The sequence below is a fragment of the Streptomyces sp. NPDC039609 genome, from assembly GCF_055596705.1.
In genome coordinates, this window is the sequence record NZ_JBVIUJ010000023.1 from 1 (window position 1) to 55394 (window position 55394).

At 69.8% G+C, this 55394-nt stretch carries 53 protein-coding genes and 11 pseudogenes (1 of these 64 running past the window's edge); 27 read left to right on the forward strand and 37 right to left on the reverse strand.

Annotation, left to right across the window (positions count from 1 at the left end; translation table 11 throughout):
* Positions 1 to 521, reverse strand: a pseudogene (locus ACZ561_RS38900) (IS5 family transposase); the annotation flags it as partial.
* A gap of 113 nt (positions 522 to 634) precedes the next feature.
* On the opposite strand from ACZ561_RS38900, the gene ACZ561_RS38905 reads away from it, so the two are divergent.
* The 5 genes and pseudogenes from ACZ561_RS38905 (at position 635) to ACZ561_RS38925 (ending at position 4389) form a co-directional block, all read left to right on the forward strand.
* A complete protein-coding gene (locus tag ACZ561_RS38905) occupies positions 635 to 1384 on the forward strand; it encodes a transposase (RefSeq protein ID WP_471004699.1) in 750 nt (249 codons plus the stop codon).
* A gap of 163 nt (positions 1385 to 1547) precedes the next feature.
* Complete coding sequence (locus ACZ561_RS38910; RefSeq protein WP_471004701.1) at positions 1548 to 2324, forward strand: hypothetical protein; 777 nt, start codon at positions 1548 to 1550, stop codon at positions 2322 to 2324.
* A gap of 89 nt (positions 2325 to 2413) precedes the next feature.
* Positions 2414 to 2689 (forward strand): annotated as a pseudogene (locus ACZ561_RS38915) (YxiG-like protein); the annotation flags it as partial.
* Positions 2690 to 3007: 318 nt separating this feature from the next.
* The gene (locus ACZ561_RS38920) at positions 3008 to 3529 is read left to right on the forward strand and encodes an RICIN domain-containing protein (RefSeq protein ID WP_471004703.1); all 522 of its coding nucleotides are present in this window, start codon (positions 3008 to 3010) and stop codon (positions 3527 to 3529) included.
* Between the two features lie 479 nt (positions 3530 to 4008).
* Complete coding sequence (locus ACZ561_RS38925) at positions 4009 to 4389, forward strand: hypothetical protein (RefSeq protein WP_471004793.1); 381 nt, start codon at positions 4009 to 4011, stop codon at positions 4387 to 4389.
* 310 nt (positions 4390 to 4699) lie between these two features.
* Here ACZ561_RS38925 and ACZ561_RS38930 read toward each other — a convergent pair whose 3' ends face one another.
* From ACZ561_RS38930 to ACZ561_RS38940, 3 genes are all read right to left on the reverse strand, one after another.
* A complete protein-coding gene (locus tag ACZ561_RS38930; protein WP_471004705.1) occupies positions 4700 to 5698 on the reverse strand; it encodes an endonuclease/exonuclease/phosphatase family protein in 999 nt (332 codons plus the stop codon).
* A gap of 495 nt (positions 5699 to 6193) precedes the next feature.
* Positions 6194 to 6454 (reverse strand): hypothetical protein, encoded by a 261-nt coding sequence (locus ACZ561_RS38935; protein ID WP_471004707.1) that lies wholly within the window; start codon positions 6452 to 6454, stop codon positions 6194 to 6196.
* Between the two features lie 143 nt (positions 6455 to 6597).
* Positions 6598 to 6969, reverse strand: a complete 372-nt coding sequence (locus ACZ561_RS38940; RefSeq protein WP_471004709.1) for a DUF3846 domain-containing protein — start codon at positions 6967 to 6969, stop codon at positions 6598 to 6600.
* 9 nt (positions 6970 to 6978) lie between these two features.
* Between ACZ561_RS38940 and ACZ561_RS38945 the strand changes: the two genes are divergently transcribed.
* Together ACZ561_RS38945 and ACZ561_RS38950 are read left to right on the forward strand one after the other, a co-directional pair.
* Positions 6979 to 7263, forward strand: coding sequence for a hypothetical protein (locus ACZ561_RS38945; protein WP_471004711.1), 285 nt, complete (start codon positions 6979 to 6981; stop codon positions 7261 to 7263).
* Positions 7260 to 7658, forward strand: coding sequence for a PIN domain-containing protein (locus ACZ561_RS38950; RefSeq protein WP_391801201.1), 399 nt, complete (start codon positions 7260 to 7262; stop codon positions 7656 to 7658). The genes ACZ561_RS38945 and ACZ561_RS38950 overlap by 4 nt, the downstream gene beginning before the upstream one ends.
* Positions 7659 to 7798: 140 nt before the next feature.
* Here ACZ561_RS38950 and ACZ561_RS38955 read toward each other — a convergent pair.
* The 6 genes from ACZ561_RS38955 to ACZ561_RS38980 form a co-directional block, all read right to left on the reverse strand.
* Positions 7799 to 8607 (reverse strand): IS5 family transposase gene (locus tag ACZ561_RS38955; protein ID WP_471004713.1). Its coding sequence is split into 2 segments (ribosomal slippage): positions 7799 to 8287 and positions 8290 to 8607, totalling 807 coding nucleotides; the frame shifts between segments, so codons are not numbered across the junction.
* 161 nt (positions 8608 to 8768) lie between these two features.
* Complete coding sequence (locus ACZ561_RS38960) at positions 8769 to 9122, reverse strand: DoxX family protein (protein ID WP_116157418.1); 354 nt, start codon at positions 9120 to 9122, stop codon at positions 8769 to 8771.
* Entirely contained in the window at positions 9119 to 11086 is a 1968-nt protein-coding gene (locus ACZ561_RS38965; RefSeq protein WP_471004715.1) for an acetoacetate--CoA ligase, read from the reverse strand. The genes ACZ561_RS38960 and ACZ561_RS38965 overlap by 4 nt, the downstream gene beginning before the upstream one ends.
* On the reverse strand, positions 11083 to 12660 hold the full coding sequence (mhpA, locus tag ACZ561_RS38970) for a bifunctional 3-(3-hydroxy-phenyl)propionate/3-hydroxycinnamic acid hydroxylase MhpA (protein WP_471004717.1): 1578 nt from the start codon (positions 12658 to 12660) through the stop codon (positions 11083 to 11085). Before mhpA ends, ACZ561_RS38965 begins: the two co-directional genes overlap by 4 nt.
* A gap of 9 nt (positions 12661 to 12669) precedes the next feature.
* On the reverse strand, positions 12670 to 13608 hold the full coding sequence (locus ACZ561_RS38975) for a fumarylacetoacetate hydrolase family protein (RefSeq protein ID WP_116157421.1): 939 nt from the start codon (positions 13606 to 13608) through the stop codon (positions 12670 to 12672).
* A gap of 28 nt (positions 13609 to 13636) precedes the next feature.
* A complete protein-coding gene (locus ACZ561_RS38980) occupies positions 13637 to 14782 on the reverse strand; it encodes a VOC family protein (RefSeq protein ID WP_471004719.1) in 1146 nt (381 codons plus the stop codon).
* 135 nt (positions 14783 to 14917) lie between these two features.
* Between ACZ561_RS38980 and ACZ561_RS38985 the strand changes: the two genes are divergently transcribed.
* On the forward strand, positions 14918 to 15553 hold the full coding sequence (locus ACZ561_RS38985; RefSeq protein WP_471004721.1) for a TetR/AcrR family transcriptional regulator: 636 nt from the start codon (positions 14918 to 14920) through the stop codon (positions 15551 to 15553).
* Positions 15554 to 15564: 11 nt separating this feature from the next.
* Here ACZ561_RS38985 and ACZ561_RS38990 read toward each other — a convergent pair whose 3' ends face one another.
* Entirely contained in the window at positions 15565 to 16347 is a 783-nt protein-coding gene (locus ACZ561_RS38990) for an LmeA family phospholipid-binding protein (protein ID WP_471004723.1), read from the reverse strand.
* Between the two features lie 234 nt (positions 16348 to 16581).
* Here ACZ561_RS38990 and ACZ561_RS38995 point away from each other — a divergent pair.
* Positions 16582 to 17303, forward strand: a pseudogene (locus tag ACZ561_RS38995) (PP2C family protein-serine/threonine phosphatase); the annotation flags it as partial.
* A 677-nt stretch (positions 17304 to 17980) separates the two neighbouring features.
* On the opposite strand, the gene ACZ561_RS39000 reads toward ACZ561_RS38995, so the two are convergent.
* Entirely contained in the window at positions 17981 to 18982 is a 1002-nt protein-coding gene (locus tag ACZ561_RS39000; protein ID WP_471004725.1) for a helix-turn-helix transcriptional regulator, read from the reverse strand.
* A gap of 107 nt (positions 18983 to 19089) precedes the next feature.
* Here ACZ561_RS39000 and ACZ561_RS39005 point away from each other — a divergent pair, with 107 nt between their 5' ends.
* The 3 genes and pseudogenes from ACZ561_RS39005 (at position 19090) to ACZ561_RS39015 (ending at position 21422) form a co-directional block, all read left to right on the forward strand.
* Positions 19090 to 19515 carry a VOC family protein gene (locus tag ACZ561_RS39005; protein WP_471004727.1) on the forward strand — a complete coding sequence of 142 codons (426 nt, stop codon included), beginning with the start codon at positions 19090 to 19092 and terminating at the stop codon, positions 19513 to 19515.
* Positions 19516 to 19609: 94 nt separating this feature from the next.
* A pseudogene (locus ACZ561_RS39010) lies at positions 19610 to 20708 on the forward strand (winged helix DNA-binding domain-containing protein).
* Positions 20709 to 21044: 336 nt separating this feature from the next.
* Entirely contained in the window at positions 21045 to 21422 is a 378-nt protein-coding gene (locus tag ACZ561_RS39015; RefSeq protein ID WP_471004729.1) for a hypothetical protein, read from the forward strand.
* 339 nt (positions 21423 to 21761) lie between these two features.
* Here the strand turns inward: ACZ561_RS39015 and ACZ561_RS39020 are convergent, their stop codons facing one another.
* Positions 21762 to 22169, reverse strand: coding sequence for a RidA family protein (locus ACZ561_RS39020; RefSeq protein WP_471004731.1), 408 nt, complete (start codon positions 22167 to 22169; stop codon positions 21762 to 21764).
* 123 nt (positions 22170 to 22292) lie between these two features.
* Here ACZ561_RS39020 and ACZ561_RS39025 point away from each other — a divergent pair, with 123 nt between their 5' ends.
* Positions 22293 to 22673, forward strand: coding sequence for a winged helix-turn-helix transcriptional regulator (locus ACZ561_RS39025; RefSeq protein WP_471004733.1), 381 nt, complete (start codon positions 22293 to 22295; stop codon positions 22671 to 22673).
* Positions 22674 to 23273: 600 nt separating this feature from the next.
* On the opposite strand, the gene ACZ561_RS39030 is transcribed toward ACZ561_RS39025, so the two are convergent.
* The 3 genes from ACZ561_RS39030 to ACZ561_RS39040 all read right to left on the reverse strand — a co-directional run bounded on the left by ACZ561_RS39030 (position 23274) and on the right by ACZ561_RS39040 (position 26531).
* Entirely contained in the window at positions 23274 to 24284 is a 1011-nt protein-coding gene (locus ACZ561_RS39030; protein WP_471004735.1) for an IS481 family transposase, read from the reverse strand.
* Positions 24281 to 25459, reverse strand: coding sequence for a Cmx/CmrA family chloramphenicol efflux MFS transporter (locus ACZ561_RS39035; protein WP_471004737.1), 1179 nt, complete (start codon positions 25457 to 25459; stop codon positions 24281 to 24283). Before ACZ561_RS39035 ends, ACZ561_RS39030 begins: the two co-directional genes overlap by 4 nt.
* Before the next feature lie 724 nt (positions 25460 to 26183).
* Entirely contained in the window at positions 26184 to 26531 is a 348-nt protein-coding gene (locus ACZ561_RS39040) for a hypothetical protein (RefSeq protein ID WP_471004739.1), read from the reverse strand.
* 56 nt (positions 26532 to 26587) lie between these two features.
* On the opposite strand from ACZ561_RS39040, the gene ACZ561_RS39045 reads away from it, so the two are divergent.
* The 6 genes and pseudogenes from ACZ561_RS39045 (at position 26588) to ACZ561_RS39070 (ending at position 31405) form a co-directional block, all read left to right on the forward strand.
* Positions 26588 to 26788 (forward strand): VOC family protein, encoded by a 201-nt coding sequence (locus tag ACZ561_RS39045; protein ID WP_471004741.1) that lies wholly within the window; start codon positions 26588 to 26590, stop codon positions 26786 to 26788.
* A gap of 278 nt (positions 26789 to 27066) precedes the next feature.
* Positions 27067 to 27957, forward strand: a complete 891-nt coding sequence (locus tag ACZ561_RS39050) for an SDR family NAD(P)-dependent oxidoreductase (RefSeq protein WP_471004743.1) — start codon at positions 27067 to 27069, stop codon at positions 27955 to 27957.
* A 62-nt stretch (positions 27958 to 28019) separates the two neighbouring features.
* Complete coding sequence (locus tag ACZ561_RS39055; RefSeq protein ID WP_471004745.1) at positions 28020 to 28598, forward strand: TetR/AcrR family transcriptional regulator; 579 nt, start codon at positions 28020 to 28022, stop codon at positions 28596 to 28598.
* Positions 28599 to 29134: 536 nt separating this feature from the next.
* Positions 29135 to 29810 (forward strand): annotated as a pseudogene (locus tag ACZ561_RS39060) (flavodoxin family protein).
* A gap of 25 nt (positions 29811 to 29835) precedes the next feature.
* On the forward strand, positions 29836 to 30750 hold the full coding sequence (locus tag ACZ561_RS39065; RefSeq protein ID WP_471004747.1) for a hypothetical protein: 915 nt from the start codon (positions 29836 to 29838) through the stop codon (positions 30748 to 30750).
* A 145-nt stretch (positions 30751 to 30895) separates the two neighbouring features.
* Positions 30896 to 31405: a DM13 domain-containing protein gene (locus ACZ561_RS39070; RefSeq protein ID WP_471004749.1), complete on the forward strand. Its 510-nt coding sequence runs from the start codon at positions 30896 to 30898 to the stop codon at positions 31403 to 31405.
* 89 nt (positions 31406 to 31494) lie between these two features.
* On the opposite strand, the gene ACZ561_RS39075 is transcribed toward ACZ561_RS39070, so the two are convergent.
* The 7 genes and pseudogenes from ACZ561_RS39075 to ACZ561_RS39105 form a co-directional block, all read right to left on the reverse strand.
* Complete coding sequence (locus ACZ561_RS39075) at positions 31495 to 31809, reverse strand: hypothetical protein (RefSeq protein ID WP_471004750.1); 315 nt, start codon at positions 31807 to 31809, stop codon at positions 31495 to 31497.
* The gene (locus ACZ561_RS39080; protein WP_471004752.1) at positions 31770 to 32837 is read right to left on the reverse strand and encodes a hypothetical protein; all 1068 of its coding nucleotides are present in this window, start codon (positions 32835 to 32837) and stop codon (positions 31770 to 31772) included. Before ACZ561_RS39080 ends, ACZ561_RS39075 begins: the two co-directional genes overlap by 40 nt.
* Complete coding sequence (locus tag ACZ561_RS39085; protein ID WP_471004754.1) at positions 32830 to 34509, reverse strand: NAD(P)/FAD-dependent oxidoreductase; 1680 nt, start codon at positions 34507 to 34509, stop codon at positions 32830 to 32832. The genes ACZ561_RS39080 and ACZ561_RS39085 overlap by 8 nt, the downstream gene beginning before the upstream one ends.
* A gap of 41 nt (positions 34510 to 34550) precedes the next feature.
* Complete coding sequence (locus ACZ561_RS39090; protein ID WP_469176400.1) at positions 34551 to 34784, reverse strand: anti-sigma factor family protein; 234 nt, start codon at positions 34782 to 34784, stop codon at positions 34551 to 34553.
* Positions 34781 to 35455: an RNA polymerase sigma factor gene (locus ACZ561_RS39095; RefSeq protein WP_471004756.1), complete on the reverse strand. Its 675-nt coding sequence runs from the start codon at positions 35453 to 35455 to the stop codon at positions 34781 to 34783. The genes ACZ561_RS39090 and ACZ561_RS39095 overlap by 4 nt, the downstream gene beginning before the upstream one ends.
* Positions 35456 to 35578: 123 nt before the next feature.
* Positions 35579 to 35809: an anti-sigma factor family protein gene (locus ACZ561_RS39100; protein WP_471004758.1), complete on the reverse strand. Its 231-nt coding sequence runs from the start codon at positions 35807 to 35809 to the stop codon at positions 35579 to 35581.
* A 74-nt stretch (positions 35810 to 35883) separates the two neighbouring features.
* Positions 35884 to 36018, reverse strand: a pseudogene (locus ACZ561_RS39105) (aromatic-ring hydroxylase C-terminal domain-containing protein); the annotation flags it as partial.
* 80 nt (positions 36019 to 36098) lie between these two features.
* Between ACZ561_RS39105 and ACZ561_RS39110 the strand changes: the two are divergent.
* Both ACZ561_RS39110 and ACZ561_RS39115 read left to right on the forward strand, forming a co-directional pair.
* Positions 36099 to 36986: pseudogene (locus ACZ561_RS39110) on the forward strand (GTP-binding protein); the annotation flags it as partial.
* A gap of 347 nt (positions 36987 to 37333) precedes the next feature.
* The gene (locus tag ACZ561_RS39115) at positions 37334 to 37948 is read left to right on the forward strand and encodes a class I SAM-dependent methyltransferase (protein ID WP_471004760.1); all 615 of its coding nucleotides are present in this window, start codon (positions 37334 to 37336) and stop codon (positions 37946 to 37948) included.
* An 882-nt stretch (positions 37949 to 38830) separates the two neighbouring features.
* Here ACZ561_RS39115 and ACZ561_RS39120 read toward each other — a convergent pair.
* A complete protein-coding gene (locus ACZ561_RS39120; protein ID WP_471004762.1) occupies positions 38831 to 39472 on the reverse strand; it encodes a TetR/AcrR family transcriptional regulator in 642 nt (213 codons plus the stop codon).
* 80 nt (positions 39473 to 39552) lie between these two features.
* Between ACZ561_RS39120 and ACZ561_RS39125 the strand changes: the two genes are divergently transcribed.
* Complete coding sequence (locus ACZ561_RS39125; protein ID WP_471004764.1) at positions 39553 to 41067, forward strand: serine hydrolase domain-containing protein; 1515 nt, start codon at positions 39553 to 39555, stop codon at positions 41065 to 41067.
* Between the two features lie 73 nt (positions 41068 to 41140).
* Here the strand turns inward: ACZ561_RS39125 and ACZ561_RS39130 are convergent, their stop codons facing one another.
* Positions 41141 to 41407 carry a twin-arginine translocase TatA/TatE family subunit gene (locus ACZ561_RS39130; protein WP_471004766.1) on the reverse strand — a complete coding sequence of 89 codons (267 nt, stop codon included), beginning with the start codon at positions 41405 to 41407 and terminating at the stop codon, positions 41141 to 41143.
* Positions 41408 to 41619: 212 nt separating this feature from the next.
* On the opposite strand from ACZ561_RS39130, the gene ACZ561_RS39135 reads away from it, so the two are divergent.
* Positions 41620 to 42024: a BlaI/MecI/CopY family transcriptional regulator gene (locus tag ACZ561_RS39135; protein WP_471004768.1), complete on the forward strand. Its 405-nt coding sequence runs from the start codon at positions 41620 to 41622 to the stop codon at positions 42022 to 42024.
* Between the two features lie 4 nt (positions 42025 to 42028).
* Positions 42029 to 42958 (forward strand): M56 family metallopeptidase, encoded by a 930-nt coding sequence (locus tag ACZ561_RS39140; RefSeq protein ID WP_471004770.1) that lies wholly within the window; start codon positions 42029 to 42031, stop codon positions 42956 to 42958.
* 28 nt (positions 42959 to 42986) lie between these two features.
* On the opposite strand, the gene ACZ561_RS39145 is transcribed toward ACZ561_RS39140, so the two are convergent.
* Both ACZ561_RS39145 and ACZ561_RS39150 read right to left on the reverse strand, forming a co-directional pair.
* Positions 42987 to 43982 (reverse strand): hypothetical protein, encoded by a 996-nt coding sequence (locus tag ACZ561_RS39145; protein ID WP_471004772.1) that lies wholly within the window; start codon positions 43980 to 43982, stop codon positions 42987 to 42989.
* A gap of 124 nt (positions 43983 to 44106) precedes the next feature.
* A pseudogene (locus tag ACZ561_RS39150) lies at positions 44107 to 44478 on the reverse strand (tellurite resistance TerB family protein); the annotation flags it as partial.
* Positions 44479 to 44481: 3 nt separating this feature from the next.
* Here ACZ561_RS39150 and ACZ561_RS39155 point away from each other — a divergent pair.
* Positions 44482 to 44907 (forward strand): annotated as a pseudogene (locus tag ACZ561_RS39155) (CBS domain-containing protein); the annotation flags it as partial.
* Positions 44908 to 44989: 82 nt separating this feature from the next.
* Here the strand turns inward: ACZ561_RS39155 and ACZ561_RS39160 are convergent.
* Positions 44990 to 45217, reverse strand: coding sequence for a hypothetical protein (locus tag ACZ561_RS39160; RefSeq protein WP_471004774.1), 228 nt, complete (start codon positions 45215 to 45217; stop codon positions 44990 to 44992).
* Here ACZ561_RS39160 and ACZ561_RS39165 point away from each other — a divergent pair.
* Positions 45201 to 45396, forward strand: a pseudogene (locus ACZ561_RS39165) (cytochrome P450); the annotation flags it as partial. The gene ACZ561_RS39160 and the pseudogene ACZ561_RS39165 overlap by 17 nt on opposite strands.
* On the opposite strand, the gene ACZ561_RS39170 reads toward ACZ561_RS39165, so the two are convergent.
* The 6 genes and pseudogenes from ACZ561_RS39170 to ACZ561_RS39195 all read right to left on the reverse strand — a co-directional run bounded on the left by ACZ561_RS39170 (position 45377) and on the right by ACZ561_RS39195 (position 50899).
* Positions 45377 to 45748, reverse strand: a complete 372-nt coding sequence (locus ACZ561_RS39170; protein ID WP_471004776.1) for a hypothetical protein — start codon at positions 45746 to 45748, stop codon at positions 45377 to 45379. The pseudogene ACZ561_RS39165 and the gene ACZ561_RS39170 overlap by 20 nt on opposite strands.
* Positions 45749 to 45780: 32 nt before the next feature.
* A pseudogene (locus ACZ561_RS39175) lies at positions 45781 to 46068 on the reverse strand (HNH endonuclease); the annotation flags it as partial.
* Between the two features lie 72 nt (positions 46069 to 46140).
* Positions 46141 to 47400: a hypothetical protein gene (locus ACZ561_RS39180; RefSeq protein WP_471004778.1), complete on the reverse strand. Its 1260-nt coding sequence runs from the start codon at positions 47398 to 47400 to the stop codon at positions 46141 to 46143.
* Between the two features lie 36 nt (positions 47401 to 47436).
* Positions 47437 to 49497, reverse strand: coding sequence for a hypothetical protein (locus ACZ561_RS39185; RefSeq protein ID WP_471004780.1), 2061 nt, complete (start codon positions 49495 to 49497; stop codon positions 47437 to 47439).
* Positions 49494 to 49829, reverse strand: a complete 336-nt coding sequence (locus tag ACZ561_RS39190) for a helix-turn-helix domain-containing protein (RefSeq protein WP_471004782.1) — start codon at positions 49827 to 49829, stop codon at positions 49494 to 49496. Before ACZ561_RS39190 ends, ACZ561_RS39185 begins: the two co-directional genes overlap by 4 nt.
* Positions 49823 to 50899: a tyrosine-type recombinase/integrase gene (locus ACZ561_RS39195; RefSeq protein ID WP_471004784.1), complete on the reverse strand. Its 1077-nt coding sequence runs from the start codon at positions 50897 to 50899 to the stop codon at positions 49823 to 49825. Before ACZ561_RS39195 ends, ACZ561_RS39190 begins: the two co-directional genes overlap by 7 nt.
* A 250-nt stretch (positions 50900 to 51149) precedes the next feature.
* Here ACZ561_RS39195 and ACZ561_RS39200 point away from each other — a divergent pair, with 250 nt between their 5' ends.
* Positions 51150 to 51431: a hypothetical protein gene (locus ACZ561_RS39200; RefSeq protein WP_471004786.1), complete on the forward strand. Its 282-nt coding sequence runs from the start codon at positions 51150 to 51152 to the stop codon at positions 51429 to 51431.
* A gap of 160 nt (positions 51432 to 51591) precedes the next feature.
* Here ACZ561_RS39200 and ACZ561_RS39205 read toward each other — a convergent pair whose 3' ends face one another.
* The 3 genes from ACZ561_RS39205 to ACZ561_RS39215 all read right to left on the reverse strand — a co-directional run.
* A complete protein-coding gene (locus tag ACZ561_RS39205) occupies positions 51592 to 52077 on the reverse strand; it encodes an FG-GAP repeat domain-containing protein (protein ID WP_471004788.1) in 486 nt (161 codons plus the stop codon).
* A 181-nt stretch (positions 52078 to 52258) separates the two neighbouring features.
* Entirely contained in the window at positions 52259 to 52657 is a 399-nt protein-coding gene (locus ACZ561_RS39210) for a hypothetical protein (RefSeq protein ID WP_471004790.1), read from the reverse strand.
* 56 nt (positions 52658 to 52713) lie between these two features.
* The coding region annotated (locus tag ACZ561_RS39215; RefSeq protein WP_471004791.1) for a LamG-like jellyroll fold domain-containing protein crosses the window boundary (this coding region is incomplete at its 5' end): on the reverse strand, positions 52714 to 55394 show 2681 of its 4904 nt. The annotated region continues 2223 nt past the right edge of the window.

Sequence of the window (55394 nt, forward strand, 5' to 3'; positions counted from 1 at the left end):
ACGCCTTGGATCATCGCAGCCCCGGCACCGTCCTCCCCAGGCCGCCAGCCTGCGGTAACAGATCAGGGTCGCGGCGATGCCGGCGAAGGCCAGGAAGTGTGCGGCCTTGCGCTCGTAGCGGCGATGCAGGCGGCGGCACCCGGCCAGCCACGCCACCGTGCGCTCCACGGTCCAGCGGTGACGTCCCAGTCGCTGGGAGGATTCGATGCTTTTGCGGGCGATGCGCGGTGTGATGTTCCGCGAGCGCAGCCACCGGCGCAGATGGTCGTAGCCGTACCCCTTGTCGGCATGCAGCTTGGCGGGGCGGCGCCGACGCGGTCCGCGGCGCGAGCGGATAGGCGGGATGCCGCGCACGAGGGGTTCCAGGCCCTGGCTGTCGTGCATGTTCGCGGCAGAGATACCGATCGAGATGGGCAGACCGGCCCGCTCGGTGAGCAAGTGGATCTTTGATCCTTTCTTGCCGCGATCTACGGGATTCGGACCCGTAAGATCCCCCCTTTCAGGGCCCGCATGTTCACTGAGCTTCTTTGAGTTGACTACCGATCGGGTGATGAGCCGTGAAGCGCAACGAGCGAGGCCCCCGAGCTGTTGATCGAGATGTCTGACGTCTCAACCACGTTGCTCGAGGGCCTCGTTGGTTATCCATCCTGCCGCACTCGACCTGCCGCATGCGCTCGTGGAGTGGGTCACCATGCTGATCGTCACTCGTGAGGGCGACCGGCGCTGCAAGCTCCGTCCGTCTCAGCGCGCGATGGTGGCACTGGTGTACCTACGCGAACACACCACTCTGGCGAAGATCGCCGCCGGGTTCGGGATCAGCGAGTCCACCGCCCACGCCTACACCAGCGCGGTCGTCGACCTGCTCGCCGAACGTGCACCGGGTCTGCTCAAGACGCTGCGCGAGCACGATCCCGACTTCGTCCTGCTCAACGGCACCCTCGCCGAGTGCGACCGGGTCGGCGACGGCCGGACCGACTACTCCCACAAACACCGACGCCACGGCGTGAACGTGCAGGTCGTCACCGACCCCGGCGGCCGGCTGCTGTGGCTCTCGCCCGCTCTACCGGGCCGCACCCACGACCTGACCGCCGCCCGTGCCCACCGGATCATCCGGATCTGCGAGCGCCAGGGCGTTCCCATCCTGGCCGATCTCGCCTACCAAGGCGCCGGCCCGTGGCTGACCACCGGCATCAAACGCAAACCACTCCAGGAACTCACTCCCACCGTAAAGACCCTCAACCGGGCACTGGCCGCCGCGCGAGCGCCCGTCGAGCGCGGTGTCGCGATCCTGAAGTCCTGGCGGATCTTCCGCAGGTCCCGATGCAGCCCCAACCGCATGACGTCAATCGCCAAGGCCATCCTCACGCTGGAGCGGCAGCGCTGAAGAAGCTCAATGAGTGGATTCGGTCGGCGAAGGGGATCGCGATTGCGGTCTGCGGGCTGTCGGCCGTTCTGCCGCCCCTGGGGCGGCTCCCGCACCAGTCTGAGCCCCCGAAACAGGGCTGCCAGCCTCCCGGAGAGGGTGTTCATCAGGGGATGATTCGTGCGTGATTGACTTCCTCAAGGAGCACAAGACGCTCATACTCCTGCTCCTCCCCATAGTGGCCACCTTCGCCGGGGTCTGGCTCGGCGCCTGGGTCCAAGCCCGCGGAGGCTATGCCCAGGCAGAGGCTGCGGAGAAGGCAGCGAAAACAGCGGCCACGGCAACCCTCCAAGCAATCCGGGAACAGGCTGACCACGCCGCAGCCGCTGCCCACTTGGCCGCTCTGCGCGAGCAGCGAATCAGCGCAGCGACGAACCTGATCCGAGCCGACAGGGCGCTCGGCCGAGTCCTGCACACGATGTTCCGGGAGCCCGACACAGATTCCACGTCCGCCTACGACGAACTCCTTCACGCGTGGGGAGTTGTTCAGCTTGTTGCTCCCACCTCCCTCAAAGCCGCATCCGACGATGTGCTGAAAACGTCGCAGGCCTCCCAGAGCCTTGCCCGCGGACGAGGTGAGGCGTATCGGCTCCGCCTGCAGTTGAGCCGCGTCCGTGGCTGGATGCCTGGGTACGACGATGCCAGGCAAGCCGTGGCGGCCATGGATGCCTGGCGAGCCGCGTATGCGACCACGGACACGAACATGATGGAAGCCCACAATGCGGCATCGGCAGCTCTCGACCGGATCCCTTTCCTGAGCACAGAGGAGCGGTCGGCTTTGCTCGACGACTGCATGGAGCCTGAGGCAGGCTCGCTGATCGAGGAGTGCGGGCGTGCGCACAACGAGGCCATGCACGCCTTCGTCAACTGCGCGCGCGCCGTCTTGGGCGTCGAAGACTAGGACTTGTCCGGGCGATCTCTGAGGCAGCGGCGCCCAACACCCGTGAATCTCGTTATCGAAGGCCTCGTCGAGTGAGGTAGAAGGGCGGCATGGACACCGCCGTACTTGAGCAGATGCTGGACGAGACCTTCGATCACGCTGTCGTGCACCACGGATACACCAACTACATGCGCGACTACGAGGTCATCGTCTACGCGACGGCTGATCCCAGTACCGGCATGGCGCCGTCCCACCTGCGGTATCTCTTCCGGTACTGCGTTGAGGCCCGGTGTGAGACGTCAGTGCCGGCGGAGACCTGGCGGGTCTCCTTGGACTACCGGCTCATCGACCACGAATCCGGTGCCGGCCTCGACGGATACGTCTGGGAAAGACCCCGGGAAGAAGGATTAGCAGCCCTCCCACACCGACCACCGCCCGACATCTGACCGCCAAAGGCAGACCATCAACCCAAAGCCAGACACCACCACCACCCTAACCACTGGCGCCGGGCCACGGCATGCGCAGCCCGGACGAGCGCCACACGGGACACGCCTCCCGGACGGGCAGACCACGACACCACAACAGCGGCAGACACCAAAGCCACCAACCATCACCGCCGACGGTTCCCACCCCCGGTGGGACCGATAGGCAGAACACGAGACTGTTGTCGACGACGAGCGGCTACGTACCGATGGGAGAATGCCGTGATCAGCAACTCCACGTCCACCCAGGAGATTTCACCCGTGCGTAGAACCCTTGCTGTGTTCGGTGTCGTCATCGGCATGATGCTCGCTACCGCGCCCAGCGCCGCGGCCGCCGCCGATTTGCCGCTGAAGAACCCGCAGTCAGGCATGTGCCTGGATGACAGCAGCGCCCATGGGCTCCGGGCGCATCCGTGTAGCTCCGCGAGCTACAACAACGGCTACCAGAAGTGGGAGATATCCAGTAACCGCTATGGGTGGGCCCGGATCATGAACCGGATGACGGGGCGGTGCCTGGACGGCAGCAGCGCTCACGGCCTCCGCACCCACGCCTGCAGCAGCGCGAGTTTCGATAACGGCTACCAAGCGTGGGGCGGGCCCTCGTACATCGACAACGACACGAAGAGGAACTGGGCCAACCGGGCCACTGGCCAGTGCCTCGACTACAGCGCCAACCACGGCCTGCGTCTCCACACGTGCAGCATCGCGGCCATCGAGAACGGCTACCAAGCGTGGTACAAGTGAACGGCCGCTGCGAAACTGCCCGCCTACGTTAGAGGTAGCCGAGCCGCATAGCAGCCCGCGGGCGCCTGCCGACCCCTGGGGTTGAACTCTGCCGGCACTGAACCCCTTCCATCCTGTGCTGAAGGGTGAAACGGGCTGGTCAGCAAGTGCGGTGCCGAGGCAGGGCCCTTTGCCGTTGGCGTGGTGACTCCACTCATCACACCGGCGACCGAAGGGGCCCTGCTGGTTCCCTAGCAAGCCATGCTCGATGTCTCATACGAGCTCGCCGAGCATGTCGCCTGGCTGCTTACGACCATCGCGGGGCCAGCAACACACGCCGGCGCAAGCTCGGCTGCTTCCAGCAGGTGCTCGCTGCCGGTGAACGGGACAATCCAGCACGGCTCTGACGCCGTGATCACACGAGCCACACCAAGATCTTTCCAGTTGCAGGCGCTGCCCTGCGTCCTGGATCCTGTGTGCGCGGCAAGCAAGGGGGGCACATGGGGCTGATTCTCTTCCCGGCTGACGGTGACAACGACAGTCCTGATGTCTCCTGGTCCTACAGCGACTTCGCTGCGTTCCGGCGGCGTCTGGCCGAGGCCGAGGGGTTCGTCCTCTCCGAGATGTCAGGCTTCGGCGGCGAACGCCCGTGGAGTCAGGTGTCCACCGCTCTGGAGCCACTTCTCGATCATCCGGATGCCGGCGGCGACGACCTTTCGCCTGCCGAGTGCGCGTCGATTCTGGTCCGGCTGGAAGCGATCACCGACCAGTGGGCACAGGAGGGCGGCGACCAGCTCTTCCAGCACATCGAGGATGCCCGCCAGCTGGCAGGCGTCCTGCGGCTCTGCATCGAGAAGGACGTCCCGTTGGGCTTCCTCTGATGCCCAGAGACGGACAGCGGGTAGGCGGCGCGGGCCCGGGCAGCAGCCCGGCGGCGGACAGACCGCGGCACGGCAGCGGGCGGCAGCACGGGCGAGCGCGGACGGGCGGGCGCGGCAGCAGCCGGGACGGAGTAACCAGCAGGGGCAGTACTCGTGGTCGGGTTGGTGGTCATGTCGGGGTGTGAGCGTTCAGGGATTTCCCCACGATCGAGGCCTTGAGCGTCACGTAATTCCCCAGGCAAAGGCGCGGCGTTTGGAGGGCATGTTGAGGCAACCGTTCATGAAGGGCCCTCCTCCTGTGCGGTGTCACTCAACGCAGCAGAAGCACGCTCGTGACGCCGGCGTGGTCGGAGGGCCACAGGCCTGACGGAGTGCGGTCGGACTGGTTGTCGCCCACCCGGTTGCTCGCCAGTGCGGTGATGCTGCCGCGGAAGAGCACGTAGTCGATGCGCTGGGTGAGGCTGGACGTGGTGTTGATCAGGTTGGCGGCCTGGCAGCAGGTGAAGCCAGGGTCGCGGGGGCGGGTGGCGGTCCAGGCGTCGGTGAAGCCGGCGGCCAGCAGGTGGTTGTAGCTCTGGGTGGCGGTCCCCGGTGTTGCGCCGACTCCGCCGGCGGCCGAGTTGAGGTCGCCGAGAAGCACGGTAGGGAGTCCGGTGTTCAGCGGGCCGGCGAGCAGTTCGTCGGCCTGTGCTTCCTGAACGGCGGGAGAGACGGGCTCCAGATGGGTGGTGACCACCCGGGTGGTGTGGCCGCGCACGGTGGCGTCGGCAGCGACCCAGCCTCGCCTGACCTGGATCGGCGGATTGGGCGGGCAGCCGAACGTCGGACGACAGATGGGCACGAAGTTCTGGAACGTGGCGGCCTGCGGGTTGGCCACGGAGAAGACACGCGCAGGCAGGTCGGTGCGGGCCAGGAGTACGTCGCGGTCGGTGAGGCGAATGTCCTGCAGACCGCTGGGTGTGGACCGCGGGGCCTCGAAGTCGCTGCCGACGGTGACCGTGGCCACGGCCGCGTAGTGCCTGCCCCGGGCGGCGAGCTTGTCGAGCAGGATCTGCAGGAAGTCGTACTCGACGTGGGTGGCGCTGCCGGGTCCGGCCGGGGTCTGGCTGCGCCACAGCACGGCTTCCTGGAGGCCCACGAGGTGAGGATCGCTGTCGGCGATCTCGTCGGCCAGCGCCTCGGCCCGCTCAGGGAAGTTCGTCGCCTGGACGTTCGCGTATACCGCGGTCACCGCAGCGACGAGCGCTTGTGGGTTACCGGCAGCGAGGACGGGCGCCAGGTCGGCACCCAGATAGAGGTTGCGGCTCATGACCCGCAGAGGGGCTGGGGCCTCTGCGGCCGATGCAACCGTGAGTGTCCCGGGTGTGAGAAGCAGGAGCGCGCCCAGGGCGGCTGTGAACCAACGGCGAATCATGCAGACAAACCTTTCGGCGAAGGAGGGCGAAACCCCACATCTTCGGCGAAATCTAAACCGACTCGGGGCATGCGGCGATCCAGGTGTAGGCCGGGCGGCCGATGCGCTTCGCAAGGAAGGGGCGCTCCGCTGGGCGGCTTGTGCCGACGGAGTACCTCCGGAATCCCCATGGGGAAGCACGTGAACTTCTGGCTGGGGAATTACGTGACCTTCCACACGGGGCTCCTTCGTGAGCGGGGCCGGCGCCGCCGGGCGGGCGGGGCGGAGTGGGGGTGCGGGAATGCCGCCTGCGCGCGGCTGTGAGCGTCACGCCCAGACGGTCAGGCGTCAGGCACCTGCGGGCGGGGCATGCGGCAGAGAGCGGCACACAGTCGTTTCGGGGTGGCTTGTTCAGCCCCAGGTGACGCGCAGGCCCCGTGCGTGCGCGTCCTCGGCGAGCCGGCGCAGCTCGTGCAGGCGCGTGCCGGTGTACCCCTGGGAGCGGCCACAATCGATGAAACAACCGTCCGTGACGGCGGGACGCCCAGCGTCCTCGGGGTCCAGCGCAAGCGCGAGCAGTACCCGGCCGAGGAAGAGCTGAGCGTCCTCGTCCCCGTACGGCTCGGCGTACCCGAAGATGCCCAGCACACGGGCCGCATGGGAGTTGGCCATGCTGACCGGCCCCCGGTGAACTCGGCAGTGAAGGTGACCGACAAGGCGGGCTCCTCTCCCAACTGCGGGTGATTCCGATGGCGGCACATGGGCCACTCCCCCGCCGCCGGGGCCCGCCCCCGGGGTGAGGGCGGGCCGGGGGCTCAGAGCTCGCCGAGGCTCGCGAGCAGCGCCAGAAGCTTGTCCTTGCCGAGCGGCACCGTCTCGCCCTCGCAGTCGGCACCGCCGGTCAGCAACACGGGCCCGCGGTAGCCCTGCCAGACGAAACCGAACCGAACCGCCAGCACCGTCGCAATCTTGTTGACCGGGTGGGTGTAGAGCCCCTCATCGTCCAACCACATATCCAGCCGGCTGGTGAGCCCCACGACATCCACCCGCTCGCAGCGGATCACCGAACGCATCACGGTCAGCCGGGACTCCGAGTCGGCGGGCAGATCGACCGGGACGATATCCGCCTCCGGCGGCCCTGGCCCCCATGGGACCGGGGTCTCGCCATATAGCATTTGAAATGCCATACCCGTGTCATGGCTGACGACGACACCGACTTTCCTCCCGGCGACGGCCCCACCAGCGGCATCTCTGTCTCCCTCGCGGCCGGCACCCTGCAAGCGATCCGTGAGCGGGTCGGCAAGCGTGGCGTGTCCGCCTTCCTGGAGAAGGCCGCGCAGCGGCAGATCGAGCGCGACAACCTGGACGATCTGATCGCCGACTTCGACAAGACCCACGGCCCCGCCGATCCCGAGGCTGTGGCCGCCAAGCGAGCCAAGCTCACCGGCACCCCCTCCTCCGGGACAGGAGCGGCCGCGTGAGCGGTGCCCTGATCCTGGACAGCGAGGGCCTGGCCAAAGCCGTGCAACGCGACCGCGAGGTCCACGAGTGGCTCACCGCCGCCCGCGACGCCGACCTTCCCGTGATCACCTCAGCTGCGGTCCTTGTCGAGGTGATCCACCCCCGCATCAACGACGCCGCCCTCAAATGGACGCTGTCCCGGTTGCGGGTCGAGCCGGTCACCCAGGCCCTCGCCCAGTCCGCCGCCACCCTGTTGCGCACGGCCGGACTGCACGGCCACAAGTACGCCATCGACGCCATGCTCTGCGCCACCGCCCTCTCGCAGCCCGGCCGCGTCACGATCCTGACGTCCGACGTCGAGGACATCGCCATGCTCACCACCGACCACCCACGCGTGACCGCCGAGAAAGTCTGAGTCGCGCCGGTTCGCCGAGCGCGGCGTGACGCGTGCCCTCCGGATCTGCCACCAAGACGTTCCCGGCAGGCGTGAACCGATGGTGTCCTGCCCTGCTCGGCCGAGGCGACGACATTCGGAGCAAAGAGCTCGTAACACGATCATGGTCGACGCTTCTTGAGGCGTCTCCAGCAGATGAGGCTGCAGGCCAGGGAGACGAAGGCGTCGTGGAGTTCGGTGCGGCGTTCCCAGCGGACAGCGAGGCCTTTGAACTGGTGGAGCAGGGCGAAGGTCTGCTCCACGACGTAGCGGAGCTTGCCCAGGCCCTCGATGTTCGGGGCACCTCTGCGGGAGATGACCGGCAGGATCCGGCGCTTGCGCAGTTCGCGGCGGTTGGGGTTGGAGTCGTAGCCCTTGTCGCCGAGCAGCGCCTCGGGGCGTCGGCGGGGCCGGCCGGGACGGCCCGCAACGGGCGGGATGCCGTCGACCAGGGCGAGCGTCTGGGTGACGTCGTTGACGTTGGCCGCGGTGGTGATGACCTTGAACGGGGTGCCGCGTCCGTCGCAGATCAGATGGTGCTTGCTGCCCGTCTTGCGCCGGTCGACCGGCGACGGACCGGTGTCGGCTCCCCCTTTTTCGCGCGGACATGGGAAGCGTCGACGCACGCTCTGGACCAGTCCAGCTCGCCGGCCGCGTTCAGCTCGGCGAGCAGAATGCGGTGGAGCTGGTCGAAGACCCCGGCCTTCTGCCACCGGTCAAGACGCCGCCAGCAGGTCTGCCCGGAGCCGAACCCCAGCTCCGAGGGCAGGAGTTGCCAGGCTATGTCGTTGTAGAGGACGAACAGGATGCCCTGGAGGCAAAGACGGTCCGGCACCGGCCGCGGCTCAGGCGACCTCTCGGGCCAGGGCGGCAGCAGCGGCTCGATCAGCGCCCACAGGTCATCGTCCACGATCCACGGCCGTGTAGTCACACCATCCCGAACGGCCGAATCGTCACACCGGTCACGGCTGACCAGGACTCTTCAGCAAGATCGTGTTACGAGCTCAAAGCCGGCCGAGCAGACGGAGGACGGTCCGTGATCCGTCGGGGGCGACAAGGTCTCATGCGTCGCGACGGCGCACATTTAGGACATCAGCCGGCTGCGACCGTCGCCCCGGCGTACGCCACCGCCGTCAGGGCCAGGACGGCGGCCGGTAGGGCCCGCATGGGCGGATCGCCGTGGCGCAGGTGGACCACTGCGGCCGCGGTCATGAGCAGCGCGAGTCCGATCGCGGCGGTCATCCCGAGTAGGGCGGAAGCCAGTCCGAGTACCAGTCCGACGGCTCCGGCCACTTCCAGGGTGCCGACGACGCGGTAGAGGCCCGGTGGCATGCCGAGGTGTGCTGCCGCCTGCCGCATGAACGGCACCGCGGCGATCTTCCCCAGTCCCAGTGGGAGGAAGACGAGGGACAGTACGGCGGCGAGGGTGACCTGTGCGGTGGTCACGCCGGCCGCCTCCGGCGTTCGGCGCCCAGGCGGGCGAAGTGGTCGATGAGGTCGGGGGCGTCCACGGCTGCCGGGTTGACGACCTGCTCGACCGGGGCGCCCTGGAGGAGGCGCTTGACGGGGACTTCGAGTTTCTTGCCGGTGCGAGTGTGCGGGATGCCGGGGACTTCGAGGATCTCGTCGGGGACGTGGCGGGGTGAGGCGCCGGTCCGGATCGCCTCCTTGATCTTCTCGCGGAGCGGGTCGTCCAGGGTCGCGTCGTCTGCGAGGACGACGAACAGGGGCATCCAGTAGCCGCCGTCGGGTTCTTCCGCGCCGATGACGAGGGCCTCGGTGATCTCGGGGAGGCGTTCGACGGCGTCGTGGATGTCGGCGCTGCCCAGGCGTACGCCGTTGCGGTTCAGGGTGCTGTCGGAGCGGCCGTGGACGATCACGGAGCCGTGTCCGGTGACGGTGATCCAGTCGCCGTGCCGCCAGACGCCGGGGTGGGAGGAGAAGTAGGCGTCGCGGTAGCGGGTGCCGTCGGGGTCGTTCCAGAAGTACAGCGGCATGGACGGCATCGGGCGGGTGACGACCAGTTCGCCCACCTGGTCCACGATCGGGAGGCCCTCGGCGTCGTACGCGGCCAGGGCCACCCCGAGATGAGGTGCGGACAGCTCCCCGGCCCAGACCGGTGTGTTGGGGGCGCTGCCCGCGAAGCCGGAGACGACGTCCGTGCCGCCGCTGGTGGACGCGAGCAGGACGTGGTCGCCGACGTGGTCGCGGACCCAGGGGTAGGCGGAGGCCGGCAGGGCGGAGCCGGTGCAGCCGACCACGCGGATCGACGACAGGTCGTGTGCCGAGGGGTCGATGCCGTACTTGGCCATGCCCAGCAGGTACTGGGGGCTGGTGCCGAAGACGGTCACCCGGTGGCGCGCGGCCAGCTCCCACAGGACGTCGAGCCGGGCGAAGGGTGCGGGGCTGCCGTCGTACGTACAGGTCGTGGCGCCGGTCAGCAGGGTGGAGGCGACCAGGTTCCACATCATCCAGTGGGTCGTGGTGTACCAGAGCAGACGGTCGCCGGGCCCGAGGTCGGAGTGCAGGCCGAGGGTCTTCAGGTGCTCCAGCAGGACGCCGCCGTGACCGTGGACGATGCCCTTGGGCAGACCGGTGGTGCCGGAGGAGAACACGACCCACAGCGGGTTATCGAACGGCACCGGCGTACACGTGAGTTCCTCGGCGCGGGTGGACGCGTCCTCCCACGGCACCACCAGCGACGGGAACGCTCGCGAAGGCCACGGCAGGCCCACGTGGTCCACCAGCAGCGTCGCCTTCAACGTCGGGAGATGCGCGGCCAGTTCACCGGCGGCCTCGCGGCGGTCGTGGGTCGTGCCGTTGAAGAGGTAGCCGTCGGCGGCGATCAGGACGGTGGGTTCGAGCTGGGCGAAGCGGTCGGCGGCGGCCTTGGGGGCGTAGTCCTGCCCGCAGACCGACCACACCGCGCCCAGGCTCGCGGCGGCGAGGAAGGCGACGACGGCGTGCGGGGTGTTGGGCAGGTAGCCCACGACCCGGTCCCCCTTGCCGACGCCCAGATCGCGCAGTGTGGCGGCGACGGAGGCGACCTGGGCGCGCAGCCGGCCGCCGGTCACCTCGTGACTGGAGCCGGTCTCGTCGAGGGCGATGATCGCCACGGCGTCGTCGGTGAGGTTGCGCAGGGCGTGATGGGTGTAGTTGAGGGTGGCGCCGGGGAACCACCGGGCGCCCGGCATCCGCTCCTCGGCCAGCACCTGCTCGTACGGGGTGTCGGACTCGATGTCGAAGTACTCCCACACCGCGCGCCAGAAGCCTTCCAGGTCGGTGACCGACCAGTGGTGCAGGGTGGCGTAGTCGGTGCCGTCGAGCCCGGCGTGGCGGGCGAAGTCCATGATGCGGCTGTTCACGACGGCCTTGGGGTCAGGGGTCGTGAAGGGGTCCGGCCTGGTCATCGTGTGGCGCTCCTCAGCAGGCTCTTCTCGGCGGTCTGTTGGAGGGGGAGGGTGCTGCGCGTGGTGTGCAGGAGGGCCGCCCAGGCGGCGGTGTCGGTGAAGTCGTGCCTCCCGGCCGGAACGACGTCCATGACGACGCGGTCGGGGCGCAGCAGGACGGCATCCACCCTGCCGGCGCGCAGCCAGGCCGCGAGAGTGCCGTCGTCACCGAGGCCGGTGACAGGGATCGTCCGGGCGCCGAGCGCGTGGGCGAGGGCGTTCAGTGCGGGCCAGGGTTCGGCGGCGGTCAGGACGGTGAAGGAGTCGCCGAGCAGTTCGTCGAGGCGGATGCGCCGTCCGTCGAGTGCCACCCATGGTTGCGGGCAGTGGGTGCCCGCGAGGCCCCTGCGCATACGGCGCCGGACGAGGGGCCCGGCGGTCAGGGACGGGCTGAGGTCCCGGCCCGCCGCCGCGGTGAGGCCGGGTATGCGGCAGGCAGCGGCCAGGATCCTGCGGCGTAGTGCGGCGGCGCCGTCCTGGCCGCCGGTCATGGCCCAGCCCATGGCGACCGCGAGCCGGATCACATGCCGTGCGTGCGGCTTGCGCTCGCTCTCGTACGTGTCAAGCAGCCGCTCGTCGCCGCCCTGGCCCAGGACGCGGGCCAGCTTCCAGGTGAGGTTGTAGGCATCACGCAGGCCCGCGCACAGCCCCTGCCCGATGAACGGCGGGGTGAGGTGGGCGGCGTCGCCGAGGAGGAAGACTCGTCCGCTGCGCCACCGGTCAGCGATGCGCGCCCGGAAGGTGTACTGGGTCTCGCGGACGATCTCGAAGTCACCGTCGTGGGAGGGTGGCATCCATGGGGCGATCAGCTCCCGCACCGGTTGCCGCTCGTCCTGCAGCCGGAACTCCCAGCGGTAGCGGTCTTCGCCGACGCGCATGAAGGTCGCCGGGCGGTGTGGGTCGCAGACCTGGTCGACGCCTTCCCAGCAGCGGACGTCGGCGTTCGTGCGGACGTCGACGACGGTCCATCGTTCCTCGAAGCGCAGGTCCTCCCATGTGGCGCCGATGGCGTCGCGGGTGAGGCTGTTCGCCCCGTCGCAGCCGAGGACCGCCTCGGCCCACAGTTCGTACTCTCCGTCGTCGTCGCGGTAAGTCACGCGCACGGGGCCGGCGGTGTCCGGGCCGACGCCGGTAACCTCCACGCCGCTGCGCAGTTCGCATTGCGGGTTCCGGGCGAGGGCCTCGCGCAGCAGTCGCTCCAGCTCGGGCTGGTCGAACATGCTGGTCTGCGGGTAGCCGTGATGACCGTGCTCGGAGCGCCGGAACTCGGCCATGACCCGGTGCCGGGCGTCCAGCAGCCGCAGTCCGTTCGCGGGGCGGGCTATCTCTGCGAACTCCTCCCCCACGCCCGCGGCCTGGAGGATCCTGCGGACCTCGTCGTCGGTGGCGACGGCGCGCGGGAGCGGGTAGACGTCCCGGTGGCGTTCCAGGACGACGGTGCGCACCCCGTGCCGGGCGAGGAGGAGGGCGGCGGTCACGCTCACCGGTCCCGCGCCGATGATCACCACGGGTACCTGCTGTTCGGTGCGGCTCACCTCAGGTCCCTACTTCGCGTCCGTGACGGAGGTTCGCTGCTCGCCGAGGTCGATCCGGCCGTCCGGGGTCGCGATCGTCGCCGTGATCACGTCTCCCGCGTGCAGGTAGTGCGGGTTCTTCGCCTGGGACTTGAAGAAAGCCTTCCACTTCAAGGCGGGCGGCAGCAGTGCGCCGACCTTCTCGACCGGCTTCGGCGGGGCCTTGAGGGCCGTGCCGCCGGGCGTGCCGGTCAGGAGCAGGTCGCCGGGGTCGAGGGTCTGGAAACGGGCCAGCAGGGTGAGGGCCTGCGCCGGGCGGACGATCATGTCGGCGAGGGTGCGGTCCTGGCGCAGCTCGCCGTTGACGGACAGCTTCAGCCTGAGGTCGAGGAGATGGACGAAGTCCTCCGGCTCCAGCAGGGCGAGGTACGGGCCGGTCGGTGTGAAGGTCGGGTAGGACTTGCTCTCGTAGAACTGCGTCTTGGTCAGCTGGACGTCGCGCGCGCTGATGTCGTTGGTGACGACGAGCCCGGCGACGTACGACGGCAGGTCCCGCTCGTCGACCGTGGTGCCGATGGGCAGGGTGGCGCCCATGACGAGCCCGAGTTCGACCTCGTAGTCGAGGAACTTCACGTGCGAGGGCCGTACGACGGGGTCGCCGGGTCCGCTGACCGACCCGGACGCCTTGCGGAAGAAGGCGGGCGGGATGTCGCCCGTGAAGCCCGAATCACGGGCGTGACTCCGGTAGTTGACCATCTGGGCGACCACCCGGCAGGGGGTGGTGACCGGCGAGAGGACGGCCAGGTCGGCGACGGGCGTGCCCGCCTCGGTCGAGCGAGCCGCCTCTCGTACGGCGTCACGATCGGCGATCAGCTCGGCGGTGGTGGTGGCCTTGGTGTCGACAGGGATGGCCCGGTGGCCGCGGACGACCCACCATCCGTCGGCGGTGCGCAGGACGTTGGTGCTCATGTCAGTACCTTCGTGAGGGGGTCGGTGTTCAGGACTTGGCGGCTTTGAGCAGGCCCAGCAGGCGCGCCGGGTCCATCTCGTTGTCGCCGCGCAGGGCCTGGATGACGTCGCGGACCCGCTGCGGGGAGGGACTCGCGCCGAGGAAGTCACGCGTGGCCGGTGGACCCCACTGGGCAAGACCGCTGGTCGACATGGGTGCCCACCCGGGCTCGACGTCGCTGGAGAACAGGTCGCCGTCGGCGAAGTGCTCCAGCATGAAGCGGTCGGGGTCGCGCCAGTAGTCGAAGAGCTGGCTGCCCTGGATGTGCCGACCGACGCCCCAGCTGCGCTGGTATCCGCGTTCCTTGAGGTATTCGCCGCCGACGGCGATCGAGTCCAGGTCGGTGACCTGGTAGGCGGAGTGGACATAGCCGGTCCCCGGTCCCAGGTGCATGGCCAGCGTGTGATGGTCGGCCGGCACGCTGCCGAGGTCGCAGCGGATGAACGCCATGGTCGGGCCGCGGTCGCGCTGCCCGTCCAGGAAGAGAAAGTCGGACACGATCATCCCCAGCGTGTCCAGGTACCAGTCCAGGGCCCGGCCGAACACGCGGGTCTCCAGGACGACGTGGCCCAGCCGCTGGATCCGGGACGGCTCGCGCGGCGGGCGCTGCGTGGTGTTCGTACGACGATGGTCCGTACCGAAGTTGAGCAGCAGCGGCAGCTGCTCGGGCAGCGCCGGCAGCTGCTCGCCGCAGTGCACCACCCGCACCGGGAAGCCGGACGGATCGAGCAGGTCGACCGTCTTTCCGCCACCGGGTACGTCCGCGTCACGCACGTGGGAACCGGTGGCCCGCGCCAGCCGGTCCAGATCGGGACGCTCCGCCGCACGGAACGCCGGGCCGATGAAGCGGGACGTACGCCCGCGCCGGATCACCATGCACGGCGAGCCGGCGAACGTGCCGCGCAGCCACAGCTCGCTGTCTGTGCGCGCGGCGATCTGGAAGCCGAAGTCCCGGGCGAAGACCTCGGCTCGCTCCAGGTCAGGCTTCTCGAACTCCAGCCAGGCCAGGTCCGCGACCTTGATCACGGGATTCCGGGAGCGGCCGGGATGCTCGCCCCTCAGGGCTCCCTGTTCGCTATGCAGGTCCTGGTGGGCCGTTTTGGCATCGGCCCCGTGGACGCGGGTCTCAGACATGGTGTCCTCCGAGCAACATTGCCGAAATGAGGAAATCATCAACTTTGACAGTTCCGTCGTCAAGATGTTCCCGGCTGGAAATGATTGATTCATCAGAACTGCAGTCGTCATCGCCTGCGCGGTTAGACTTGGCGCATGCCTACGTCAGCCCCGCCCAGCAACCGATTCGAGCGACGTCGCGCCGAGACCCGTAGCGCGCTCATTCGCGCCGCCCGGCAGATACTCGCCGACAGCGGGGACACCGGCAGCAGCATCCAGGCGATCGCCGAGCGCGCCGACGTGGGCTTCGGCTCCTTCTACAACCACTTCGAGTCGAAGGCCGAGCTGTTCGAGGCGGCGGTGGTGGACGCCCTGGAGGAGTACGGTCGGAACTTCGACCAGCGCCTGGCGGAGATCGACGACCCTGCGGAGCTCGTCGCGGCGGGCTTCCGGCTCAGCGCACGCATGGCCGACTCCCACCCTGAACTGATGCAGGTCCTGCGCCGTCGCGGCCTCGGTCACATCCACTCGGACAACGGCCTGGCCCGGCGGGCGCTGCGTGACATCGAGGTCGGCACGGCCTCCGGCCGCTTCAGCGTGGCCGACCCGACTGTGGCCCTGTCCGCACTGGGCGGCACCCTGCTGTCCCTGGTGGAGCTGAGGTTCGCGCGCCCCGACGTGGACGGTGACGAGGCCGCGGTGAACCTGGCCGAGATGGCCCTGCGCATGCTGGGCGTACCACCGGACGACGCCCACGAGGTCGCCCGGCGCCCCCTCCCCGGCCCCGTCTGAGACGACCGCTCCTACCCGGCGGCGGACGAACCCTGCCGGAAGGCGACCGAGCGGCCGGTGAAGGCGGCGTCGATTCCGTCCCGCGTGGTGGTGACGGATCGCAGGTGCAGCCCCTCGGGGACACTCTCCAGCGGGATGGGATCTTCCAGGGCTCTGTCCAGCAGCGTTTTCAGCGGAGGAAGCAGCTCGCCCCGGACGGTGCGGACATCCGTGAAGGCGATGCGGTTGCCCGTTGCCGCCGAGACGGCCGCGCTCACGGTGACGTCGCCGACGACCGGCAGAACGGCCGTCGCACTGATCCGGTCCGTTTCGCCACCTGGTGACATCCGCACACCGAGCGCGCCCGACACGTCACCGTACGAGAGGAACGCGGTCGCCTCGACATGGTCGGCGTGAGCCTCCTCAGCACTCCCGGAGGTCTTCAGCCCGTCAAGGCGTACGGTCAGCTTCGTCACCGTCAGGGGCCGAGTCGAGCCGTTCGCGGGTATGTCATGGGCGGCCAGGTCGATGTGCCGGAGGCTGCCCTTCGCCAGCTGGGTGAGCACGGGGAAGCCGCTGACGCGTACCGACGGCCGATCCGCGGTTCCCATGCCGTGCTGGAACGCCTCGGCCGTATGGCTCTCCGCACGGGCCGCCGCGATCCGGTCCACCGCGACGCCACCAGTCAGCAACGCCGCCATAGAAGCGGCGACGACGATCAGGAGCCGCCCCCTCGGGGCAGAGAAGCCCGTGGACAAGGAATCGCCGCGGTAGGGCTCGCCGACGCGTCCGTCATCGGGCTGGGGCTGGTACATGGGAGTGCTCTCCAGAAGGCGGTCAGGAACTTCTCGGGGTGAGTCTCTGAGACGAGGGCGCCGATGCACTCGGGCTGGCCGAGCCCTCGGACGCAGGCCGCGGCTCGGTCACCGTCCGCACCCATCGCGATCAGCGCGGCGGTCGCGGTGCGGGTGCCGTCGTCGGGCCAGGTCCCGGCGTTCACGCACTCCAGCAGGCCCAGCGGATGCCCCTCCAGCGCCCGGCTCAGCGGGTACTGGAGCCCGGTCGCTCCTGACGGCACCGTGGCTCTGCTGCTGCACCGGGTCGAAGCGGTCGCCGAACTCATCCGCGCCCGCGGCGGCCGACCGGGCGGACCGCGCGCCGAGCGAGCTCTACACCCGCGCCCGGAAGTTGCAAGAGGTCAACGAGCGCCTGCGTCAAGCCCACGCCCGGGAGGGAGAGGTCGCCCTCCACCTGCAGGAGGCGATGCTGCCCGCGCCCCGCCGCTCGGCCACCACCGGGCCGCGGTGTGCCACCGGCCAGCGGTGGGAGCCTGAACGTGTGCAGCGACTGGTACGCCCTCGTCGACCTGCCTGAGGGCTGCCGCACGGCCGTCGCGGCCGGCGTCATGGGCCAGCTCGGCAGCGCACCGTGTCCGCCGCCTCCCGAGTCTCCGACGGCCCCGCCCAGGCCCTGGAGGTTCTCAGCCTGTACGCCCGCTCCGTCGACGGCGCCGTATCCACCACCGCCGCCTGCGTCCTCGTCGGCTGGAACGCCCGCACCCTCATCTACAGCAGCGCCGGCCACCCCACCCGTGCTCCGGCTCCCCGATGACACCGTCACCTACCTCGACCAGGCCAGCGACCCACCGCTCGGCGCCCGCCCCGAACACAGCGCCGCGGACCCGGACCAGCTCGCCGACACACTTCTGACCCGCCTCATCCCTGCGGCCGACCTCACCGACGACACCGCCCTCATCGTGATCCGCCTGTAGACGAAAAGCCCGAGGACCTCGCCACCACCGGATCGGGAGCGGTTGACCCAGCGGACGCCCCCTCACGAGCACGCGAACCTCGTGTCACGGAACGTCACTATCGAGAGGCGGATAGGCAGCGGCAGTCAACAGCTCGGCAGCCAGCGCCCCGGCCACTGCAAGCTGCCCACCGCCACCCAATCGAGGGCTCCGCCCGGCGGTCACCAATCGCGCATGACGACCCATCAGAAACCGTGCCGTCCGTGCGTCAAACGTGCGTCACGTGCGTCGAATATGCGTCAAGATATCGCACGTAACACCCATAACGCACACTCGGAGAAACGGCAGGTCAGCGGCCCTTTTCAGCGGGCTCAAGGATCGCCACGCACTCCACATGATGCGTCATCGAAATAAGATCTATCAAAAACACGTCAAGCAAAGCCGCAGGTCAGAGGCCTGCAAGGCCCAAATTGGACAGGCTGTCCGTGTGCGATACGTGCAGAGTGTGCGCTATGTGCGGCGCGTTGACGCTCTTTGCCGCCTCTTGTCGCGGCGACTACTTGATCCAGACCCGACTCCTCGGCTGACCGAGATTCACCGCCACCGCGCGGGCCCGGACCGCTGGCGCACTCCCTCCGCACTGCCTCGCATCGTCGCCCTGACCATCCGCCCCGAATCACGGTCGACGCAGAGGTGGTTCAGAGGATCGTGGGTGGCGGTGTGACGGGCGTTGCAGTTGCGGCGTTCGCGTAGCGGAGGGCCAGGTGCGCGAAGGCGTCCTTGAGTTCGGGCGGGCCGACGACCTCGATGTCGGCGTCGAATCTGCCGATAGCGGCGGCCAGGCCGGGCCATGACCAGGAGGCCAGGACGAGTCGGCAGCGGTTTGGGCCCAGCTCTTCGACGACGCCGTCGAGGACGTACGGTGACACCTCGCGGGCGGGCAGGTCGAGGATCACCTCGCCGCGGCACGGCCAGTCGCCGGAGCCGTCGGAGCCGTCGGAGCCGCGGAATCTCGCGGCCACGAAGGCGGCCACGTCGCCGCCGGGCACCTCGCGCGGGGTGAAGCGGGGACCGGTGGGGGTGCGTGGGGCGATCCGGTCGGCGCGGAACGTGCGCCAGTCCTCGCGGTCGAGGTCCCAGGCGACGAGATACCAGCGCCCGCCCCAGGTGACCAGGTGGTGCGGCTCCACCCGGCGGGGCGGGGCATCAACGGCGGGCTCGTAGTCGAAGCGCAGCACCTCACAGGCGTGCACTGCGGCGCTGAGCGCCATCAGCACGCCGCTGTCGGCCTGTGGGTCCGTCCGGGCCCCGGGCCGTTCGACTGCGGTGAAGTGGAGGGTGTCGATCCGGCGGCGCAGCCGGGCGGGCATGACCTGCCGGACGGTGGTCAGTGCGCGTACCGCGGCCTCCTCGATGCCGGCGCCGCTGGTGGTGGCGATCTGGAGGGCTACGGCCAGCGCGACGGCCTGTTCGTCGTCGAACAGCAGCGGCGGCAGCTCCGTGCCGGCGTCGAGCCGGTAGCCCCCGTCCGGGCCCTTGGCGGTCAGGATCGGGTAGCCGAGCTCGCGCAGCCGGTCGACGTCGCGGCGCACAGTGCGCGGGCTGACCTCCAGCCGTTCGGCCAGCAACTGCCCCGGCCAGTCCCGGCGCGCCTGGAGGAGCGAGAGCAGCGACAGCAGTCGCGCTGAGGTCTTCTGCATGATCCCCATCCTGCCAGGAGAACCGGCCACAACCTGTCCGCTTCTCCTGTGAAGGTGGTCATCGAGCGATCGGCACCAGCCGATGAACCGAGCGACAAGGAGCCTTCATGTCCGTCAATACGGTGACCCACCTGAATTTCCGGGGCGACGCCCGCGCGGCCCTGGCCTTCTACCAGTGGGTGTTCGGCGGGGAGATGGCCGTGGTCACGTACAAGGACGCCGGGAACATCCAGGGGCCGTCCGAGGCAGACCAGGTGATGTGGGGCCAGGTCGCCGCCGGCAACGGTTTCCGCGTCATGGCCTACGACGTGCCTTCGCGCCTGCCGTGGGACCAGGGCGAGAACGCGTTCTTCGTCTCGCTCCGCGGCGAGACGGCCGAGGAGGTCACCGCGTACTGGGAGAAGCTCTCCGAGGGCGCGACCGTCGTGCAGCCGCTGGAGCCCGCGCAGTGGGCGCCCCTGTACGGAATGCTCAAGGACCGGTTCGGCGTCACCTGGGTCGTGGACGTCGTCAGCGAGTACGACGCGGCGTGAGCACCGGTGTGAGGATGCCCGTACTTGGCCGGACCGATCGCGGCATCGAGCATGCGGTGCCGCGCAGGCGATCGACCGACGGGCGCGCCGCGGCATGACAGCGAGGACCGTCCTGGACACCCGGGCACTCAATCGCGCGGCGCTCGCCCGTCAACTGCTGCTCGACCGCGCCGACATGCCGGTGCTCGGCGCCGTCGCGCACCTCGGCGGTCTGCAAGCGCGCAGGAACCGCAGGAGCCGTTCACCGGGCTCTGGTCGCGGCTGCGCGCGTTCGACCCGGTGACGCTGGACGAGCAGCTGACCGGACGGAGCGTGGTAAGGACCCACCTGATGCGCCGCACCATTCACCTCGTCACCGCTGACGACGCTCTGGCCTGGCGGGCCCTTCACGACAGCATGCTGCGCGGGCGGGCGCTCGGAACCTACCGCCGCGAGCTCGACGGGGTGGACCTCGACGAGCTCGCCGCGGCGGGCCGGGCGGTCATGGCCGACGGCGAGCCCCGCTCGACGGCCGACCTCGCGCGGGCACTCGCCGACCGCTGGCCGGCGCCGGGCCCGAGGGCACTGGGCGAGATGGTGATCGCCGCCCTCGTCCCGATGGTGCAGCTGCCGCCGCGCGGGCTGTGGCGTACGAAGGCGGGAGTGCGCAACGTCCTGCTCTCGTCCTGGCTGGGGCGCGAGATCGCCCCGTCGGCCCCGGCCCCGTCCCCCTCCCCGTCGCCTGGCGGCTCCGATCCGGTGGGCCAAGCCCTGGTACGACGCTATCTGGCCGCGTTCGGCCCCGCGGCCTCGGCCGACCTGCGCGCCTGGTGCGGCCTCACCGGACTACCGGCCGCGGTGGCCTCGATCCGAGAGGAGCTGGTCACCTTCCGCGGCGAGCCGACGCGCCGCGCCCCGATCCCGATACACCCGCTCCGGTGCTGTTCCTGCCGGCGTTCGACAACGCGATCCTCGGCTACCACGACCGCAGCCGGATCATCGACGACGCCCACCGCGGCCTGTCCGTCGCCGGCGCACGCGTCGTACTGGTGGACGGCCGGGTCGCCGCGACCTGGACCGTCGACGGGGGCACCGTGACCGTCACCCCGCTGCGCGGCCTCACCCGGACCGAGTACACCGCCCTCACCGAGGAGGGCCAGAGCCTGGCGGCGTTCCTGTCCGACCACGACAGCGACCACGTACGGATCGCCTGAACACCGACCCGGGCAGCGGACCCGCCCGCCACCGACGAGATGAGTCGACAGCCGCGTGTGGTGACGCGTGACGTAGTCGCGCACGGCCCTCGCCGACGGGGTATCCCGGGCTCCGTCCCGCCGAGCGCCAGCGCTGCGCGGCCCGGCGCACCGCGGCCTCGGTGAGCGTGCTCGCGGTGCGCACGGCGCTGGCCACGGCCTCGTCGGCGCCGAGCCTGCACAGGTCCATCAGGCAGAAGAGGGCTTCCGCGCTCACGGTGACGGCGAGGTCCCGCTTGAGCTGGGCGAACGCCTCCGGATCCGCCGCCCCAGCGTGTCCCACAGCGGGATCAGCTCATGGTCGATCAGGCCGAAGCGGATACCGGGGCGCGCTGCCGCCGTCTCGGGCCGGGTGATGGTGGCCGCGATCTTGGCGCGCACCGCCCCCTGGCGGACGAGGATGCCGCGCAGCAGGAACTCGCAGGCGAAGGCGACGCGTTCGACGGGGTCGGAGGAGTCGGCGACGGGCTGCAGCGCATCGACGGGCGCGGGCCAGGCTCCGGCCAGGGACTCGCCGATGAGCGAGGGGAGGTCGGGGAAGCACCGGTAGGCGGTGGCCTATCTTCGACTGGCTCGACGACACGATCCGACCCTGAGCACGCCATGCCGACCGTCGGACACCATGAAGGGGTCGCGGGGCTCGAACAGGCTGAAGACCAAGAGGAGGACCCGTGACCCAGCGCCCCGAGCGCGCGGACGCCCTGCGCAACCGAGAGGCCGTCCTGGCTGCCGCCGACGCCCTTTTCGCCGCCAGCAGCAGCTGATGGCGTGTCGCCGTGGACAGGTACCTGACCGTGCAGGCCTTTCGACCGAGCCGAATCCACCAGCGGGCGCCTGCTGGAGGGGCTCGGCAAGGAGAGCGAGGCGCTGGGCATGGTGTACCCGGCCCCGGACGCGGTGGTTGAGCGGATGCGCGCGCCGCAGTGAGGGCGGGCGCGCAGACCCGTGAAGGCGAGCTCGACCTGGAGGCTTCGCTCGACCGCGTCCTCCAGGTCGGCGGCTGAGAAGGCCTGCTCAGTCGAGGACGGCGGTGGCTTCGACCTCGACCAGGTGCTCGGGGACGTCCAGTGCCGCGACGCCGATCAGCGTGGCCGGCGGCGCGCTGGTGATCCCCAGCTTCGCGACCGCCCGGCCGAGCCCCTCCATCAGCGAGGGCATCTTGTCGGGGGTCCAGTCGACGACGTAGACGGTCACCTTCGCCACGTCGTCGAAGGAGCCACCCACCCCGGCCAGGGCGGTGCCCACATTGTGGTAGCACTGCTCGACCTGTGCGGCGAGGTCGCCTTCGCCGACCGTCACTCCGTCGGCGGCCCAGGCGACCTGCCCGGCGATGAAGACCAGCTTCGATCCGGTCGCAACCGACACCTGCCGGTAGGCGTCGCTCACCGGCAGTCCGTCGGGGTTCACCAGGGTGATGGCCATGCTGTCTGCCTCCGTTTGCTGTGAGAGCCGCTGCGCCGAGCCGCTCTCTTGTGGTTACTGGGAAACCGTAGGAGAGTGGGCGCTGACATGGAAGAACGCACTTTTCGGTGACTGGGGAACCAGATGGGAACCAAGCAGTACAGCGGCTCGCCGGAGGACGCGGACCTGCGGCGCGCGGACTCCCTGGCGCGGGAGATCTTCACGGACGTCGCCAACAAGTGGGCACTCCTGATCATCGAGGCCCTGGGGGAACGCACCCTGCGCTTCAGTGAGCTGCGCGACGAGGTCGATGGCATCAGCCACAAGATGCTCACCCAGAACCTGCGCATGCTGGAGCGCTACGGCCTGATCGAGCGGACGGTGCACCCCGTCATACCGCCGCGGGTCGAATACACCCTCACCGAGCCGGGCCAGGCCCTGCGGGTGACGATCGACGGCCTGTGCGACTGGACCCACCGCTACCTCGGTGACATCGAGGCCTCCCGCGACCGCTTCGACGGGTGACGGAAGGAGCCCCCGCCTGCCGCCGACCGGTTCCGCCGGCGCCGCGTCCTTGAGGAGGATGCTCGCTCGCTCCGGCCCGGAACGCCTCGCAGACGGGGGGAGCCTGCGGCTTACGCTCTGGCCCTGCTCACCCACGCAGGGCCACGACCGTCGGCCGAGAACGTTCCATTCTCACTAGTACCGACTGCGACCGGCGTCGGCACCCTCCCTGCGAGGCGATCAACGGCTCTCGCCAATCCGAGAAACAGAGGCGGCGGGAGTGAACCATTGGGCGGGTTCAGCGATTGGCTGCTCCAGAATGTGCGGGACGAGGGGGCAGTCGGTGCTCTGGCCAGGGCTTTCGGCGGATCCTGGATGGCCGGAGCGTCCCGATCGGCTTGGCGACCTACATCGCGCACCTTGAGGAAAGCGGAGCCTCCCGGGGGACGCTTCAGAACCTGACGGACACGCCTGGATCCTGTACGCCTCCTCGCGGCATTGACGTCCCTCCGTGACGCCGCGCCCCCGCTCGCACCCGCCCGGAAGTCGGGCAACGCACCTCCGGAGCGCAAGGGCGAGTCGGTGGTGGTCCACTCCTCTCCAGCACCTTCCCGAGGCCGTCTAGCTGTTGCTGGCCATGACGTTGGTGACGCTCGCGTGGAGGCGTGAGGCTGGAGGACGGTTTCCGGCGGCGGTGTGAGGCCGGTGGTAGTTGTAGTGGACGTTCCAGACCGCGATCGCCCGAGCTCGTTCTGCTTCAGAAGTCCACTGCCTGGCGTAGAGGAGTTCTTCGGCGAGGATGCGCTGGTAGCGCTCGACCTTGCCGTTGTGCCGGGGCGTGTAGGGCTTGGTCCGCTGGTGGCGGGAGGCCCACGAGATCAGGGAGGTTACGAAGACCGTGGCGCGGTAGTTGGCGCCGTTGTCGGTGACCACGCGCACGACCCGGTGGATACCGTGGGCGGCGAAGAACGCGCGGGCGCGGCTGAGGAACCCCACGGTGGTGGCGGCCTTCTCGTCGGGAAGGGGCTCGGTGTAGGCCAAGCGGGAGAATCCGTCGACGGCAGAGTGCAGGTAGATGTACCCGCCCTTGGCGCCAGCGGTCTTCGCGCGCTGTGCGGCCCTGGCCTGCTCGGAGCCGCGTCCGTGGGCCCGCCACCCGCCGCCGTCGGGGATCCGTCCGACCTTCTTGACGTCCAGGTGGACCATGTGGCCCGGATACCGGGCCACGATCCGTTTCGACGGGCGCCTGTTGGCCGAGCCGTCGGGGTCGAGGAACCGGCGGTGGTTGATGCCCAGGCGCGCCAGCCACCGGCCTACGGTGCGCTCGCTGATCCGCACGCCTTGGTTCGCGAGTTCGAGGGTGATCCGGCGGGCGGACCACTTGTTGTCCCGCCGCAACCGCTCGATCCGTTCGACGACATCGGGTGGGGTCTGGGTCGGTGAGGATCGCGGGACGCTTGGGCGGTCCTGCAGCCCGAGTTCCCCGTACTGGTCGTACCGGTTCTTCCATTTGGACAGGCAGGCGCGGGAGACGCCGGCCTCGGCGGCGACGTGCGCGATCGGACGGGTGCGGCAGCGCTCCACGAGCCTTCGGCGTCCCTCGATGTTCAAGGGGGCGTTCGCATGTGTCACTGGAGCACCTCGGTGCTCCGGCCGGCGGTGATGGCGGTGAGGAGGGGGAACGCGATGAGCAGCGCGACCGCGACGAGGAGTCCACTCGCCCAGAGCGGACCGAGGTCCCCGGCTTCGGTGCTGAGGGTGGCCGCAGCGATGACGGGGCCGACGGCGGCGCCCACGTTGAGCGCCGCGGTCGCATACGAGCCGGCCATGGTGGGGGCTCCCGCGGCCTCGTAGAGGACTCGCGTAATCAGTGTGCTGCCCAGCGCGAACGACAGTGCGCCCTGCACGAAGACGAGGATGAACAGGGCGACCGGCTCGTTGGCCAGCACTGCCAGGGCCGGCCAGCCGATGAGCAGCAGTGGGCCGCCGACTGCGATGACTGGACCGGGACGCCGGTCGGACAGTCGGCCGGCGACGGTGACGCCCACGAAGGAACCGGCGCCGAAGAGCACCAGAGCGACAGAGATCCACAACTCGCCCAGCCCGGCGCTGTCGGTCACCACGGGGGCGAGGAAGGTGAGGCTTCCGAAGGTTGCCGAGTTCACCAGCGCACCGAGCAGCATCACCAGGATCAACCGCGGCCGTGTGAGCTGGCCGAGCTCCGCTCGCAACGCCGGCCTGCCAGTCGCCTTATCCTCATCACGTCCTGCTGGAATTCCCTTCAGGATGCTGAGAGCTGCAGGCAGGCAGAGAGCGGCGACAGCCCAGAATGTGGCCCGCCAGCCGAGCACCGCGCCGAGCACCGAGCCGCCAGGGACACCGACGATCGTGGCCACCGTCGTGCCTGACAGCAGCACGGCCAGCGCACGTCCCTTCTTGTCGGGTGAGACAAGCGTGGCGGCAGCTGTCAGAGCGACGGCAAGGAACCCTGCGTTCGCGAGCGCGGCGACGACCCGGGTGGCGAACAGGACCGGGAAGCTGGGGGTGATGGCGCCCACGGCATGAGCTGCCGCGAAAGTGAGGATGAACCCGAGAAGGCTGGAGCGCCTGGGCCAGTTGCGGGCAAGCGCAGCCACGAAGGGGGCACCGACGATCATGCCGACCGCGAAGGCCGAGGTGAGCGTTCCGGCTGTCCCGACTGTGACATCGAGGTCTGAGGCGATGTCCGGCAAGAGGCCAGCGAGCATGAATTCCGAGGTGCCCATGGCGAAGACCGCCATGGCAAGCAGGTACAGCGGGAGAGGCATCGAGTGGCTCCGAGGTGAGGAGAAGCACGAGAAGGTCATCTCGTCACCGCGGCCAGCCCCAAGGGCACCCTCGCCCGGCCGCAGAATGCGGCGCGACGACGGGGCTACGAGCTCAGTGGTTCAGGGGGCTGACGGCGTGACCGAAAGCCCCCACCTTGTCTGACTCAGGACTCGACATGGCCGGCACGCTACCCGACCGATGCCCGTCGAAGCATCTTGGTTTCCTGACATCGGCCTGTGTCACCAACGTCATGTCCCGCAACATCTAGCCAGCCGGCGAGCCCCTTCAAGCTGACGACCCGCCAAGAACCTGCCAGACGGGCGTCAAACGGCGGCGGCGTAGGAGCCGCCGACGAGCATGACGGCGTTGGATGCGTCTGGCCTCGCCTTCGGGTGAGGAGGCGGCCGCGGTCGGCAAGGGGTGGGCAAGGGCGGAGTTGTGATGTCCGTGGTGTGCTTCGGAGCGGGCGGTGCGGGAGTCGAAGGGGGATCCGGAGGGCTCCTTTCCGACCCTGCTCCAGAGGCCGTCGCCGATGCCCGGACAGCATGAAGCGAGGGCGGGGTGTCTCACTGGCCGACGCCGGAGTCAGACATGACGCCACGTCGCACGACCGCTCCAGACACTGTCAGGCGCGCAGAGCGCGGGAGGTGACGCCGAGGCGGGCGCGCAGGAGGGATCGCAGCGGGCCCGGGCTCTCGTAACCCACGCGGCGGGCCACGGCTGTCAACGGGAGGCTCGTGGTGCGCAGCACATGGGAGGCCTGCTCGACGCGCAGGTCCTGGACCAGCTGGATCGGGAATCGGGGATCGGGGATCGGGGATCGGGGATCGGGGATCGGCCGAGGGTGCGGGAGACCGTACGCTGCAGGGTCCGTTCGCTCACGCCGAGTTCCTCGGCCGCCTCCAGGATGGACACCGGCTCGCCGAGCCGGGCCCGGACCCACTGCTCGAAGGCGGAAACCAGCGGATTGTAGCGGGCCAGCGCACTCGGAATGGCGTACGCGGCCCGGCTCGCCCGGTCGTCGACGACCAGGTAGCGGCGAACCAGATCCGCCAGCGCTGAGCTGCGCATCGCCACGATGGCCAGCGCGAGATCGAGATGGCTGAAGGCCGCGCCTGCGTACGAGGTTGCGGCCGCGCCGGCTGATCCATTTCAAGGTCCGCGACCTGAAGGCCGCCACGGAGGCAGCAGTCCAACACGGCGGCAGTCTCGTCCCGGACGACGGCTCCTGGCCGACGGCCGACGGGCAGGTCACCGTAGGCGATCCGGCAGGCGCCCTGTTCACGCTCGACCAGTCGCTCACCGCCCCATGGCCCGTCACGCTCTGACCGCGGGGGGCAGGACCCGGCAGGGACGAGGTGGAGTGCCCGGCCTGCGAAGGGTGCCGACCGCCCTGTCGGACTCCAGTTCTGGCTGGTGAGGGCCTCGTGTCGAGGGTCACGTAATTCCCCCGGGGCAATTCCCGGCGCGCTCGGGCTCTTAGCGGCGACATGCCCCCGGCACTGCCTGGTCGGCCGACCGGACTGCAGCTAAGGGGATAGTTCATCCGATTGTGTTACGGTCCAGGAAGTGGATGAAGTATCCGCATGGCTGGATGGAGGATCGTATGACGAAGACAGCTGTGGTCACGGCCGGGACGGGCGGCATCGGACTGGAGACGGCTCTGGGGCTGGCCGGGGCCGGTTTCTCAGTCACCGTGGTCGGGCGCAACACCGACCGCGGCGCCCAGGCGGTCGAGCGAATCAATACGACGAACCCGGCACACGCCGCCCGATTCCTGCCGGCCGATCTCGGCTCGCTCGACCAGGTGCGTTCGCTCGCCGAGCGGATTGCCGCCGAGCATGCCGCCTCTGGCGAACCGCTGACCGTGCTGGTCAACAACGTCGGGGCGATGTTCCCGGAGCGCCGGACCCTGGGCGGGATCGAAGCGTCGTTCGTCGTTAACCACCTCTCGCCGTACCTACTGACGGAACTGCTGCTGCCCACGCTGACGGCCGGGGCCCCCAGCAGGATCGTGAACGTGACCTCTGGTGCGGCCGGGCTGGGAAAGCGGGCCTTCGCCGCCGTCGAGCCGCCCGGCGGCTACTACGGCTTCCACTGGTACGGCCGCGCCAAGCTCGCCAACCTCGCCTACACGCTCGACCTGGCCACCCGGCTGGAAGGCACTGGTGTTTCCGTCTTCGCCGCCGACCCCGGAGGCGCCGCGACCGACATGACCAACGGCACCCTGTCCGACCCGAAGATCGTCTCCCCGGCCCTGCGGCTGCTGTGGCCGCTGGTACGCCGCACCTTCGAACGCTCCACCTCGGGACCGGCCTCCCTTGCCGCCCGGCCCTCGATCGTCGCCGCCACCGACGACGCCCTTGAGGGCCGGACCGGCATCGTCATCGGCGCCCAGGCGCACCCGGTGACGCCGCTGCACGCAGCCACAGACCCCCGCGTCGCCGAGGCCGTGCGCCGACTCAGCGAACGGCACGCACCCCTCACAACCGCCTGACCCGCCGGGCGACGGGTACCGGCAGCGGCATCCGGATGAGCCATCCGATTAACATGTCCCCTATGACGACGCCCCTGCGCAAGGACGCAGCCCGCAACTGGGACCGGATCGTCGCTGTCGCCCGTGCCCTGGTCGACCAGGGCACACCCCTGCAGCTGAACGACGTCGCCGGCCGCGCCGGACTCGGAGTCGCCACCGTCTACCGGCACTTCGCCACCCCCGAGGCACTGCTGGAGACCGTCGCCGCTCCCTGCCTGGAAGCCCTGGCCGCCCACGGCCGGCAGGCGCTGGCCGACACCGACCCCTGGCACGCGCTCGAAGGCTTCCTGCTCCGCACCGTCGAAGCTCAGGTCACCGACGCCTCCCTGGGCCCGGTCGCCGCCACAGCCACCGACACCCTGCCACACACCACAGAACTCAAAAGTGCCCTTCAGTCAGCCGGCACCGCACTCCTCGACCGGGCCCGCGACGCCGGAGCCGTCCGACGTGACCTGGCCGCAGCCGACCTCGTCCCGCTCATGTGCGGCATCGCCTACGCCGTCAACGTCCACGGCGGCACACCCGCCGACCGGATCGACACCGCACACCGCTACCTGGCCACACTTCTCGAAGGACTGCGCGCCACACCACAGCACGCGTGAGACCATCGCCCGCGCACCACCTGGGGTGATCCGTGCGGCCTCAGCCGGTGCCGCTAAGTCCGACCGCCCGGCGCGAGTTGGCTGACCTGCATGTCACACAGGTCCACGACCGCCGCCCCCTGGGGAAATCGTGATCACGAGGGCGGGGGGCGCCGGTGGAGGTGCCTACGGCGATGACGGCGGTCGCGGCGATGGCCAGGTCCATCCGTCCGGTGGCCGCCAGCCAGCCGAGTGCGACCCAAATCGCGCCGAACATCAGCCCGCTGACGGCCGCGCCGAGCAGCGTTCCGTGGCGACGACTCGCCCGCCCCGGACGGCTACGGCCAAGCGGCCTGATCAGGCGAAGCAGACAGCTCGTCCGGGAGCTCACGGGGGACCAGCAAGCGAGGTCATCCCGTGGAGCCGCTTGCACGGACCTACTTGGATTCGACCCGCTCAGGGTTCTCGTCCGTGGTTTCGGCGACGTCATATCCGGAGACCCCGCCGACTCGTCCACCCTGCTTGTAACGTTCGGCCGTTCGGCGGCACTGACAGGTATGAGCCATGATGACTTGCGTGCGCTGATCCTCAACTGCACGCTGAAGAAGAGCCCGGAGCGGAGCCGTACGCAGGGCCTGACCGGCCTCGGCTCGCGGATCATGCAGAAGCAGGGCGTGCAGCTCGAGCACCTGCGGCCGATCGACAATGAGATCGCCACCGGGGTGTGGGTCGGACATGACCAAGCACGGCTGGGAGCGCGACGCGTGGCCGTCGATCTACCAGCGGGTGACGGCCGCCGACATCCTCGTCATCGCCGGGGTCGATCTGACTGGGTGACAACAGCTCCGTCGCCAAGCAGGTCATCGAGCGACTCTACGCCTGTTCCGGCCTGCTCAACGAGGGCGGACAGCATGCCTGCTGCGGGAGCGTGGGCTGCTGTCTGATCACCGGCAACGAGGACGGCGCCACGCACTGCGCCATGAACGTCCCCTACAGCCTCCGGCACCTCGGCTATGTCGTCCCGCCGCAGGCGGACGCCGGCTGGATCGGAGGGGCCGGTCCGGCCCCTCGTATCTCGATCCGGGCTCCGGCGGTCCCGCCAACGACGGCACCAAATGGAACACCAGGCCTCGCTGCTCAAGGAACGCCGGTGGCATCCCCGCGCACGGAAACCAGCGGCCGGAGTGGGATGCCGGCTGCCGCTTTGACTTCGAGAACCCGCGATACCGCTGACATCAGCAACGAAAGGCTGAAAGACATGACTGTTCAGACCGTGGAGACCGTTCCCACCTGCGCCTACCCGGGCTGCACCCACGCGCCCGAGCCGAAGGCGCCCGGTGCGGAGGGCCCGGCCTCCCGCTACTGCGACCACCCCGACCACAACGCGCTCGGCGCGTTCCGGAAGTTCCGCGCCAAGCGGCAGCAGCGCAAGGAGGACAAGCGCGCCGCGGCCGAGGCCAAGAAGGGGGCCAAGGAGGAGGCGAAGGTAGCCGCTCAGGTAGCACCGGTCGCCGGGCAGTCGTGGCCCACCTCCTCTGTACCCGGGGCCGAGGTCGTGTCCCAGGAGCACGGACACGCCCCGGCCGCCGAGGCGTCCGCCCCCGCCCCGGCGCCGGAGGAGGCCGTGCACGGTGAGATGGGCTCGGTGGAGGAGGCCATGGAGGCGATGGAGGCCGTGGCCTCCATGGCGATGGCCGATTGTGGCGACGGCGCCCAGTCCCGCGACACCGTCGTCGCGCTCATCAGGCAGCTCTCCGCCGATCTTCCCGCCTACATCGAGGAGCTGGCGATCATCACCGACTCCGCAGCGGCCGAGGCGCGCATCGAGACGGTCACCCGCGCCTCCGCGCAGCGGATCCTCACTGCCGAGGAGCGCAGCACGCTCGCGGAGGAGGCGGCCGATATGGCCGTCGCCGCGCTCGACGCCGCGACCCAGAGGTTCGCCGAGGAGACCACCGCGATCCGTGAGGAGGCCGCGCACAAGATCGCCGACGCCGAGTTCGTCCGGGCCGAGCTGGAGCGCTACCGCGAGCGCGTCGGCATGCTCGAAGTCCGGCTCGACGCCGTCCGCGACGAGGCCGACGAGCTGCGCCGCGCCCGCGCGGCCGCTCCCGCAGCCACGAGCTCCCCGACCACCCCTGCTGAGCAGGCGCACCACGCCGAGAACTGCTGAAAGTCGTAGACGGACCGGAGCGGCGGACGTTGATCTGTAACGTTCGCCGCTCTTTCCGTCTCTGAATGCCCAGTGCCCAGGGCGCCGAGGCAGTCGTCGATGCCGCCTCCGCGCCCACGAACACCGAGAAGAAACGGAAACCCTCATGTGCCGTAGCAAGCGCCGCAACGCCCTCTGGATCACCACCGCCGCCGTCGTCGTCGTGGCCGCCGTCGCCCTGTACCTCTTCCAGCCCTGGAAGCTGTTCACCACGGACCGCGTGGACGAGGCGCCTCCCGCGGCCGCCGGCCGGCAGGCGGGCACCGCCAAGCAGGTGGCGAACGGGACGTTCGTCTCACACGAGCACGAGACCAGCGGCTCGGCCGAGATCCAGCAGCTCGCCGACGGGAAGGCGACCCTGCGCCTGACGAACCTGCGCACCTCCGACGGCCCGGCCCTGCACGTGTGGCTCAGTGACCAGCCGGTCAACAAGGACGGCGGCGGCAACCTCGACGACGGCAAGCACATCGACCTCGGCGACCTCAAGGGCAACGAGGGCAACCAGAACTACGCGATCCCCGCCGGCACCGACCTGAACAAGTTCTCCACGGTGACCATCTGGTGCGAGCGCTTCAGCGTCTCCTTCGGCGCGGCCGAGCTGAAGCAGCGCGCCTGACGGAGCCGGGTCGCACGGAAAAGCCGAGGAGCGGGTGGCAGATCGCCACCCGCTCCTCGGCTTTCCGGATCCTCCGGGGCCAACAGCCCTCACGACACCAGGATCGGGATGAGCAGCGCCACGCACGCGGTCAGGCTCCACAGCGCGGGTGCCGCGCTCAGCGTCTGCTCGTGACGCGCCGCCGCCCGCGCCGCGGCGGCCTCGCTGCGGGACTGGTGCCACGGGCCGACCCGCTCCTCCAACCGCTGGTACACCAGGCCGAGTACGGCGCCGTAGGCGAGGTGGCCGACGAGCGAGGGGAAGGACCCGGCCAGCGCGGCGGCGCCCCACCGGGGCGCTTCGCCGAGCAGTACGGGGAGCAGCGTCAGATTGCCCAGGACCCACCAGAGGAAGCCGTACGACACCCCCAGCCGATTCCCGAGGCCGGGTCGAAGCTGCGCCGGCGGAAGAAGACCGCGTACGTGACGCCTACGACCTGCGAGATCAGCAGGTGGATGACGAGGCCCACGGCCTCGGACTGCGAGCCGACCAGGGTGGCGACGGTCGGCAGGAAGCCCACGGCGACCATGACCCCGGTGAAGATCGCGCCTCCGGCCAGTCCGGCGATGACGCCGTGCCAGACCGAGATCACCCGCCCACCGGCCAGGCGCCCTTCCAGCGCGTGCCGTGCGTCGTCCGAGAACACCGCCCGCGACAGGCCGCCCAGCCAGCCGGTGAGCAGGGCCGTACCGGCGCCCGACAGCAGGAAGCCGGGCAGGGACACCACCGCGGTACGCACCGCGTCCGGCGTCCACTGAAGGCCCCGGCCGGCCAGCAGGGGCGCGACCGTCACCGATGCGAGCACCCACCACGCGAAGCCGAAGGCGGCGCCGCGTACCAGGGCCGGGCCGCCGCCCTCGCCGGGGTCGCCGAAGATCACCGCGTACGAGGCACCGAGCAACACCCCGACGATCAGCCCGTTCCAGCCGAGGCACAGCACCGGGGCGACCACCAGCCCGGCGACCGACGCGCGCACCAGGAGGCCGGGCCCGGTCCGGCGCTCCCCGCGTGCCATCAGGGCGATGACGGCGGCCGTGACCGCTCCGTACGCCAGGTGGCCGAGCAGGCTGGGGATCAGCGCCTGCGCCGTCGCCACGTCCCAGGCCACCGGCCTGCCGAGCAGGAGCGGCAGCAGCGTCAGCGGCCCGAGGAACCACCACAGCACGCCGTACGCGAGCCCCCAGAACAGCAGCTCACGCTGGCGCGTCACGAGCAGCCCGAAGACACCCCCGACGATCGCGGCGATCAGCAGGTGAACGGCGAAACCCACGACGGACGAGTCGGTCCTGACGATGGCCGCGACGGTCGGCAGGAACCCGATCTGCACCATCACCCCGCCGAAGACCAGCCCTCCCGCGAGGCCGGCCAGAGCTCCGAATCCAGCGTTACGCACGACGGTCCTCCTTCTTCGAAATAGTCGAGGTGGTCGAGAGGGCGATGTCCCTGGGGAAGACGAGGTCGAGGGTCCAGTCAGCGAGGACCCGCAGCCGCTTCTCCACACCGGGCAGCTTGCTCAGGTAGACCCCTCGCCACAGGACCCAGGCGAGAAACCCGGAAACCCGCCGCCCGCCGATCTCGCCGGCGGCCGTACGGTGCCCCAGCGAGACCAGCACGCCGAGCCCGCCGAAGCGGAACGGGACGGGACGGCGACCGCCGAGGACCGCGGCGATGTTCCGCGCCACCGCCTTGCCCTCGCGGATCGCGTGCTGAGCGGTCGGCGGGTAGAAGCCGCCCGCCGGGTCGGGGATCCGCGCGCAGTCGCCCAGCGCCCACAGCCCGGGTGCGCCGGGGACCTGCAAGGTGGGCTCCACGGCGAGCGGCCCAGCAGGCCCCCCAGGCTCCCCAGGCCCCTGCACGACCTGCCGCACCAGCGGGTTCGGCCGGTTGCCCGCCGTCCAGGCCAAGGTGCGGGTCGGGATGGTCTCGCCGGAGTCGAGCGTGATGTCCTCGGCGGTGGCCCTGCTCACCCGTGCGCCGAGACGGAACTCGATGCCCCGCCCGCCGAGTTTGCGCTGCGCGTAGAGCCCGAGCTCCGGCGACAGCTCCGGCAGCAGCCGCTCCCCCGCGTGCACGATCACGAACCGGGGCCGCAGCCCGTGAAGCCGCGGATAGAGGTGGAGCACGTCATGCACCAGGTCGAAGAGCTCGGCCACCAGCTCCGTACCGGCGAAACCGCCGCCCGCCACGACGAACGTCAGCAACCGGGCCTGCTCGGCCGGGTCCGGCTCCAGATCGGCCCGCTCCAGCGCGCCCAGGACCTGGTTGCGCAGCGCCGTCGCGTCCTCCACGGCCTTCATCGGGAAGGCGTGCTCGCCCACGCCCGGAAGGTCGAAGAAGTGCGCCACCCCGCCGACCGCGAGGACCAGATGGTCGTACGGGACGCGGAGTATCCCCTCCTTGCCGGCGGAGACGTACGCGCTGCGCGCCTGCGTGTCGATCGAGGCCACCCGCCCGTGCAGGAAGGAGGCGTGGTCGAGCCCGACACGCAAAGGGGCGCTGACGTGCCTGGCCTCCACCGTGCTGGAGGCGACGCCGACGAGGAGCGGGGTGAAGAGCAGGAAGTTCGAGTCGCTGATCAGCGTCACATGGGCGTCGAGCCCACGGCCGATCCGCCGGTCCAGTTCGCGCGCGGCCCCCACCCCGCCGAAGCCACCACCAACGATCACCACGTGAGGTCTGGCCCGCTGGGGCGCCGGGCGGGGCGGGCGCCAGGTCGACAGGGCGTGGAAGGCGAGTCCGGCGATCGCGCCGGACAGGGCGGCCCCGACGAGCTCGGGGAATCGCGACACGGCCGCCGCGATCGTCCACGACGGCGTGTTCCCCTCAAGGAGGGGAACGAGGGCGAGGGTCCAGGTCACCCAGTCGAGCAGGCCGATGAGCAGACCGACGGAGAAGGCCGAGCCGTTGCTCTGCCGGTGCTCGCCGAAGAGCAGGCCGAGCACCGCTCCCAGCACCATCGTGTGCCCGGCCCACTGGATCCACGGCGGGTCGGTCACGACGGCGACGATCGCACCGCCGGGCAGTCCGGCGACGACGCCGAACAAGAGTGTTCTGAGCAGAGTCATGCACGTTCAGTGCGGGCGCGCCACACGAGCGTTACACGTCGCTACACGTCCCGCTGCCAGTCCCGGAACGCGGAGAGGAGGTGCTGCCTGGCGTCCGACGAGATGCCGTCCGGGGTCAGTTCGCCCGTGGTGGCGATCGTCTGCCGGAACTGGTCGAGGTAGTTCTCGCACCCGGAGCACTCCGCGAGGTGCTCGACGAAACGCCGCTCGTCCCCTTCGGACAAGGCGCCGTCGAGGAACTCCGTCACCAGCTCCACGAAGTCGTTGCAGTTCACGCCCGTCCCCTCCCGCCCGCGATGTCATGGGCATCGGACAAGTACGACTCCAGCTTACGGCGCAGCAGGGCCCTGCCCCGATGGAGGAGGACGCGTTGGTTCCCGGGCGAGATCTCCAGCAGGGAACACACCTCCTCGGAGCCGTATCCGGCGACATCGCGCAGGGTGATCACGGTACGGAGGCGGGGCGGAAGCGCGTCGATCGCCTCCGCGATCACCTCGCGGACCTCGCCGCGCAACACGTGGTCCTCGGGGATGTGCCAGGGACGCGGTTCCTGCCCGGCGACCCAGTGCCCGGCGTACCGCTCGCCGGGGGCGCGGAAGCGCTCGGCGTCGACCGTCGGGCCTTCTTCCTCCTCCGGCAGCAGGCTGGCGAAGGGGACAGTCTTGCTCTCCTTCGTGCCGCGCGCCTTGGCAGTGTTGACGAGGATCCGGTACACCCATGTCTTCAGGGACGCGCGGCCCTCGAAGCCGTTGATGCCCCTGATGACCGCCAGCCAGGTGTCCTGGACCGCTTCCTCGGCGGAGTCCTTGGTCGACACGAACGACATGGCGAGCCGGAGCATGCCGCCCGACCAGGAGTCCAGGACCAAGGCGAACGTCTCCTCGTCACCGTCGCGGAGGCGCTGCACCAGGACCTCGTCCGGGGGCAGTTCGCGTGGGCCCGCCATTGCTCTCTCCTTGCCGGACGTCAACTGGAAGCGCCAGCCTAGGGCAGCGGGACGAGTGCGGACATCCGGGGGTGCGTTCGTTCTTCTCTCGGTAAGAACCTTCACGGCCAGCGGCCGCTGAAGTCATTCGCGCGCCAAGCTGCGGAACGCCCCGAGGAGTTGATCGCGTGCCGCAGCCGGCAGGCCCGGGCCGGGCAGCGCGCCCACAGCCGCGACGGTCTGCCGCAACTGGTCGAGGTACGTCTCGCAGCCCTCGCACCGCGCCAGGTGCACAAGACAACGCAGCTCGGTCGGCTCGCCCATGCAGCCGTCGAGGAACTCGGTCACCAGCTCCACGAACTCGGCACAGTTCATGACACCTCCTGTTCTCGTGCGGCCGACGGACGGTCGACTCCTCGCCGGCTCATCCCGGTGAGGATCGACGCCTATCATGCTCCTGTCGCGGCGCCGAACCACCGGGGCAGAGCGTCGAGCAGCTCCGCCTGGTTCTCTCCGACCGAGGCCACATGGCCGTCCGCGCGCAGCAGGACGGCAGGGGCGCCCTCCTGGGCTTCGTCGACCACGGACGAGGCAGGACCGGAGAGCCGGTAGCCGCGCTGCTGCGGCCCGGAAACGCGGGCCGCAACCTCGCACGGGAGATTTTCGCGAAGGCCGGTTCGACTACCTGCTCATCGAGTCCAGCGGCATCTCCGAACCCATGCCGGTCGCCGCCACGTTCTCCTTCCCCCGGGACGACGGCGCCACCCTCGGCGACCTCGCCCGCCTGGACACGATGGTGACCGTCGTGGACGCCGCGAACTTCCTGGCGGAACTCGCCGGATGCGACGAACTCGTCGCGCGCGGCCTCGACCAGTACGAGGACGACGAACGCACCGTCAGCGACCTGCTCATGGACCAGGTCGAGTTCGCCGACGTGATCGTGCTCAACAAGCTCGACCTGGTCGGCCCCGAAGAGGCGCGCCGGCTCCGCGCCACGCTTTCCCGGCTGAACCCGGAGGCGCGTATCGCCCCCGCCGTACGCGGACAGGTTCCCCTCGAACATGTCCTGGGCACCGGCCTGTTCGATGTCGAGAAGGCGCAGCAGGCCCCGGGCTGGGTGAAGAAGCTCAACGGCGACCACGTGCCGGAGACCGAGGAGTACGGCATCTCCTCGCTTGTGTTCCGCTCCGACCTGCCCTTCCACCCCGAACGGCTGTGGGCCTTCGTCACCAAGGGCCTCGACAGCGGTACCTTCGGGCGCGTCCTGCGCTCCAAGGGGTTCTTCTGGCTCGCCAGCCGGCCCCGGGTGACGGGACTATGGTCCCAGGCCGGCGCCGTCGCCCGGTTCGAACCGTCCGGCGCCCGCGGCCCGGAGACCGCTCAGGGCCAGGAACTGGTCTTCATCGGCACCGGCCTGCGCGCCGACGCCCTCCAGGCGGCCCTGGCGGCCTGCCTGTCGGCTCCGGGCGAGGCCGTTCCCGCCGACGACGACTTCCCCACCTGGGAGACGTACGGCATCGAGGACGCCTGCGAACACGAGCAGGCGGCCTGAAACACCGGCCCCGCACACTCCGGGCCGGACGGTGGTCGCAGCCACGGCACCGTCCGGCCCGGCCCCTTTCGGCAGGCCCTCAGAAGAGCCGGGGCGAGCCCTGAACTCCCCTCCGCAGGGGCCAGGATGGAGGCAAGAGTGACGACGTACGGACCTTTCCTGGGCGCGGTCCAGGAGACACTCCTTATTCCGCTCTACGGGCGGGCGGTGGAACACCGCAAGAAGGACCCCGCGCTGCGCGACGAGCGTGCCGCGGAGATCGTGGCGGCACTCCCCTACGACTTCTCACGCTTCGACGGTCTGCCGAGCCTCGTGGGCACGGTCCTGCGGACGGTCCTGTTCGACAGGTGGGTCAGCGACTTCCTCACGACCCGTCCGGCACGGTCGTCGAGATCGCCACCGGCCTCAACACACGCTACGAACGCGTCGACAACGGCGATGCTCGCTGGTTCGAACTCGACCACCCCGACGTGATCGACGTGGGGCGTTCGTTCTTCACCGACACCCCGCGCCGGACGATGATCGACGCGTCCGTGACCGACAGCGCGTGGACGGAGAGGGTGGCGGCCGACGCCGACGGCCCGTACTTCTTCAGTGCCGAGGCCGTACTGCCCTACCTGGACGAGACCGAGGTCCGCTCCGTCGTCGGCATGCTCGCCGAGCGCTTCCCCGGATCGTGGCTGTCCCTGGACACCGCGGGACCGGCCATCATCGACGACCAGGACCGACATGACGCGCTCAGCAAGGTCGACGCCCGCATGCGATGGTCCTGCGCCGGCCCGGACGTCGTCACACGGTGGTGTCCGGGGACCGAGCTGACCGCCTCCCACACGCTCTCCGCGCTGCCCCCGCGTGCGCACGCCCCTCTTCCCGCCGCCTACCAGGAGATGCTCGCCGGTCTCGCCGAGCAGCGGCTGCCCCATGTGGAGGAGTACCCGCTCAACCTGTTCCGACTTCCGTAGGACCCGACCCGAGTGGGGCGCCGTGAAAACCTCGCGGCGCCCCACTCGCTTTTTGTTGCGTGTCCGTCTCCTACACCATCGCCTCCGGAGCCGGCTCCGGCACGGGCGGGGCGGCGGGCACCGCCCGACGGCGAGCCCGCGCCAGGAGGGCCTCGGGGCGAGGCACCAGGTGAGGGCGAAGATCGCGGTGAGGACGACGACGATGGAGCCGCCTGCGGCCAGACCGTGCGCGTACGACACGTACAGTCCGCCCAGAGTGCAGTCCGCCCAGAGTGCCGAGGCAAGCGAAGGCAACGAGGGCGGTGGCCGCGGTCACCGACGGCCAGTACCGCGGCCTCACCGAAGCCCTGGAGTAGGCCCTGCGCACGGCGAGCCGCCAGAGCGCCCTGGCCCCGGGCCCCACTGCCGACCCACGCGCCGCCGCAGACACCGCCGAAGACATCGAAGCCGAACCCCGCACCCCTCTCCGAGGGCCAACAGGTCTCATTCGTCCTGGTCCCGGCCCCGGCCGCTTCGAAGCCAAGCACATCCAGCCGTGCCCCCCCCCAGGCCACCACACCAAAACACCCGAGGCGCCCACCGAATCCGGTAGGCGCCTCAGGCGTTGTTTCAGCTGTCGGGGCGTGATTTGAACCCACGACCCCTTCGTCCCGAATGAGGTCCGGCAGGGCTCGCGGCCTGGCCATTTCGGCAACAGTGCAGGTCAGTCTGGTGCGCCTCGGTCGGCCTCGGTCTGGGAAGGGGGCTGAGGGAAGATCGTCTCCCAGATTTCTCCCAACGCGGCTGCTGGTGCTTCCGCCGCCTCCCGCCGCCGGACCGTTGCAGGTGCATCGCTGTCGGTGTCAGGAGGTGTTCCCCGAGAAGGAGCCTGTCGATGGCTGCCTATCCCGTGTACTGGCGGCACTCGCCGGTGAAGACGGTGGCGAGTTCGGCGTCGAGCAGGGGGGCCACGAGCAGGGCCACGGGCACCCCCGTGCCCCCCTCCGGCTCGCGGTAGACCTGGAGCGCGAGCCCCTCCATCACGGCGGCGAGGCGCACGGCGGCGGGCAGCGGATCCAAGGGCTCGTCGACCTCGCCGCACTCCTTGCCGTTGTGGACGGCCCGGGCGATGTCCTCGCGCAGCTTCCGGGCGGTCTCGGTGTCGACCTCGGCGAGGGCGGGGGCGTCGAGGGCGCGGCCGGCGAACGCGCGGGCCACGCGGTACTCGGCGCGGCGGGCCTCGTCGAGGGGGATGTACTCGGTCATCACTTCCGCCATGACCCGTGCGATGGGTCGCTTGTGCTGGACACCGTCCCTGATGCGCTCCTCGACGCGTGCGCGGATCCGGGCGGAGATCTCGCGGAAGGCGTGGAGCAGCATCTCGTCCTTGGTGCGGAAGTAGTGCTGCACCAGGCCCACGGACATATCCGCGGTGGCGGCCGTACGCGCGACGGTGACGGCGTCGAGCCCGTGCTCGGAGATCAACCGGCCGACGGCGTCGGCGATCTGACGGCGGCGTTGTTCGTGGTCGGCGGTTCGCGGCACTTGATAACCGTACCAGCGTACGGTTATAACCGTATCCTCATACGGTTATCCGCCCGTGCCCCACGGAAGGACGAGGCCCCATGCCCAGCCTGCTCCGACGCGTCGCCGCAGCGGCGACCTCCCTCCTGCTCGGCCTGCTTCCCTTAGGTGAGGCGTCTGCAGCGGCCAACTCACCTGTCCCGGCGGACCGCTTCGCGGCGATCGACGCCTATGTGCGCGAACGCATGGAAGCCACCCGCACGCCCGGGCTCGCCTATGCCGTGGTGGGCCCCGACGGGCCGGTCCACTCACGTGCCTGGGGTACGGATGGACACGGCGAACGGGTCACGGACGACACGCCGTTCCTGTGGGGCTCGGTCGCCAAGCCGATCGCCGCGAGCGCCGTGATGACGCTCGTGCAGGGCGGACGGCTCCGCCTTGACGACCGGGTCGTCGACCACCTGCCGGCCTTCCGTTTCGGTGGCACGGGCCATGCGGCCCGGGTCACGGTCCGCCATCTGCTCCAGCAGACGGCAGGCATCCCGGAGTCGGCGACCTTCGAGGTCGCGGACTGCGTGGACGCCGACTGTCCGGACGCGACCGCGCGGGTCGCCGCGTTGGACGGCGTACGTCCGCTCGGTCCGCCCGGCACCACGTACGCCTATAGCAGCGCCAACTACCTTGTCCTGGCTGCCGTGGTCGAGTCCGTGACGGGCAGGTCCTTCGCCGATCACCTCCGGGACAGCGTCCTGCGCCCGGCCGGCATGGACGGGGCGATCGCCGACCGGGCGTCCGCCCGTGAGCGGAACCTTCCGCCCGGACACCAGCTCCTGTGGGGCGTGCCGTCCGCGATCGCCGACGGTGTGGACGACGACGGAGCCGCCTACGGCTACACCGGCGGCGACCTGAACGACCTCGCCGCCTTCGCCTCCCTCCAACTTCGGTCGGGGAAGGCTGGCAACGGCACGACGGTCCTCACTCCCGAGTCCGTCCGCCTCATGCGGCAATCCGGCCGACTCCACCAGTCCGGCGAAGACACCGGATACGGGCTCGGCTGGCGCGTCGGCGGCTTGGAGGCCCCGCTCGACACCGCGATCTGGCACACCGGCGCCACTCCCGGCTACTCGGCCATGCTCTTCCTCCTGCCGGAGCAGAACCTCGCTGTCGTCGTCCAGCAGAACCTTCACGGCCTTCTCCATGACGGCAGCGTCATGCAGGTCGGCTTCGGCGCGGCCCGCATCCTCGCCGGAGGCGCCGCTCCCGCCGACGCCCCCTCCGCCGCGACCTACCACGCCACGGTCTGGGGCCTCACCGCCCTTGCCCTCGTCCTCCTCGCGGAGACCTTCCACTCGGTCCGCCTGCTCCGCCGACGGCCCGCGCGCCGCCGCATCGCCCCCACCGTCCTGTGGTGTCTGGCCGGCGCCCTGCCCTGGATCGTCATGGCGGCGGCCTTCGCTCTCATCGGCCCCAGGGCGCTGTGGGCCTGGACGCCCGACGCCTTCATCGCCCTGTGCGCCGCAGTCGCCGCCGGGACCGCCGTCATCACCCTGCGGCTCGCGACCGCGTACGGCGGCAGGGGCGGCGTGCGGCGTCGTACGGCGGCCGGCGCGCCGTGAAGCCTCGTGCTGGGGCTCGGCGTGCGGGGTGGAGGCGCAGGGCGGGCGCGTTACGGATGCGCGGATCGTCGGCTCATGAGCGTACGTTCCCCGAGCCCGGGCCCGGCGAGGCGTCGGGGCGTCCATCGCTCTGCGCGGCCGGGTTCTGCAGGGGGTGGCTGTCGGCGGCCTGGTAGGTGGCCTGCTGCTCTGGGGTGCCGTCGTCCTTCCTGGCCTTGGCCTCGCTCTTGAGGATGCGGGCGGCCTTGCCCGCGTTGCGGGCGAGTTCGGGCAGCTTCTTGGCACCGATGAGGAGGATGACGACGATCAGGATGATCGCTATCTCGCTGATTCCGAACACTGTCTTCCGCTCTCTCAGGAGGTGGCCGTCTCGGAGCTGTAAATCTACAGTGATGTAGAAGGTGCGGGAAGGGCGGGTTCTGGCCGCCCGCCGCGACACTTTCGTAGGACAACGCCACCAACACCACACCAACAGCAGCAGGCCGAGCCGTGTCGTCTCAGTACGATGAACCGCCCCACGGGGGCGGGACGAGTCGGCGGGAGGGCGGCGGAATGACAAAGGACAAGCGAGTGGGCCAGGACGAGTCTCCCCGGCGGCGGGGCCAGGGCGAACTCGAAGCACAGGTGCTTGCCGCACTGCGCGAGGTCGGCGGTGCCCATACCGCCGGGTGGGTGCAGGAGCGGCTCGGCGGCGATCTCGCCTACACGACGGTCATCACCATCCTGACGCGCCTGCATGTGAAAGGTGCCGTGAGCAGGGAGAGGGCCGGCCGCTCCTTCGAGTGGACGGCGGTCGCCGACGAGGCCGGCCTCGCCGCGCTGCGGATGCGGAAGGTCCTCGACGGCGAGGCGAACCGGGACGCGGTCCTGGCCAGCTTCGTGACGGGGCTCTCGCCCCACGACGAGCGCCTGCTGCGTGATCTGCTGGCTCAGGACTCCGAGGAGGGGGAAGACTGACGGCATGGGGGTCTTCGTCTTCCTGCCGCTGGTCCTGCCCTTGACGGCATGGCCGGTCGCGCGACTTGCCGCACACCATCTGCATCCCCGGACGGCCACGCGGCTGCTCACCGGTTTCTCCGGCGTGCTCGCCGTATGCAGCACCCTGTGCCTCGCCCTGCTGATGGTGGTCGGCACCGCGCAGTTGCCGGGCAACCCGCTGCCGGACGGCTGGTCCGACCCCGAGGTGCGTGAGGCCGTCCCGTACGACGAGGTCGCGGGCAAGGCCGCCATCCCCGCTCTGATCGCCGTACTCGTCTCCTGTGCCAGGGCCGCGTGGCGGCACCACCGGGTACGCCGCCGAGCCGGCCGGGCTCTGGCGGGGCTGCCGGGCACCTCCGTCGTGGTGCTCTCCGACGAGTCGCCCTACGCGTACGCCCTTCCCGGCCGGAAGGACCGCGTCGTGGTCACGACGGCGATGCTCGCCACGCTGACCGGGCCCGAGCGCCGCGCGCTGTTCGCCCACGAGCGCGCCCACCTGGAAGCCCGCCACCACAAGTTCCTGCTGACCGTGCAGCTCGCGGCGCGGGCCAACCCGTTCCTGCGGCCCCTGCGGACGGCGGTCACCTACACCACCGAGCGCTGGGCGGACGAGGAGGCCGCCACCAGAGTCGGCAGCCGCCGTGTCGTGGCCCGGGCCGTCGGCAAGGCCGCGCTGGTCTCCCGTGGCGCGCCCTTGGCGACCCTCGCGGGATTCGCCGCGGCCGGCCCAGTACCGCGCCGCGTGGCGGCCCTGCTGGGTCCCGCTCCCGTCGCGCGTGTCTGGCCGTCGATCTTCACCAGCGCGGGCCTGGCCGCATGGGGCGCCGCGGCCGGCACGACGGTCTCCGCGCTCTGCTCGGCGAACTCGGCGGTCACGCTGTTGCTGATTCTGAAGGCCGCGACCCCTCTGTAGGGGGACGTGCGCCGTTCAGGCTGCTCTGTCAGGCGACGAGCGCCCGGATCGGCATGACGATGTAGAGGGCCAGCAGGCCGATGACGGCCACCCCGAGCGGCACGCCGCCACTGGAGAACGTGCCCGACAGGTACGGCAGGGCGGCCAGCACCACGCCCGTGACGACGGCGGCGTGCACGGTCTGGGCGATCGGGGACCACGCCTGTTCCTGGAGGCTGTCGGCCTCCGCCGCGACCGATGTGGGGAGCATGCAGGCCAGCACAAGGAGCAGAGGGAAGAACGCGATGGTCGTCCCGGACAGCGTGAGCCCCCAGTCGCGGTCCACATAGCGGTCCAGCTGCCCACCCTCATCCACCACACCGCCCAACTCGGGTGCGGCGGGCGCCCAGAGGACCTCGACCCGGCTGCCCGGCTTCGGCTTGTCCTTGGTGTAGGCGCCTTGCGAGCGGACCTGGCTGCCGTCCGACAGGGCCAGGATCAGAGTGGCGTGATAACCCGTCACCTCGCCCTCGTCGTCGCGTATCTGCCGGACGTCGGCGACCTCTGCCACCGTGGCCGCCGAGTACCCCGCTCCCGCCTGGACCAGCGAGCGGACGTACTGCGACGTGTGCGAGCGGCCGAGCCCGGCCAGCGCCACGACGGAGACCACAACCAGCAGCCAGACGAGGGCCTGCCGGAGAAAAACCCAGGGCACGCTCTCGTACTCGTACGACGCCAGCCGCCGGAACACCCTGGGCCGCTCCCGCCGACCGGGGGGCACACCCTTCTCCAAGGAGACCGTTGGCGCGTCCGTCTTCCTCGCGTCGGTCCAGTGGAGCGGCATCCAGTAGTAGTTGTCGTCGGACCACCAGACCCAGAGCGCGAGGACTCGCAGCCAGACGAGGCCGACCACGGTCCAGGCCAGCGTCACAAGGCCCGGCGCGGGCAGCGGAACGCCGGTCGGCAGCCCAGCCGTCCACACGGCAAGAACGGCTGCCGCCCCGTACGCGAGCACACCCGATATGCGCACGGACCAGGCCAGCACGATTCTCCCCGGTGATCGACGAAGGTCGAGTATCGCAGCCGGGCGGCTCTCTGACGAGGCATTGTCAATCGGGGGAAGGGGGTGAGGCCCGTGACGACGGGACGGGCCCCACCCCGGACGGGGACTACAGGTCGAACTCGTGCGGCGGGAGGTCGAGGGCGTAGCACGCCTCCCGCACGACCGCCTGCTCGTCCTTGTCGAAGTCGCCGTCGGCACCGCCGATGATGATGCCGATCTGGATGACGGCGCGGGCCTCGGCGGGCTTCTTCTTCGCCTTGGCGACCTCCTGGAGGACGCTGACCTTGCCGAAGTCGAAGTCGGCGGTGAGCTTGTCGCAGTTGGCCTCGAAGCGGCGCTGGAGGTCCTCCGCCGGGAAGTTCTGCAGTACCTCGTTGCTCATGATGAGCTGCGCGACCTTCTGGCGCTCGGATGGATCGATGCTGCCGTCGGCGGCGGCGACGAGCGCGCACATCGCCATGCTGGCGTCACGGAACGCGCAAACAAGACCGACTCACAGCTCATCACCCGCTCGCTGACCGAGCCGCAGACCCCGGTGGCCGAGCTGCGGACCCCGGCCGCCGACTTCGTCACGGTCCCGGCCGAGGCCGACCTCGACGCGGTCCTCGCCCGCGCCGCCGACGCCGACCGCTCCCGCCTCCTGGTCAGGGACGGCGACCGCATCCTCGGTTCCGTCCACGCCCGTGACGCCCTGGTCGCCCGCACCCGCGGCCGTGTCCGAACCGCCCGCGAGCTCGCCCGTCCCGTGCCCGAACTGGCCCCCGACACCACGGTGTCCGAGGCCATCGAGCAGCTGCGCCGCCGCCGTGCCTCGCTCGCCCTCGTAAGAGACGCGCAGGGCGTGCTCACCGGTCTGGTCAGCCTCGACGACCTGTTGGTCAAGATCATGGGGCCACAGACCGTGTGACGCGACCGGCGTCAGCCGACGGCTTTCCAGAACGCGTAGTCGTGGTCCTTGACGAATTCCGCGCGCTTCCATGGGCCCGAGGTCAGCGACTGCATGCCCCGCTCGCCGTCGTGCCCTCGGCGTCGCCGACGGCCCAGACGGTTCCCGGGTAGACCCGGTCGCGGACGAGATCCTCGCGGCGCCCTGCGAGGACCGGGCCTCCTTCCAGGAGCAGATCGACCCCTTCATGGGCGGGGAGGTCAGCGGCGAGGAACTGATCGCGGCCGACACCGCGACCCAGGAGTACCTCGCGCGCCTTCAGCCACGGCATCCACCCGTGCCTGGGGCAGCAGCTCGTCCGCGTCGAGATGCGGGTCGCGTTCCGCGCGTTGATCGAACCGCTTCCCGACCCTGCGCCTGGCCGCGCCGGCCGCGGAGGTCGTCCTTCGCCAGGAGACCGCGGACATCTTCGGGGTGAAGGGCCTCCCGGTCACCTGGGACGCGAAGTGACCGCGGCCCGTCTGACCGCCGACCGGGAACCCTGCATCGGCTCCGGGATGTGCGCCATGACCGCCCCCGACGTCTTCAGCCAGGACCCGACGGCGGCCTCGTGCTCCCGCTCCACGCCGCCCCGCCCACCGCCCACATGGCCGCCGGCCTCTGCCCCGCCATCCACCCAGCCGTAGACCTTCAGGTCTCCCAGGTCACACTCGAGGGTCCACTGCGCGGTGCCTCCGTCGATCCGGGGCGACCTGGTCGACGGGCACCTGTCCGCGCTCGCCGGGCTGCCGGCTGCGACGACGAATCCAGCCGCCAGGACACTGGTCACCGCCGCGGAAGCGAGCGCCTTGCTGAAACGCATCACGGGGTTCCTCCTCTTCTCCGGTCGCACGGCTACGGCGCGGGCGTGTAGTGGACGACGGTGGTCTCGCATGCCTCGGCGTACACCTTCAGGGCGTCGGCCTCGGCCTGGTCGGCGGCAAGGCCCCAGCGGAGCTTGGTGGCGGTCCACTCGCCGACGTAGCGGCAGTGCGCGTCGGGCAGCGGCGGCATCCACTCGGCCGGGTCCCGGTCCGCCTTCGCGCGGTTCGACCGGGCGGTCACGGCGACCAGGCTGGTGGGCGCGTCCTGGTCGTTCGCGTACGCCTCACGGCGCTGCGGCGTCCACGCGCTGGCACCAGCTGGCGGGAAGCGTCATTTGAACCGTGCTGTATTCCCAGCTCCGGATCAGCTGACAGGCACAGGCGGAAACGTTCAGCGGCCGTCGCGGCGCCATTCGTAACGCCACACCGCGTCGAGGTAGCCCTCCTCTTCCAGGGAACCGCGCTGCGGCGGGCCGAGAAGGCGTGCTGCTTCCACGCACCGTTCGTCGTCGTGGAGGGCAAGCCCGTAGACGGCAGCCAGCTGGACCAGACGGTCCGTATCGTCCAGCACAGCTGCCATGGCGTCCGCGAACACGGGATCGTGGTCCCTGCCCTCGGCAACCACGCGGCAGGCGGTCTTCCGTACCACCGCGTCCGGATCGGCCATCAGCCCCAGCAACGCCGTGCGAGCATCGCCGGAAAAGGCCGGCGGCGAGGACAAAACATGGAGCCCTTGTGCCACCGCACGCCGTACCCGGGCATCGGGATGGCCGGCGTGCGGCAGAAGGGCCGCCTCCGCGCGGGGGTCGCTATGTTCTCCAAGAGCGACCAGCACCTCGGTGAGGACGGCGACGTCCGTCTCTGCGGCCGCCCAGCCGGTGAACAGGTCCAGAGCGGGACCAGCAAACGCGTCCTCGTCGCTGTCGTCGAACAGATGAAGGAGACGGAGCACCTCGGCGCCGAACAATCGGCGGGATGGGTCCGGGCTCGTACGCAGTGCCGCCGCAGCGGTCCAGGTAGCCTCTTCTCGCCGTGCACCCAGCTGGAGGCTGGCGCTGCTCCACGTGGCATGGTCCTGGTCGACCTGGGCCAACGCGCGGTCCATCAGCTCTTCGAACGAGGTTCGTTCCCCGAGGAGTTCCTCGACGTAGGTGAGGATCGCCCCATGGCCGTTCCGCACCGTCATGCCACCAAGGGTGAACTCGACGACGCTGTCGTACTCGCCGTCTTGAACCCGCTTGCGGCCGACGGCGTCCCGGGATCCGGTACGGCGTCGCAGCTCGGCCTCGACCCCCGTCTCGTGCCAGCGGCGCGCGAGGTCCTGGGCCTCCAGGAGTTCGGTCTCGGGATACCTGCCGCGGATCTTGCGGTCCAGGAGCGCCTCGAACAGAGCGGGCGAACCCGAGTCGACCGCCTCACTCAGGGGGATGAGGTCATCGGGGCGGCTCTGGCCCGAATCCGCACCGTACTGGAGCAGCAGTTGGGCGATGCGCCCGGCGTGCATCCGGACGGCCAGGCAGAACGCGGCGTCCAGGTAGTCGGAGTCGCTGTGCTCGTGGAGAAGGATCCTCACCAGGTCCGTGTCTCCAGCCTGGACCGCGGAGATCAGGGAGGACTGGCCGTCCACCGCATTGCTCGTACCCGTACCCACGCCCATGATCCTGTTCCCCCGTAGCGTTCTCGCAGCTCAGTGTAGATCTGGCGGAATCGGCCCGACGGGGCGGATAACAGCCGGCACGGCCTGGCGGACTTGCCTGACGAACGAATCAGGGCCGGGGTATGGAGCCCCATCGGCGAGGGCACACTGGCGTGCTTGGAGGTAGGCGGTCCAGTCGGTGGCGGCGCGGCGGCGCCACTGAACGGCTGTGATCGGGTGGAGGCCGAGCATCGGGCCGAGGACCGCGGGCGGCAGGTCGCCAGCGAGGGCCACCAGGGCGGTGGTCCGGGCGGGCCGGTTGGGGATGTGGCAAGCGCCCAGGCGTCGGCTGAGGGCCGCGGCGGAGATGTGGGCACCGGGCAGGTGGCCGGGGAACAGCCAGCCGGCACTCGTGTTCACGGCCCAGCCCTGGGGAGCGGGGCGGTCGGCGAGGGTGGTCAAGAGGTCGGCCAGGGTGGTGGGGAGCGGGATCGGGGTCCTGCCCAAAGTGAGGAACGTCGTCCCGTCTCCGGTGGTCAGGGCGGTGGTGGGTAGGGCAGCGATCCGGGTGAGGTGCTGGCCGAACAGCAGGAGGATCGCGCCGGCGGCCCGGACGTCGAGGTCGAGGCGGGTGTCGGTGAGGCACTGGTGAAGGAGGTCCCAGTGAGAGTCCTCGTCCAGGCCGACCGGGTCGGCCTTCGGGCGGTGCGGCACGAGGAGGTCGCGGGCGTGGTGGCGGCGGTGGGCCCAGACGACGAAGTCACGGACTTCGTAGCGTGTTCCTGGGTTGGCCGCGAGCCAGGTGTCGAGGCGGCCTTGGTCGAGGGTGGCGATGGTCAGGCCGTGGCCGACGGTGGTGGTGAGGAGTTCAGCGGCGAGATTGATGCGAGTGTAGGCCCAGCGGATCCGGTGCTTGACCCCGCAGGCCCGGACGGCCTGGTGGCGTTTGGCACGGGGCAGCAGGGACCAGCGGACGTAGGCGCGGAGCAGTGTGCCGTGCTCGGGATGCCGGGCGACGGTCCGCTCCAGGTGCCGGACGATCCTCACCGCGAGTTCGTCCCGCGGCTCCAGAACCTGGTAGGCGATCAGCATGCCGCGCAGGTACTCGGCGGTCATCGCCGTGCCACGGCCGTCGATCGTGGCATCGAGGTCGGTGTGGGAGAGCGGGCGGCCAGTGGCCATGAGGTCGCGTAGGAGGCGGGCAGACCGGGAGCCGCGCAGCCAGTTCAGGACCGTTCCCGCATCCGGAGCCTCGACCAGCGCCGCCCGCATCGCCGCGAGCGGCCCGGTGCCCACCACTTCGGGTAGGTCGGTGAACAGCTCCTCCAGGTGGTCGGCGACGGCGCAGCGGTCGCAGAGTCGGCCGACCTTGTAGGAGCGCGGTCCGGCGCAGCGTTCGCAGGCGTAGGGGTCGGGGACGCCTACGCAGGGCCCGCAGACCCGGCGGTGCTCGGCGCGACCGATCAGTACCCGGGCCCGGTCACAGTCTGGGCAGGGCATGGGGTGGCTGCGGGCGGTCCGGTAGCAGGGGGCGCAGACCGGGCCGAGCGGCCATCGTGCGGTCACGGGGGCGGTGGTGTGGCAGAGCGCGCACGGGGTCGCCGGCCGGGGGCGGCAGTTCGAGCAGGGGTCCAGTTCGGCCGGCTTTCCGCAGACTGAGCAGGTGCGGGTAGCCGCGGCCTGTCGGCGGCGGCAGGCCGCGCAGGTGTTCCGGCTCGGTCGTGGTCCGATGGTTCCGCAGAGCGTGCAGGCGCCGATGTTGCTGCGGTTGGCGAGGATCCCTTCGCAACCGAGACAGACCCGGCCGCCTGGCACGGCCCGGCGCAGCGGCCGGACGCGTCCGCAGCGCAGGCAGGCCGGGGCCCGCACTCCGGTGACCCCGTGGTCAGCCAGGGTGGTGATGAGGGCCTGGACGGAACGGGGTGCGGCGGATGCTCCGCTGACCAGGGCGTCTGGGTGGGCGATGAGGTGGGCCCGGATGCGGCCGCGGGCGGCCGGGGTCAGGTCGGCGACGATCCGGGCCGCATCCTGATCGGCAAGGTCGGGGAGGGAGGCTGTCATCAGGCGGGCGAGTTCCCGCCAGGTGTCCGGGGCAGCGGCGGGGTCTGTCATCGGTCTCCCGGCCGGCTCAGGCGTACGCGGCGAGCCGGCGGGGCCTTCGCGACGGCGGTGGTCTCGCCGGTCGCGGTCGGCTTGGCGACCTGGACGTGGGTCTCGGCGACGGTGATCAGGTCCGCCGGGGTGACGTGGAGGATCGAGCACAGGGCGGCCAGCACGTCCATCGACAGCCTCTGCGGGACCTGGGCGACGAGACGGTAAACCTGCTCGCGGGAGAGATGGACCCCGTGCTCGGCCAGGGCCGGGATCAGATCGGTGGTCTGGAACATGTCCCGCTCGGCCATCAGCCGGCGCAGGTTCCACACGATCCCCATGCGCTTCACCACGACAGCGCCCCCTCCTCCTTCGAGCCGGGCTCCAGCCGTCGCCGCAGCGCGCTCTCGATCAGCCGGTTGCGGTACTCGTCAGACACCCACGTATACATGGCCGTCGTCGAGCCGTAGGCGTGTCCGACCTGCTGCTGCACGAACCGCTCCGGATAGCCGAACTCGACGAGGTGCGTGATGTAGGTGTGCCGCAGGCAGTGCAGGTCCAGCTCGCCCGGCAGCCCGGCGCGCTCGCGCACCGCGGCGAACACCTCGTCCAGGCGCCGCACCCCGATCCGGCCACACCGCTCCGTCACCCACAATGCCGAATGCCGCCCCGGAGAGAAGCCGGGCCTCACCTCGGCCACCCACTCCTCGATGAGGGGGACGATCCACTCGACCTCCGGGACCGTCAGCACCGTCCGCCGCTTCGGCGGGCTCCCGCGGGACGCCTTCCCGAACCGCACCTCCACTGCACCGACCCGCCCGTACTGCGGCGCCCGCGGGTTCCGCCGCAGGTCGGCCAGATCCAGCATCGCCGTTTCCCGGCGCCGCGTCCCGTAGGCGTAGACCTGCTTGAGGAGGATCGCGTCCCGCCACGCCGCGAGCACCCCCTTGCGCCGCTTCCGGCGGGTCTCCTCGACCCGATCGTCGGCGGCGTCGAAGAACGTCTGGAGCTCGTCGAACGTCAGCGCCCGCCGCCCGGGCCGGCCCTCGTACTCGACGACGTGAGCCGCGGTGTTCCAGTCGTGACACACCTGAACCGGGAACCGGCCGAACTCCTCCGAGCAGGCCGCCGCCCAGCCGTACCGCGCGTCGGTGATGAACGCGCAGAACATCTCCAAGTCGCCCTGCTGCCCCCGCACCGTCGACCACACCAGCTCGCCGCGCGAGAGCCTGGCGGAGAAGTACGCCTCGACGTCCTCGGGGGCCCAGTCCCAGGGGTAGGTGCCAGTGAAGTCGGCGAACCGACGCACCAGACTGAGCCAGTCTGTGATCGTCTTCTTCGTCAGCAGCCGACTGCGCTGCTGCTGTTCCCACCCGGTCAGCATCGCGGCGAACATCGCCGCCTCCGGATCCAACGCGGCCACATTCGCCGCCCGCACAAGCCGGACCGCCCCAGGCAAACTCGCCCTGCTCAATGCCGCCTCCGAGAGTTGCATCAGATGCAACATCGTGGCGTTGAACGCCCCTCCGCAGGTCAGAAGGCACCTACCGTCACCTCTACGAGTGACAACCCCATCCCCGACCTACCCCGCGCCGTCAGCGTGCGGGAGCAGAATGATGCGTCGAGCCCAACTCCGCCTACTTGGAGTCCCAGGCTTCGGCGAGCGGGACCATGTGGTCGATGTCGAGCTTGGCCGGGTCGGCGACCTCTTGGCCGTCGTAGTACGACAGCCATTCGCCTCCGGACAGCTTGCAGCCGGTCGCGACGGCCGGCGCTTCGCTCGCTTCGTCCAGGAGGACTTCGGCGCGGGTGTTGCAGCCGTCGGTCTTGTCGAGGCCGGTGTTCCAGTGCTTGAAGGAGTCACGCTGGTATCCGGCGCGGGACTCGTCGGCGATCTGAACGAGTTCCAGCGCATCGGCCAGGGCGAGGACTTCTGCGCGGGGCTGTGCGGATGAGGAAGCCTGCGTCGTAGTGGGAACGGCGAGCGGGGTCAGGGCGAGGGAGAGCGCGGCAACGCCGCGGGCAAATATTCTTGATCATGAACGCTGAATATCGGTCAACGCACGTCGCCTACCGGCGGTTTCGCGTACGGCTCAGCCGCGCGGGTGAAGGAGTTCACCGGTGAAACGGTCCGCCACACGCCGCCGTACGGGCGCCGGGGCCTGACTCACATGTCAGGCTCAACGCTGTGGCCGTGGAATCAGACGACGGAGGTGGGCCTGCTGTTGGGCATCGTGGTGGCCTGGCGCTGTCCGAACGGGGCGCTCCAGCTTCCGTGCCCTTGTACAGGTACGTGTCGGTGTCGCCGGCGTTGGTCGCGAACAGGTCGGGTCGGCCGTCACGGTCGGCGTCGCCGACGCCGACGATGTGGCCGTACCCGCCCCACCCAGCGCCGACCCTGATGCGCGGTGCGAAGGTGCCGTCGCCCTTGCCGAGGTGGGGCCAGAGGACGCCGGCGGTGTCACGGGCGACCAGGTCTCCGGCAGCCGCTCCGGCGATGTTGCCGGGTGGCGGCGATCTGGCTGTATCCCTGGCAGGCCCGACCTCGTCGCCACCAACGCCGCTGCGCGGGTGGAGGTTTCGGCGACGGCGGCGGTCCAATCAGTGTCGAACGCGTCCCCAGACCGTTTCCAGAGCCGCCTGGAGGGCGCCCCAGTGGGGGCTGGCCCCGTATTCCTGGTGGACAGCCCCCACCAGGAATAGCCCGATCGTGAAGACGAGGGAGCCCCGTCGGCGCCTGCCGACGGGGCTCCCTGTTTGCGACTACTCGGACCGGAATGACTCAGGCCGGATCGACGGTGAAGTCACAGGTGTGGGCGTAGTCGGGATCCCCGACCTGCCAGCGCAGCACCAGATCGTCCTCATTGCCACGGATCGGTATGTCGTACGAGCGGCCCTTCAGATTCAGGACAAGCTCCTGTGGCCGGACATTTTCGATGGCACGGGCCAGCCGCCATTCACCGCTGCCTGTGACCAGTTGGGGCTTGGTCCCGACTCCGTCGAATTCGACGGGGAAGTCCGTGGCCGTGAAGGTGTGGTCTGCCTTCACCTCGACGACCGCTCCGCAGTCACCAGCCCAGCGGCCGACCAGTCGGTCTTCGGTGACATGAGGCGACTCCACCGTACTGGAGAAGAACCCACACGCCGTCGTGGCGAAGATCAGGGCGGACGCACCGAACAACCTGATCCTTCGCCGGCCGGTCAACGCACTCGAGTCTTCCACTTTCTTACCCTTCACTAGTGGGGAGACCGGGGGCTGTGGATGCTCATGCTCTCCGTCCACTGGACGGTCTGCCTCTTCTCGGAGAATCGCCCCTTCGCGTAGTACTTGTTGAGCGGCTCCCCGATGTTCTTGTCCCACCACGGACTGTAGCCCCCGATCATAGGGTGCGTATGAGACGCTGAATTGATGGTGCTCCTGTTCTCGACGAAGAACTTGACGGTTGCCTTACCCGTCGCCTTGTTCACGCCGACGACCCGGTACTGCAGTTCATACGAGCCGAGGAATGCGGCGGACGAGTTCGTCTCGAAATCTCGCTGGAGCTTCTCCGCCGAAGTCCCGTGCTCATCGTCCTCACCGAGCCGGTGAGAACTGGTCTTCCATTTCTCACCGCCCTTGAGAACCCCGTCCCGGATGTCCGCGGCGATCTGCTTCCGTGTGTCCTGCACGTGGTAGTGATCTTGCAGGATATTCGTGAAGAGGTCACTTCCGTCGAAGTGCCGGGTCTGCGGCCCCTTACCGCTCACCCATTCGAATCCGAGGTCCCATCCTGTCGGCTGATTCGGGGTTCCGAACCGCTCGGGGTGGTCCTTGCGCATCTTCGGTTCCATCGCGAGGACCCTGTCGGCAAGGTTGTCAAAGACCGTGTGGACGGCAGCGATCCAGCCCTTGGCGAAGACCTTGCCGCCAGTCTCCTTCGCCCTCTCGAAGGCTCGTTTCATCGCCGAGGAGACGACTTGTTTGACTGCCCTCTTGATCTTTCTGGCCTTGTTTGCCGCGCTCTTCACGTGCTTCTTGGTGGCGTTGACGACCTTGCGGAACTTGTTGACCGTTCGCTTGGCGACCCTGACCACCGCGTGTCTGATGCGCTTGAAGGTGCGCTTGGTGTATTTCTTGATCTTCCTGACGGCGTCCTGCACGACCTTGACCGCCTTGCGGACCGCCCGGTACGTCTTCCGGACCGCGTTCTTGACCTCGCGCTTTGCGCTGCTTGCGACGTTGCGGACGACCTTCGAGGTGCGCTTGATGGCCGACTTGGTCTTGTTCCAGCCCGTCTTGACGACCTTCGTGACCTTCTTCGTGACCTTCTTCCATGCCTTTTCGACGAACTCGGGCCAGTGGCCGGTCGGGTCGGTGGCCGTCATCGGATTGGCGTCCGCGTACACGTATCGGTTCGCGGTTACCGACATCGGCAGCGGGGAAAGGCCCACCGTGTCCCGGCTGTTGAACTGGCCGGTTTGCGGTGAGTACCAGCGAGCGGCCATATTTACCTTGGCCGTCTCCGGGTCGGTCCAGCCCGACTGGTAGCCCAGACTGCCGAGCATCCCGGTCGTCTCGTTGACCTTGCCGAAGGGGCTGTAGGTCTGCGAACCGGCCAGCGTCTCACCGGCGTCGGTGAACTGCGCCACCACGTCGTCGTGCAGGTCCGTAACGGCGAGCACGGCTGACGCCGAGGTCTTCACACCCACGAGCGAGCCGTCAGCACTGCGGCTGTAGGACGTCACACCGTCCGAGGCCACATCGTTTCCGAGCCCGCTGTACTTGAACGAGTAGAGCGCGGTGCCCGTCTCGTCCTTCGCCTCCAGCAGGCGGTCGCTGCCATCGTACGAATAGGACCGCTCGCCTTCGCTGATCACCCGGTTGAAGGCATCGGCCTTGATCGAGGTACTGCCCCCTCCCAGTTCGGTGATCTGGCTCATCGTGCCGCGCGCGGTGTACAGATATGTGTTGCGCCCGTCCGAGGTAAGCCGGTTGCGGGGGTCGTACGTGTACGTTTCCGAGCCCACATGAGTTCGGTTGCCCGACGCGTCGTAGCCGTAGGTCTCCGTCGTGGTTCCGTTGTTCCAGGAGGTCAGACGGTTGGCCCAGTCGTACTCGTACGTGTTCGTGGCCGCACCCGCGACGCCGGTCGTCGTCTTCGACGTCTCATTGTCATTCGCGTCCCAGCCGTAGGCGATCGAGGAGAGCACCTTGCCGGTCGGAGAGGTCAGCTTGTCGCTGGTCATCCGCTCCAACGCGTCGTATGCGAAGGTCCGCTTGGACTTCCCGGTGCCGTGATCGACCTGTGTGACCCGGTTGTTGACGTCGTAGTTGTAGGTCATCGTCGAGCCAGTGGCTCCGTCGTTGACTGTCTTCAGCAGACCGGCGGTGTCGTACCCGAAGGTGGAGGTGCCGGACGCGTCGGTGCGCGACGTGGTCGCACCGTCACCGTTGTAGGTGAAGGACGAGAGACCCGAGGGGCCGGCCGTGGAGAGCAGCAGGCCCCGGTCGTCGTAGGTGAAGGTGTTCTTTTCGACACCGGCACCCTCGATGGCCGTCAGACGGTCGTCCGAGTCGTACTCGTACGTGTGGTCGGCCGTGACGGCTTCGGCGCCCGTGCCCGTTTGGCGGACGAGCCGGTTCTCCACATCGTACTCGTTGGTGACGGTCACACCGCCCGGGGAGCGGTGCTCCTTCGCCCGCCCGCCGGCGTCATACACCGTGGTGAACATGCGGTCCGCCGGATCCGGGTGCGCAGGGGTGGACGGTTCTATCTCGGACTCGGGAAGCCCCCAGCTGTTGTAGGTGGTGAGGAACGAGTTGCCCCGGCCGTCGGTGAAACGCGTCCGGTTGCCCGCCGCGTCATAGCCAAAGGTCGTGGTGATCGACTCGCTGGCCGAGACCGGCTGCACCGCCCTCGTCACGACACCGGACGCGT

What these genes read in the sequence shown, in the direction of transcription:
- ACZ561_RS39100 (WP_471004758.1), bottom strand. Translation starts at nt 35,809, where the DNA reads ATGAACTGTGCCGAGTTCGTGGAGCTGGTGACCGAGTTCCTCGACGGC.
- ACZ561_RS39035 (WP_471004737.1), bottom strand. Translation starts at nt 25,459, where the DNA reads ATGCCTCTCCCGCTGTACCTGCTTGCCATGGCGGTCTTCGCCATGGGC.
- ACZ561_RS38975 (WP_116157421.1), bottom strand. Translation starts at nt 13,608, where the DNA reads ATGAGCACCAACGTCCTGCGCACCGCCGACGGATGGTGGGTCGTCCGC.
- ACZ561_RS39170 (WP_471004776.1), bottom strand. Translation starts at nt 45,748, where the DNA reads ATGCGTTTCAGCAAGGCGCTCGCTTCCGCGGCGGTGACCAGTGTCCTG.
- ACZ561_RS38985 (WP_471004721.1), top strand. Translation starts at nt 14,918, where the DNA reads ATGCCTACGTCAGCCCCGCCCAGCAACCGATTCGAGCGACGTCGCGCC.
- ACZ561_RS39050 (WP_471004743.1), top strand. Translation starts at nt 27,067, where the DNA reads ATGACGAAGACAGCTGTGGTCACGGCCGGGACGGGCGGCATCGGACTG.
- ACZ561_RS39015 (WP_471004729.1), top strand. Translation starts at nt 21,045, where the DNA reads ATGGTCGATCAGGCCGAAGCGGATACCGGGGCGCGCTGCCGCCGTCTC.
- ACZ561_RS39000 (WP_471004725.1), bottom strand. Translation starts at nt 18,982, where the DNA reads ATGCAGAAGACCTCAGCGCGACTGCTGTCGCTGCTCTCGCTCCTCCAG.
- ACZ561_RS39070 (WP_471004749.1), top strand. Translation starts at nt 30,896, where the DNA reads ATGTGCCGTAGCAAGCGCCGCAACGCCCTCTGGATCACCACCGCCGCC.
- ACZ561_RS39055 (WP_471004745.1), top strand. Translation starts at nt 28,020, where the DNA reads ATGACGACGCCCCTGCGCAAGGACGCAGCCCGCAACTGGGACCGGATC.
- ACZ561_RS38945 (WP_471004711.1), top strand. Translation starts at nt 6,979, where the DNA reads ATGGCTGACGACGACACCGACTTTCCTCCCGGCGACGGCCCCACCAGC.
- ACZ561_RS39040 (WP_471004739.1), bottom strand. Translation starts at nt 26,531, where the DNA reads ATGCGCAGCTCAGCGCTGGCGGATCTGGTTCGCCGCTACCTGGTCGTC.
- ACZ561_RS38930 (WP_471004705.1), bottom strand. Translation starts at nt 5,698, where the DNA reads ATGAGCCGCAACCTCTATCTGGGTGCCGACCTGGCGCCCGTCCTCGCT.
- ACZ561_RS38925 (WP_471004793.1), top strand. Translation starts at nt 4,009, where the DNA reads ATGGGGCTGATTCTCTTCCCGGCTGACGGTGACAACGACAGTCCTGAT.
- ACZ561_RS39085 (WP_471004754.1), bottom strand. Translation starts at nt 34,509, where the DNA reads ATGACTCTGCTCAGAACACTCTTGTTCGGCGTCGTCGCCGGACTGCCC.
- ACZ561_RS39025 (WP_471004733.1), top strand. Translation starts at nt 22,293, where the DNA reads ATGGGAACCAAGCAGTACAGCGGCTCGCCGGAGGACGCGGACCTGCGG.
- ACZ561_RS38940 (WP_471004709.1), bottom strand. Translation starts at nt 6,969, where the DNA reads ATGGCATTTCAAATGCTATATGGCGAGACCCCGGTCCCATGGGGGCCA.
- ACZ561_RS39065 (WP_471004747.1), top strand. Translation starts at nt 29,836, where the DNA reads ATGACTGTTCAGACCGTGGAGACCGTTCCCACCTGCGCCTACCCGGGC.
- ACZ561_RS39095 (WP_471004756.1), bottom strand. Translation starts at nt 35,455, where the DNA reads ATGGCGGGCCCACGCGAACTGCCCCCGGACGAGGTCCTGGTGCAGCGC.
- ACZ561_RS39185 (WP_471004780.1), bottom strand. Translation starts at nt 49,497, where the DNA reads ATGACAGACCCCGCCGCTGCCCCGGACACCTGGCGGGAACTCGCCCGC.
- ACZ561_RS38990 (WP_471004723.1), bottom strand. Translation starts at nt 16,347, where the DNA reads ATGTACCAGCCCCAGCCCGATGACGGACGCGTCGGCGAGCCCTACCGC.
- ACZ561_RS38980 (WP_471004719.1), bottom strand. Translation starts at nt 14,782, where the DNA reads ATGTCTGAGACCCGCGTCCACGGGGCCGATGCCAAAACGGCCCACCAG.
- ACZ561_RS39020 (WP_471004731.1), bottom strand. Translation starts at nt 22,169, where the DNA reads ATGGCCATCACCCTGGTGAACCCCGACGGACTGCCGGTGAGCGACGCC.
- ACZ561_RS39135 (WP_471004768.1), top strand. Translation starts at nt 41,620, where the DNA reads ATGACAAAGGACAAGCGAGTGGGCCAGGACGAGTCTCCCCGGCGGCGG.
- ACZ561_RS39140 (WP_471004770.1), top strand. Translation starts at nt 42,029, where the DNA reads ATGGGGGTCTTCGTCTTCCTGCCGCTGGTCCTGCCCTTGACGGCATGG.
- ACZ561_RS39125 (WP_471004764.1), top strand. Translation starts at nt 39,553, where the DNA reads ATGCCCAGCCTGCTCCGACGCGTCGCCGCAGCGGCGACCTCCCTCCTG.
- ACZ561_RS38935 (WP_471004707.1), bottom strand. Translation starts at nt 6,454, where the DNA reads ATGGCCAACTCCCATGCGGCCCGTGTGCTGGGCATCTTCGGGTACGCC.
- ACZ561_RS39160 (WP_471004774.1), bottom strand. Translation starts at nt 45,217, where the DNA reads ATGCCGTGGCTGAAGGCGCGCGAGGTACTCCTGGGTCGCGGTGTCGGC.
- ACZ561_RS39005 (WP_471004727.1), top strand. Translation starts at nt 19,090, where the DNA reads ATGTCCGTCAATACGGTGACCCACCTGAATTTCCGGGGCGACGCCCGC.
- ACZ561_RS38965 (WP_471004715.1), bottom strand. Translation starts at nt 11,086, where the DNA reads ATGACCAGGCCGGACCCCTTCACGACCCCTGACCCCAAGGCCGTCGTG.